The 41,579-nt window shown below is 67.2% G+C and carries 32 protein-coding genes and 5 pseudogenes; 27 read left to right on the top strand and 10 right to left on the bottom strand.

The genetic code is table 11. The features are described 5' to 3' along the window. A partial coding sequence (locus EPO13_08490) for a hypothetical protein (GenBank protein TAK69226.1) occupies positions 1–807 on the top strand: 807 nt, incomplete at its 5' end. A gap of 1,189 nt (positions 808–1,996) precedes the next feature. Then, on the top strand, positions 1,997–3,511 hold the full coding sequence (locus EPO13_08485; protein ID TAK69225.1) for a leucyl aminopeptidase: 1,515 nt from the start codon (positions 1,997–1,999) through the stop codon (positions 3,509–3,511). A gap of 25 nt (positions 3,512–3,536) precedes the next feature. On the opposite strand, the gene EPO13_08480 is transcribed toward EPO13_08485, so the two are convergent. Beyond that, positions 3,537–3,845 (bottom strand): oxidoreductase, encoded by a 309-nt coding sequence (locus tag EPO13_08480; protein TAK69224.1) that lies wholly within the window; start codon positions 3,843–3,845, stop codon positions 3,537–3,539. A gap of 147 nt (positions 3,846–3,992) precedes the next feature. Here EPO13_08480 and lpdA point away from each other — a divergent pair, with 147 nt between their 5' ends. The 3 genes from lpdA (at position 3,993) to EPO13_08465 (ending at position 8,311) form a co-directional block, all read left to right on the top strand. Beyond that, complete coding sequence (gene lpdA, locus EPO13_08475; protein TAK69223.1) at positions 3,993–5,366, top strand: dihydrolipoyl dehydrogenase; 1,374 nt, start codon at positions 3,993–3,995, stop codon at positions 5,364–5,366. A gap of 50 nt (positions 5,367–5,416) precedes the next feature. Continuing rightward, entirely contained in the window at positions 5,417–7,327 is a 1,911-nt protein-coding gene (gene sucB, locus EPO13_08470; protein TAK69222.1) for a 2-oxoglutarate dehydrogenase, E2 component, dihydrolipoamide succinyltransferase, read from the top strand. A gap of 87 nt (positions 7,328–7,414) precedes the next feature. Beyond that, a complete protein-coding gene (locus EPO13_08465; GenBank protein TAK69221.1) occupies positions 7,415–8,311 on the top strand; it encodes a TIGR01777 family protein in 897 nt (298 codons plus the stop codon). A gap of 22 nt (positions 8,312–8,333) precedes the next feature. Here EPO13_08465 and EPO13_08460 read toward each other — a convergent pair whose 3' ends face one another. Next, positions 8,334–9,701 carry a hypothetical protein gene (locus tag EPO13_08460; protein TAK69220.1) on the bottom strand — a complete coding sequence of 456 codons (1,368 nt, stop codon included), beginning with the start codon at positions 9,699–9,701 and terminating at the stop codon, positions 8,334–8,336. A 142-nt stretch (positions 9,702–9,843) separates the two neighbouring features. Between EPO13_08460 and EPO13_08455 the strand changes: the two genes are divergently transcribed. The 4 genes from EPO13_08455 to EPO13_08440 all read left to right on the top strand — a co-directional run bounded on the left by EPO13_08455 (position 9,844) and on the right by EPO13_08440 (position 13,107). After that, on the top strand, positions 9,844–10,593 hold the full coding sequence (locus tag EPO13_08455) for a peptidase E (GenBank protein ID TAK69219.1): 750 nt from the start codon (positions 9,844–9,846) through the stop codon (positions 10,591–10,593). Between the two features lie 10 nt (positions 10,594–10,603). After that, on the top strand, positions 10,604–11,443 hold the full coding sequence (gene lipB / locus EPO13_08450) for a lipoyl(octanoyl) transferase LipB (GenBank protein TAK69218.1): 840 nt from the start codon (positions 10,604–10,606) through the stop codon (positions 11,441–11,443). A 21-nt stretch (positions 11,444–11,464) separates the two neighbouring features. Continuing rightward, positions 11,465–12,394 carry a lipoyl synthase gene (lipA, locus tag EPO13_08445; GenBank protein ID TAK69242.1) on the top strand — a complete coding sequence of 310 codons (930 nt, stop codon included), beginning with the start codon at positions 11,465–11,467 and terminating at the stop codon, positions 12,392–12,394. A gap of 158 nt (positions 12,395–12,552) precedes the next feature. Continuing rightward, on the top strand, positions 12,553–13,107 hold the full coding sequence (locus EPO13_08440; protein TAK69217.1) for a hypothetical protein: 555 nt from the start codon (positions 12,553–12,555) through the stop codon (positions 13,105–13,107). A 204-nt stretch (positions 13,108–13,311) separates the two neighbouring features. Here the strand turns inward: EPO13_08440 and EPO13_08435 are convergent. Then, positions 13,312–13,821 (bottom strand): annotated as a pseudogene (locus EPO13_08435) (hypothetical protein). A gap of 273 nt (positions 13,822–14,094) precedes the next feature. On the opposite strand from EPO13_08435, the gene EPO13_08430 reads away from it, so the two are divergent. Beyond that, on the top strand, positions 14,095–14,775 hold the full coding sequence (locus tag EPO13_08430) for a DUF4191 domain-containing protein (protein TAK69216.1): 681 nt from the start codon (positions 14,095–14,097) through the stop codon (positions 14,773–14,775). Between the two features lie 150 nt (positions 14,776–14,925). Here the strand turns inward: EPO13_08430 and EPO13_08425 are convergent, their stop codons facing one another. Continuing rightward, complete coding sequence (locus tag EPO13_08425; GenBank protein TAK69215.1) at positions 14,926–15,543, bottom strand: hypothetical protein; 618 nt, start codon at positions 15,541–15,543, stop codon at positions 14,926–14,928. Positions 15,544–15,639: 96 nt separating this feature from the next. Between EPO13_08425 and glnA the strand changes: the two genes are divergently transcribed. The 3 genes and pseudogenes from glnA (at position 15,640) to EPO13_08410 (ending at position 18,784) form a co-directional block, all read left to right on the top strand. Beyond that, positions 15,640–17,064: a type I glutamate--ammonia ligase gene (gene glnA / locus EPO13_08420; GenBank protein TAK69214.1), complete on the top strand. Its 1,425-nt coding sequence runs from the start codon at positions 15,640–15,642 to the stop codon at positions 17,062–17,064. 535 nt (positions 17,065–17,599) lie between these two features. After that, positions 17,600–17,806, top strand: coding sequence for a helix-turn-helix domain-containing protein (locus tag EPO13_08415; GenBank protein ID TAK69213.1), 207 nt, complete (start codon positions 17,600–17,602; stop codon positions 17,804–17,806). Further along, positions 17,806–18,784, top strand: a pseudogene (locus tag EPO13_08410) (hypothetical protein). The gene EPO13_08415 and the pseudogene EPO13_08410 overlap by 1 nt, the downstream one beginning before the upstream one ends. Positions 18,785–18,793: 9 nt before the next feature. Here EPO13_08410 and EPO13_08405 read toward each other — a convergent pair. Next, positions 18,794–20,635 (bottom strand): DUF4209 domain-containing protein, encoded by a 1,842-nt coding sequence (locus EPO13_08405; protein TAK69212.1) that lies wholly within the window; start codon positions 20,633–20,635, stop codon positions 18,794–18,796. Positions 20,636–20,825: 190 nt separating this feature from the next. Between EPO13_08405 and EPO13_08400 the strand changes: the two are divergent. Beyond that, positions 20,826–20,972 (top strand): annotated as a pseudogene (locus EPO13_08400) (transposase). Positions 20,973–21,078: 106 nt separating this feature from the next. On the opposite strand, the gene EPO13_08395 reads toward EPO13_08400, so the two are convergent. From EPO13_08395 to EPO13_08385, 3 genes are all read right to left on the bottom strand, one after another. Continuing rightward, positions 21,079–22,326: a Fic family protein gene (locus EPO13_08395; GenBank protein ID TAK69211.1), complete on the bottom strand. Its 1,248-nt coding sequence runs from the start codon at positions 22,324–22,326 to the stop codon at positions 21,079–21,081. A gap of 140 nt (positions 22,327–22,466) precedes the next feature. Beyond that, positions 22,467–22,862 (bottom strand): putative toxin-antitoxin system toxin component, PIN family, encoded by a 396-nt coding sequence (locus EPO13_08390; GenBank protein TAK69210.1) that lies wholly within the window; start codon positions 22,860–22,862, stop codon positions 22,467–22,469. Next, positions 22,862–23,113 carry an AbrB/MazE/SpoVT family DNA-binding domain-containing protein gene (locus EPO13_08385; GenBank protein ID TAK69209.1) on the bottom strand — a complete coding sequence of 84 codons (252 nt, stop codon included), beginning with the start codon at positions 23,111–23,113 and terminating at the stop codon, positions 22,862–22,864. The genes EPO13_08390 and EPO13_08385 overlap by 1 nt, the downstream gene beginning before the upstream one ends. A gap of 137 nt (positions 23,114–23,250) precedes the next feature. Between EPO13_08385 and EPO13_08380 the strand changes: the two genes are divergently transcribed. The 6 genes from EPO13_08380 to EPO13_08355 all read left to right on the top strand — a co-directional run bounded on the left by EPO13_08380 (position 23,251) and on the right by EPO13_08355 (position 30,926). Next, positions 23,251–23,373, top strand: coding sequence for a hypothetical protein (locus EPO13_08380; GenBank protein ID TAK69208.1), 123 nt, complete (start codon positions 23,251–23,253; stop codon positions 23,371–23,373). A 13-nt stretch (positions 23,374–23,386) separates the two neighbouring features. Continuing rightward, a complete protein-coding gene (gene higA, locus EPO13_08375; GenBank protein TAK69207.1) occupies positions 23,387–23,692 on the top strand; it encodes an addiction module antidote protein, HigA family in 306 nt (101 codons plus the stop codon). A gap of 168 nt (positions 23,693–23,860) precedes the next feature. Next, positions 23,861–25,315: an SAM-dependent DNA methyltransferase gene (locus tag EPO13_08370; protein TAK69206.1), complete on the top strand. Its 1,455-nt coding sequence runs from the start codon at positions 23,861–23,863 to the stop codon at positions 25,313–25,315. Further along, entirely contained in the window at positions 25,312–26,493 is a 1,182-nt protein-coding gene (locus EPO13_08365; protein TAK69205.1) for a restriction endonuclease subunit S, read from the top strand. Before EPO13_08370 ends, EPO13_08365 begins: the two co-directional genes overlap by 4 nt. A 3-nt stretch (positions 26,494–26,496) precedes the next feature. Beyond that, entirely contained in the window at positions 26,497–27,576 is a 1,080-nt protein-coding gene (locus tag EPO13_08360) for a hypothetical protein (GenBank protein ID TAK69204.1), read from the top strand. Further along, positions 27,576–30,926: a DUF4145 domain-containing protein gene (locus EPO13_08355; GenBank protein ID TAK69203.1), complete on the top strand. Its 3,351-nt coding sequence runs from the start codon at positions 27,576–27,578 to the stop codon at positions 30,924–30,926. The genes EPO13_08360 and EPO13_08355 overlap by 1 nt, the downstream gene beginning before the upstream one ends. A 44-nt stretch (positions 30,927–30,970) precedes the next feature. On the opposite strand, the gene EPO13_08350 is transcribed toward EPO13_08355, so the two are convergent. Next, the gene (locus tag EPO13_08350; GenBank protein ID TAK69202.1) at positions 30,971–34,363 is read right to left on the bottom strand and encodes an ATP-binding protein; all 3,393 of its coding nucleotides are present in this window, start codon (positions 34,361–34,363) and stop codon (positions 30,971–30,973) included. 21 nt (positions 34,364–34,384) lie between these two features. Here EPO13_08350 and EPO13_08345 point away from each other — a divergent pair, with 21 nt between their 5' ends. The 7 genes and pseudogenes from EPO13_08345 to EPO13_08315 all read left to right on the top strand — a co-directional run bounded on the left by EPO13_08345 (position 34,385) and on the right by EPO13_08315 (position 39,718). Further along, a complete protein-coding gene (locus EPO13_08345) occupies positions 34,385–34,579 on the top strand; it encodes a hypothetical protein (protein ID TAK69201.1) in 195 nt (64 codons plus the stop codon). Positions 34,580–35,028: 449 nt separating this feature from the next. Beyond that, positions 35,029–35,571 (top strand): annotated as a pseudogene (locus EPO13_08340) (transfer protein Tra). 83 nt (positions 35,572–35,654) lie between these two features. Further along, positions 35,655–36,083, top strand: coding sequence for a hypothetical protein (locus EPO13_08335; protein ID TAK69241.1), 429 nt, complete (start codon positions 35,655–35,657; stop codon positions 36,081–36,083). Beyond that, positions 36,080–37,333, top strand: a complete 1,254-nt coding sequence (locus EPO13_08330) for an ATP-binding protein (GenBank protein TAK69200.1) — start codon at positions 36,080–36,082, stop codon at positions 37,331–37,333. Before EPO13_08335 ends, EPO13_08330 begins: the two co-directional genes overlap by 4 nt. 513 nt (positions 37,334–37,846) lie before the next feature. Continuing rightward, positions 37,847–38,443, top strand: coding sequence for a hypothetical protein (locus EPO13_08325; protein ID TAK69199.1), 597 nt, complete (start codon positions 37,847–37,849; stop codon positions 38,441–38,443). Continuing rightward, the gene (locus tag EPO13_08320; protein ID TAK69198.1) at positions 38,440–39,426 is read left to right on the top strand and encodes a nucleotidyl transferase AbiEii/AbiGii toxin family protein; all 987 of its coding nucleotides are present in this window, start codon (positions 38,440–38,442) and stop codon (positions 39,424–39,426) included. The genes EPO13_08325 and EPO13_08320 overlap by 4 nt, the downstream gene beginning before the upstream one ends. Before the next feature lie 205 nt (positions 39,427–39,631). Next, positions 39,632–39,718: pseudogene (locus tag EPO13_08315) on the top strand (VOC family protein). Positions 39,719–39,755: 37 nt separating this feature from the next. Here EPO13_08315 and EPO13_08310 read toward each other — a convergent pair. Next, the gene (locus tag EPO13_08310; protein ID TAK69197.1) at positions 39,756–41,381 is read right to left on the bottom strand and encodes a carboxypeptidase regulatory-like domain-containing protein; all 1,626 of its coding nucleotides are present in this window, start codon (positions 41,379–41,381) and stop codon (positions 39,756–39,758) included. Between the last annotated feature and the right edge of the window lie 198 nt (positions 41,382–41,579).

The raw sequence follows: 41,579 nt of genomic DNA, 5'->3' as shown, positions 1-41,579 counted from the left end.
GGACTCACCCTCATGGGCGCCCGCCTCTACAACCCGACCACCGGCCGATTCCAATCCACCGACCCCGTCCACGGCGGCAACGCCAACACCTACACCTACCCGGTCAACCCCATCACCATGAACGACCTCAACGGCCAATGGTTCGATTGCGACTGGTGCCGCACAGCCCTTGCCGTGACGGCAGTCGCTGCCGGCGTCGTCGGCGCGATCGCATGTGGCGCTAGCGTGGTCTGTGGTGTCGCGGTCGGCGCGGCCGCAGGCCTCGGCTACTACGCAGCCCACAATGCTGGGACCTCATCCTGGAGCTGGGGCGGTGCAGCCACGGCGACGGGGTTCGGAGCGGTCGGAGGTTTGGGACGCTACGGACTGGGCGCACTTGGGGGACGATCGCTGTACAGCAGCAGATACATGGGGCACCAATCGCAACTCTTTGGACGAAAATACACCTCAGGCATCCAAGGGTCGATGAACCAGGGTCGCCTTCGAACTGGTTGGGGTTGGAAGGGACCAGAGAAAACGGAACAAACGTCTTCAGAACAAGCTGGTCGTCACCAGGAAATAGGAAGTCTTCGAATCATATCGATTGGATGTGGTGGTGATGGACGACGTCGACGCCGTCCAACGACGTCTGGTCGAGTTGTTGAGTCGTCAGCCCGGGGGCGTGATCGCGTGCTCAGTCGAGCTGGCTGGCTTGGGCGCTGGCGTACAGCCGACCGTGCCTGGCATCGAGGTTCACGGTCCAGACTCGGCAGCCATGCGAGTATGGGTCGAAGATCAGGAAACCCTCTACTACTCGATTTCGACTGAAGGATATGAGACCGAGCTCCAAGAACTTCACTATCCCACCCATCAGCACATACTTGCGCGGCTGGCGACAGCCGTCGCCCAGGGACGAATTAAGGTGGAGAGAAGGCTTCTCCGAGGACTTCGTCGCGAGATTTTCATAGGACCACCGGCAAATGTGTTCGTTCGAGCGCATCGCTCAGCATCCGACGGTCAATGTAGCTAAATCTGCGCCCTGTCCGGGTGCCAAAGCCAGATGTTAGTGAGCACAGTGCGAGCCGGTTGGCCGAGGACGCCCGAGTTGCTTTCTCAGAACCGATCGGAGAGTATGATCGTCTTGACGCCTGCTAGACGAACGGGGAGCAGGTCGGGAACACGTCGATGTTGCTCACAGGTCTTGCGGGATAGCAGCGGGACTCGTCCTTCTCATACGATGCCCGCCTCGACTAGACGAGCCCTTCTCCATGTCTCTCTCGCCTATGCGATGTGCGCCGACAACGTCTTGCGTACCGGCACGTTCGCGGCGAGTCTCCTGGGTGTTGTCTGGAGAGTCTGGGACACAGCGGTATTGGCTCCTTTGGCGAGCATTGCGTCACCACCACTACCGACCGACTACGCATTGCTGCTCGTCGGCGGCGGACTCACCCACCCCCACCTCAGGCAGGAAGAGCCAGAAACCGTTAGGACGATGTGCAGTGTTGATCCATACTTGCTGCCGTGACCGTACCGTTCGAGACTCAACCCGTTCGAGTAGTCAGTGATCGAGCGGGCGGCCAATGGACCGTTCGAGTGCTGCGTGCAGGCGCGGTTGATCCGCCGGCCCCATTCTTTATCGGCGGTGGATACCTTTTGAAGATGATTCTGCGCCGGCTGCCGTACTGGTTAGGCCGGCGTCATGATCGACGAGTGATTGTCAATCCGGGCCGAGAGATGGCAGGCGGAAGGTATCGAGAACCAGTTCTCGATGAATGGTATGAAAACCAGGATTCAGCGGTACGCCGCGCCGAGGAGTTGTGCGCTCGCCTGGAGCACGGCCAACCCCTCCAGTAGCCGGGACGTGTTCCCGCAGCCAGCCTGTTGGAGTTGAGGACTGCTGGCGGTTGAGTTGAACGTCTCGTACCCCTTGGCCAAGACGTGGCGTCTGCAGGATCAAGGCCAACTAGGCTCCGACCGGTCGCTTGCGACCGACACGTTCCTCTGCCTCGGGAGTCCCATGCCCACGCTCGCCGTTTCTGCCGCCGATGCCGCGTCGCTGCGGGTCGACGCCTACGTCGTCGGCATCCACGGTGACGGCAGCGGGGCGGTCACGCTGGCCGCGCCGTACGCCGGACTCACCGCCGCCGGTCGTCGGCGGCTGCTGGCCGCGGTGGCCGCCGTCGGCGCCAAGCCCGCGGTCGGCGAGGTCACTCGGCTACCGGGAGAAGGCATCACCGCTGCACCGCTCGTCGTCGCCACCGGCCTCGGCCCGGCACCGGGCGGCCGCCGCGGCGTCGAACTCGAAACGCTGCGCCGCGGCGCTGGGGCGGCCACGCGAGCCCTGGCCGGAATCCGTCGCGTCGGCCTGAGCCTGCCGGCCCGCACCGCCGAGGAAGTGGAAGCCGTCGCCCAGGGCGGCGCGTTGGGCGCGTACTCCTTCACCACTTTCCGTGCCGACACCGCTTCGGCCGTCCCGCCCCCGGTCCGGGCCATCACCGTCGTGGTGGCCGACGCGAGGGCCCGTGAGCTCCGCAGTGCGGTATCGCACGCCCAGGCGGTCACGGACGCAGTCCACCTCGCCCGCGATCTGGTCAACACTCCCCCGTCGCACCTGCATCCGGTCGAGCTCGCGGCCGCCGCGGTTGCCGCCGCAGAAGGCCTGCCGCTGCAGGTGGAGGTGCTCGATCAGCGGGCCCTCGCCCGGGCCGGTTTCGGCGGGATCCTCGCGGTGGGGCAGGGCTCGGCCAATCCACCGCGGCTGGTCCGCCTGGCCTACCGCCACCCCAAGGCGACCCGGCACCTGGCACTGATCGGCAAGGGCATCACCTTCGACTCCGGCGGCTTGTCCCTCAAACCCCCGGCCGGCATGGAATGGATGAAGGCGGACATGGGTGGCGCCGCGGCCGTGGTCGGCGCGATGAAAGCCATTGCGACCCTCGGCCTGCAGGTCAACGTCACCGGCTGGGTTCCCTCCGCGGAGAACATGCCGAGCGGGACCGCCCAGCGCCCGAGCGACGTCATCACGATCTACGGCGGCCGGACCGTCGAGGTCCTCAACACCGACGCCGAAGGCCGCCTGATCCTCGCCGACGCCCTGGTCCGCGCCGCGGAGGACGAGCCCGACGTCATCGTCGACGCCGCCACGCTGACCGGCGCGCAGTTGGTCGCCCTGGGCGCCCGGACAGCCGGCGTGATGAGCCCGAGCGACGAGGTACGAACTGCCGTGGTCGACGCCGCCGGCCGTGCCGGCGAGGCGATGTGGCCGATGCCGCTGCCGGAGGACCTGCGCTCGTCACTGGACTCCGCGGTCGCCGACATCGCCAACATCGGCGACCGCAACGGCGGCATGCTCAGCGCCGGACTGTTCCTGCGGGAATTCGTCGCGGCCGACCAGCCCTGGGCGCACCTGGACATCGCCGGACCGGCCTGGAACGAAGGACAGCCGTACGGCTACACGCCCAAGGGCGGGACAGGCGCGGCGGTCCGCACGTTCGTCCAGCTCGCGGAAGACGTCGCCGCCGGGCGGCTGTAACCGGCTGCCGCCGAAGGCAATCCGCTCAGCGCTGGCGGCTGTTCCACTCCCGCATCCGCTGCGGATAGCCGACGACGGCTGCCTCGTAACACGGCACGCCCCAACGTTCGGCGAGCCGTCGTGCCTCCTGCGGTCCGTCGACGCGGCGGCGGGTCCACTCGCCGTCGTACGCGATGAGGACCAGCGTGGTCTGCGTCGTGGCGGTCTGGGGCTCGACGTACGCCTCGACTCCACGCCGGGACCGGGCGAACCGGTCGAGATGATCGACATCCTCCCGGGTGGCAGCCCGGTCGAGCGAGGCTCCCCCGCGGGAGCGGCGGCTGAACAGTCGCATGATCCCTCCTGCATGACACCGTAGCCGGGGGAAGTGCAAGGATGGGCGAGCCCGTGAACGCCCGCGCCACGACGGACACCCAGTGGCTGTCGTGCCGACGTGACGGCACCGGTGGACCGACGGCAGACGCGATTCAGGAGTGCCGCTGTGACCGACAGCTCGTTCGACCTCGTCGTCCTCGGCGGCGGCAGCGGTGGCTATGCGGCGGCGTTGCGCGCCGCCGAACTCGGCCAGTCCGTCGCGTTGATCGAGAAGGGCAAGCTCGGCGGGACCTGCCTGCACAACGGCTGCATCCCGACCAAGGCGCTGCTGCACGCCGCGGAAGTGGCCGACTCGGCACGTGACAGCGAGTCGTACGGCGTGCGCGCCACCTTCGAGGGCATCGACCTGGGCAAGGTCAACTCGTACCGCGACGGGGTCGTCGCCCGGCTCTATAAGGGCCTGCAGGGCTTGGTGAAGTCGCGATCGATCACGTACGTCGAAGGCGAAGGCCGGCTCGTCTCGCCGACCACCGTCGCGGTCGGGACCGACACCTACACCGGCAGCAACGTCGTGCTGGCCACCGGCTCGGTGCCGCGGACGCTGCCCGGCCTGCAGATCGGCGGCCGCGTGATCACGTCCGACCAGGCGCTGCAACTGGAATGGGTTCCCGACCGGGTCGTGGTCCTCGGCGGCGGCGTGATCGGTGTCGAGTTCGCCAGCGTATGGCGCTCCTTCGGTGCCGAGGTGACCATCGTCGAGGCGCTGCCGCACTTGGTACCCAACGAGGACGAGGCCGCCTCGAAGGCCCTCGAACGCGCGTTCCGCCGCCGTGGCATCGCGTTCCACCTCGGGACGCGCTTCAGCGGCGTCACGCAGGACGACGCCGGAGTCGTCGTGTCCCTGGAGGACGGCACGAGCCTGTCCGCCGACCTGCTGCTCGTCGCGGTGGGCCGCGGGCCCAACGCGACCGGCATGGGGTACGAGGAGGTCGGGGTCACGACGGACCGCGGCTTCGTGCTCACCGACGACCGGTTGCGTACCAACGTCCCCGGCGTGTGGGCGGTCGGCGACATCGTGCCCGGCCTGCAGCTGGCGCATCGCGGCTTCGCGCAGGGGATCTTCGTGGCCGAGCAGATCGCCGGCCTGGCACCCCGGGTCATCGACGAGCGGGGCATTCCCCGCGTCACCTACTGCGAGCCCGAGGTCGCGTCCGTCGGCCTGACCGAGGCGCAGGCCCGTGCCGAGCACGGGGACGCCGTGCAGACGTACGAATACAACCTGGGCGGCAACGGCAAGTCGCAGATCCTCGGGACGACCGGCTTCGTGAAGCTGGTCCGCCTCGCCGACGGCCCGGTCATCGGTGTCCACATGGTCGGCACGCGGATGGGTGAGCAGGTCGGCGAGGCCCAGCTGATCTACGCCTGGGAGGCCTACCCCGAGGATGTCGCGGCACTCATCCACGCGCATCCGACGCAGAGCGAGGCCATCGGCGAGGCCCATCTCGCCTTGGCAGGCAAGCCGTTACACGCCCACTCCTGAGCGACCACCGCCTCAGGACACCGTTCGACCCAGAGGAGCACGGAGCAACCATGTCGGTGTCGGTCACCATGCCCCAGCTCGGCGAGAGCGTCACCGAAGGCACCGTCACCCGGTGGCTCAAGCAGGTCGGTGACACCGTGACCGCCGACGAGCCGCTGCTCGAAGTTTCCACCGACAAGGTCGACACCGAGATTCCGGCGCCGAGTTCCGGTGTGCTGCTGTCCATTGCGGCCGCCGAGGACGAGGTCGTCGCCGTCGGGGCGCCGCTCGCCGTGATCGGCGACGCGTCGGAGGCCAACGGCAACGGCGCGGCAGCTCCGGCCCAGGCAGCGCCAGCCCAGGCAGCGGCTCCCGCAGCTCCCGCAGCTCCCGCGCCGACAGCCCCGGCCGCGGCCCCGGCACCCGCGGCTCCCCCCGCACCGGCCCCGTCCGCGCCGGCCATGTCCGCACCTGCCCCGTCCGCACCTGCCCCGTCCGCACCGGCCGTGTCCACCACGGCCGCGCCCCCCGCGTCCGCGCCGGCGGCCTCCGGAGGCGCCGGGATCGCGGTGGTCCTGCCCGCGCTCGGCGAGTCGGTGACCGAGGGAACGGTCACCCGGTGGCTGAAGAACGTCGGCGATGCCGTCGCCGCGGACGAGCCGCTGCTCGAGGTATCCACCGACAAGGTCGACACCGAGATCCCGGCACCCGTCGGCGGCGTCCTGTTGTCGATCGCCGTCGGCGAGGATGCGGTGGCCCAGGTGGGCGCCGAGCTGGGCCGCATCGGCGAGCCCGGTGCCGCGCCGGCCGCTCCTGCTCCGGCCGCTCCGGCTGCCCCCACTCCCGCCCCGGCCGCTCCCACGCCCCCGCCCGCGCCGCCCGCACCGGTCGCAGCTCCCGCTGCGGCCACGCCGGCCCCGGTCCCGGCCGCGCCGGCCGCTGCTCCGGCGCCCCAGAACGCGGCGCCCCAGAACGGCACACCCCAGAACGCCGCGCCGCAGCCGGCGACCGCCACGCCGGGCGACGCCGCTCCTGGTCCCGCCGCCCCCGGGGATGCGCCGTACCTGACCCCGATCGTGCGCCGGCTCGCTGCCGAGAGCGGCATCGACCTGACCACGGTCACGGGGACCGGCGTGGGTGGCCGCATCCGCAAGTCCGACATCCAGGCCGCGGTCGAGGCGAAGGCCCAGGCGGAGGCGGCACGAGCCCAGGCCCCTGCCGCGGCACCGTCACCAAGCCCCGCAGCGGCGGCGAGCCCGTTGCGAGGCCGTACCGAACCGTTGAGCCGGCTGCGCAAGGTCATCGCTGACCGGATGGTCGAGTCGCTGCACGTGTCCGCGCAGCTGACCACCGTCGTCGAGGTCGACGTCACCCGCATCGGGCTGCTGCGGGCCCGGCGTAAGGCCGACTTCGCGGCCCGCGAAGGCGTTAAGCTGTCGTACCTGCCGTTCTTCGCGAAGGCCACCGTCGAGGCGCTCAAGCACTACCCGCAGCTCAACGCGAGCCTGGACACCGCGGCAGGGACCGTCACCTACCACGAGTCCGAGCACCTCGGCGTGGCCGTCGACACCGAACGTGGGCTGCTCGTGCCGGTCATCCGCGATGCCGGTGACCTCAACATCGCCGGCCTCGCCCGCAAGATCGCCGACCTCGCGGAGCGGACCCGCAACAACAAGGTCTCCCCCGACGACCTGTCCGGTGGCACGTTCACGCTGACCAACACCGGCAGCCGCGGGGCGCTGCTCGACACCCCGATCATCAACCAGCCGCAGGTCGCCATCCTCGGCACCGGCGCGGTGGTCAAGCGGGCGGTCGTCGTCACCGACGACACCGGAGCCGACGTGATCGCCGTGCGGTCCATGGCGTACCTCGCCCTGACCTACGACCACCGGCTCGTCGACGGTGCCGACGCGGCGCGGTTCCTGACCGCGATCAAGACCCGGCTCGAGGACGGCAGTTTCGACGCCGAGCTCGGCTCGTAGCACGGCCGAACTCGACTCACAGCGACGCCGAGATCGGTCTAGAGCGCCGGAGTCGCCGGTGAGCCGCGGACCAGCGAGGCTGTGCCGGTGAAGGTCGTCATCAGCGGTGCATCGGGACTGATCGGATCGGCGCTGGTGGCGTCGCTGGCCGCCGACGGGCACGAGGTCGTCCGGCTGGTACGCCGTACTCCGGCGGCGCCGGACGAGGCGCGGTGGGACCCGGCCGGCGGCACCGTGGACAGCGCGGCGCTGCGTGACTGTGACGCGGTGGTTCACCTCGCCGGGGCCGGCGTCGGCGATCACCGCTGGACGCCGGCGTACCGGCAGGAGATCCGCGCCTCGCGGGTCGACGGGACGACCACCCTGGCCACCGCCGTGGCACAGCTGGACCGGCCGCCGCAAGTCTTCGTCAGCGCTTCGGCCATCGGCGTGTACGGCGACACCGGCTCACGCACGGTCGACGAGACCGCCCCGGCGGCCGACGGCTTCCTTCCCGAGGTCGTGCAAGCCTGGGAAGCGGCCGCCGACCCGGCGCGGGCAGCTGGCATCCGGACGGTGCATCCCCGATCCGGGCTGGTGCTGAGCCGCCATGGCGGCGCCCTCGGCCGGATGCTGCCGATCGCCCGGCTGGGACTGCTGGGACCGCTCGGCGGCGGCCGGCAGTACTGGTCGTACATCTCCCGGCGGGACGAGGTGGCCGCGCTCCGGTTCCTCATCGATACCCCGGGCCTGGCCGGGCCGGTGAACCTCACCGCGCCCCACCCGGCCACCAACGCCGAGGTGACGCGCGCGCTCGGCGCACTGCTGCGGCGCCCGGCCGTCCTGCCGGTGCCGGCGTTCGCGCTCCGAGTGGTGCTGGGCGGATTCAGCGACGAGGTTCTCGGGAGTCGGCGAGTCGTCCCGGATCGCTTGGAGCGCAGCGGATTTCAGTGGTCTGACGGCAGCCTCGAACAGGCCCTCGCCAGCGGCATCGGCGAGAACTGAGCGCGCCCGAAGCCCGGTCCCGTCAGCCAGCCGCGACCGCCGACGTACGCCAGCCCTGGTCAGTCCGCGTCAGCGACACCAGCCAACTCCGCGGACCCGAGGCCGGATGGTGGCCGACCACGGCGCCGGCCCGGTCGATCACGTCGTAGGCGGCGCGGACGTCGTTCACCCGCAACACGACGCTCGCCGCCGTACCCGAGACCACCGCGACCTCGGAGACCGTGGTGGTCACGCCGGGCGCTCGCCAGCCGTTGGCCGCCAACGTGCGCACCGCGTCGGCGTCGGCAACCCACGCCGCACTGCCCGGCACGTCCGCCCCCTCCAGCGCCCCCTCGTCCGCCGACCGCCACGCCGCCTCGCGGGCCCGGTCGATCTCGGCGAGGACGTCGACCCAGGCGACCGTCGCCGGCTCGAACGCGGCGGGCACTCCGGTCACCGGGGCCGCCACCGGGGGTGCGATCCCCGCCGGGATCGTCACGTCGTCGAACGAATGGGCCACCACCCGGTCTGCCGGTCGCAGGTTCCACGCCCAGAGTGCGGCCGCAGCAGCCGGCAGCAGAACGGCCGCCGCCAGGACGGCCACCGTCAGCCGGCTGGGCCCGGGGCCCGAACGCGACGCCGGGCGATGCCGGCGTGTGCGCAGCACCGCCACTGCCCCCGTCTCTGCCACCGGCGCCGGTGTCGCTGTCCCCGCCGCTGCGGGTGCCCCCGATGGTCGCGCGGCCGCTGGTCCCGGTGGCGCCCCTGTCGGCGCCTTCACTGATCCCTCCGCCGGTGCCGCTGACTCCGCTGGTATCGATGCCGAGATCCGCGCGCCGCTGGTCGCGGACCCGGCGCCCGCCCCGTCCGCGACCTGATCGATGATCTCGACGCTCGCGTCGTCGATGGTGTCGTCGATGGCCGCCCGCAGCTCCCGGACAGCAGCAAGGTCCTGCGCTGCAACGGGTTTCGGGTCAACTCCCCATCGAGTACCGGTCGCGGTCAGCACGCCGCGACCAGCCACGGTGACCAGCACCGTGACGTCGTCGACGTCGCCGTGAGCGAGGCCCGCCGCGTGCAAGGCGCGCACGGCGGCTTCGACGTCGGCCAGCACCTGCCGGCGCTGCCGCGCGGTCAGTGCCGAGCTGGCCGCAGCCCACGGTCGCGCGTCGACCGGTTCCTCGTGGACCAGCGCGAGCGCACGTGGCCCCGCCCCCCGCACGGCGACCAGCGGAGCGAGGCTCTCGGCGCTGACCGCACCCAACCGGGCCAGCTCGCGGCGCAACTGGTCACGCGCCGGCAGCCCGTCCGCGTGCGAAGCGACGCGGGTGACCCCGGTCGTCCCCACGCCGGCACGTCCAGGCCGGTCCAGGGGCGTGGGCGCGTCGCGTGGATCCAGTGGCAGATCCATGCCGCGCATGGTGCCGTGTCCGGTCTTCGGGCGCGACAGGCGGTCCACAGGACGGCAGCCACAGCTACCGGCACGGCCGCCTCAGCCGCGCTCACTACGATCCGGCCGGAACGCGTGGCGAACCGCAACGAAAGGAAGCGCGATGCCGGTACGGCGCATCCTGGCGACCAGCGGAGGACTGCTGCCGACCGATCGCTGGGGCGTGGCCCGCCCGGGCGATCTGTTGTTGGAGGCGTTGCGGCTGACCGGAGCGGACCGACCCCGGGTGTGCCTGCTCGCCACGGCGACCGGGGACGACGCGCCGTCGCTGCTACGGGCCTACCACGCGCTCGGCAGCCTCTCGTGCGACGTCACCCACCTCGCCCTGTTCCCGCAGCCGAACGCCGACATCGCCGAACGGCTCGGCAGCGCCGACCTGGTCTGGGTCGGCGGCGGCAGCGTGGCGAATCTGCTGGCCGTCTGGCGCTGCCACGGCGTCGACGGGCACCTCACCGCGGCCTGGGAAGCCGGCACCGTCCTGGCCGGCGTGAGCGCGGGGTCGATCTGCTGGCACGTCGGCGGCCCGACGGATTCGTTCGGTCCGGTGTTGCAGCCGGTGAGCAACGGCCTGGCCCTGCTGCCGTACGGCAACGGCGTCCACTACGACAGCGAGCCGCAACGGCGACCGCTGCTGGCGCGCCTGGTGGCGACCGGTGCGCTGCCGACGTCGTACGCCACCGACGACCGGATCGGGATCCTCTACGAAGGCACCGAGGCGGTGCGGGTGCTGGCCGACCTCGACGTCGATCCGGTGAGCGGGCCGGCGGCGTACCGGGTCGAGCGAGTCGGGCCGGGCGACAGCATCGAGACGAGGCTTCCGGTCGGTCGGATCGGCTCGCCGGCAGCCACTTAGGCTGAGCCGCATGACCGAGGCAGTGCGTGTCCGGCGGTGGGGACTGCCCGCAGAGCGCATCCCGTACGACGTCGCCCTGGCCGAACAGCTGCGGCTGCACGAGGCGGTGGTCGAGGGCTCGGAACCGTCGACAGTGCTCCTGCTGGAACACCCCCCGGTGTACACCGCGGGCCGCCGTACCGAACCGGACGCCCGCCCGGCGGACGGGACACCGGTGATCGACGTGGACCGTGGCGGCAGCATCACCTGGCACGGCCCCGGGCAACTGGTCGGCTACCCGATCGTCCTGCTGCCACAACCGGTCGACGTCGTCGCGCACGTCCGGCGGATGGAAGAGGTCATCCTGCGCAGCTGCGCCGAGTTGGGCCTGGCAGCGACCCGGATCAAGGGACGCAGCGGCGTGTGGTTCCCCGCCGACTCCCCCGCGCAGGGGACCCGGCCGGAACGCAAGGTGGCCGCCGTCGGTGTCCGCGTCGCGCGCGGGGTCACCAAACACGGCTTCGCACTGAACTGCGACTGCGACCTGGCCTGGTTCGACCGCATCGTGCCGTGCGGACTGGCCGATGCCGGGGTGACATCCCTGTCAGCCGAACTCGGCCGGCGGGTCACCGTCGAGGAGGCCGCAGCTGTCGTCGAACGCCACCTGGCCGAGGTGTTCGACGCCGTCGTCCCGGGCCGGCCACTCCCGACGGCTGCCGAGCCGGCGGCTGCCGAGCAGGCGGCAGCGGTACGGGCGACCGCGGCACGGGCGGCAGCGGTACAGGCGCCCGCGGTACTGACGCCCGCCGGACCGGTAGCGGGGCTGGCGGAGACGCTGCCGGCCGCGTTGGCCTCCTCAGCCCCGGCGTAGGCTCCTCGCGTGGATCAGCCGGTGGAGCCCGACGGGCGAAAGCTGTTGCGGCTCGAAGTGCGCAATGCCGCTGTACCGATCGAACGCAAGCCGTCGTGGATCAAGACGCGACTGCGGACCGGCCCGCAGTACGCCGCGGTCAGCGCCCTGGTGAAGTCCGAGGGACTGCACACCGTCTGCCAGGAAGCGGGCTGCCCCAACATCTACGAATGCTGGGAGGACCGCGAGGCCACCTTCCTCATCGGTGGACAGCAGTGCACGCGACGCTGCGACTTCTGCCAGATCGACACCGGCCGGCCCTCGCCGCTGGACCGCGACGAGCCACGCCGGGTCGCCGAATCGGTCGTCACCATGGGTTTGCGGTACGCCACGGTCACCGGGGTCGCCCGTGACGACCTGCCCGATCAAGGCGCGTGGCTGTACGCGCAGACCGTTCGGGAGATCCATGACGCCGTGCCCGGCTGCGGCGTCGAGGTGCTCATTCCGGACTTCGGTGGCCAGCCGGAGCTGCTGGCGCAGGTGTTCGCGGCGGCACCGCAGGTCCTGGCGCACAACCTGGAGACCGTGCCGCGCATCTTCAAGCGGATCCGCCCGGCGTTCCGGTATGAGCGTTCGCTCGACGTCCTGACGCAGGCCCGGCAGGCCGGCCTGGTCACCAAGTCGAACCTCATCCTCGGCCTCGGCGAGACGCGCGCGGAAGTGACTGCGGCACTTCATGATCTGTACGACGCCGGCTGCGACCTGGTGACCATCACGCAATACCTGCGTCCCACCCCGCGGCACCACCCGGTCGAGCGGTGGGTACGGCCGGAGGAGTTCGTGGAGCTGGCCGAAGAGGCCGAGCGCATCGGGTTCGCCGGGGTCCTGTCGGGGCCCCTGGTGCGCTCGTCGTACCGGGCCGGCCGGCTGTACGACCAAGCCGTCGCCCACCGTCGCGCTGCCACCGCCTGAACGACCCCGCGGCCCCGAGGTCACGGCGCCGGTCGGCGCATCGTTTCGGCGTTGGTGCCGTCGTTTCGGCTGACGCCGGCTCGGCCCGCCTCGTTTCGGGCGACGCCGGGTCGGGTACGTCGCCGGACACACCATCCCCTCGGAAAGGACGTGCCGCTGTGTCCGGACAGGGCTTGTTCACCGAATCGCGGCTCGAGGAGTTCCTGCAGGGGAAACTGGCCCTTGCCGAGCAAACCGTCGCGACCTGGCAGCTGCCGGAGCTGGACTCCGACCTCGCCAGGCTGGCCGCCGAGACCCGCGTCGCCACCATCGTGCTGCATCGCGAGAGCCCCGAGTGGACGACCACCGACCATGACGACGGCTCAGTGAGCATCACCGCCGCCGTACCGTTCGACGGCAGCCCGACGTTGTTGGGATATGCGGCACCCGAGGACCGGGACGCGGACCCAGTCGACGCCGTCGTGGACGGTCATCAGGTGCTGCTGCAGACGGAGGTGCCTGCCTCGACCGCGGAGTTGGACCGCGCGCTGGTTGCCCGCCACGAGGTCGAATCGCGGCTGGACGTCATCGAGGCACGGCTGGCCCGCCTGAACGCTGCCTGTGCGCGCTTCAACGATGGTGTGACGACCAGGCTGCAGCAGGCGGCCGACGCTCGCCGCCTGGAACTGCTGCCGCAGGTTGCCTTGGACGACGAACTGTCCGGGCCCGTCTGACGCCGACCCGGATCGGCACGTCCTGGGCATCGGACCTCGGGTCACGAGGGAAGAGGCATCGGACCTCGGGTCACGAGGGAAGAGGCATCGGACCTCGGGTCACGAGGGAAGAAGGTGCTTCACGTCGGGGAGGTGACCCTTCGCGTCGTGGACGAGGGACGGGATGTTCGGCACGTGATCGGTGAGCGTCTGCCGGAACTGCTGCAGCGGCCGCTGCTGTTCGCCCTGCTGTGCACCGAGTACGACGATCGCTCCGGTGAGTGCTGGCGTGATCCATTGCAGGACTTGCAGTTGCCGCTGGGCGGCGGCGACCCTGGCGCTGGTCGACTGGCCCGGCTCGGTGGCGCCAGAGGATGACTGCGGCGGCTCGGCGAGGATCGTGCGGCCGAGGTAGGCGCCGTACGCGGATACGCCGAGAGCGGCCGCGGTGACCACCGTCTTCACGACCGTGCCGCGGGCTACCGCGGGCTGGCGCTGCACCCTGCCGCGGTTCTTGGCCAGGATCAGCGCACCGCCGACGAGGTGCGCGCCGATGGCGGCGGCGTTGACCGGCGCCCAGCGTGCCCAGCCCCGAGCGGCGAGCTGAGTGCGCTCGGCCGGTTGCGCGTCGGCGGCCGCACCGTTCAGCCCGACAGCACCCATGAGCGAACCACCGAACCAGGCCGCAGCTCCCAGATCGTGCAGCGCCCGGGCAAGCGTTTGGCGATCAGACATCAAAGGCTCCATTCAATTGGTGTGCAAGGCAAAGCAGCACCCGGACGACCTGTTGGCCTTGCCACGTCACGGCACGCATAACTGCCTGCCTCCGACGGCTTGTTGGGCTTGCTCTGCACGAGGAATTGCCCACGTCTCGGATCGCGACAAGCGACGGCCCGAACCATGCCCCCCGACTACCCGTCTGGCGCGACCTCAACCCTGTGCGGCCACCGAAACTCGACCGGGCCGCTCGCGTGCCTGGCCGTCGCGGCGACGACCTAGGCTGCCGCTATGTCGCAGACCGCAGCAGGGCCACCGCAGGGCCGATTCGCCCAGATCCGTGAGAACTTCCGGATGACCCGGCAGGTGGATCCGCTCATCGGCTGGATCATGCTGGCCTGGTTCATCGGTGTCGCGGCCGTGATCAGCGTGGTCATCGGGCTGCTGCTGAACTGGCCGACCGGCATCCTTATCGGCATCCCGTTCGGCATCGTCGCCGCGATGTGGATCTTCAGCCGGCGCGGGATGCGCGCGGCGTACCGCCAGATCGAGGGTCAACCCGGCGCAGCGGCGGCGGTCGCGAAGTCGATGCGCGGCGGTTGGTTCGTCGCCCCCGGCGTTGCGGTCACCAAGGCCCAGGACGTTGCCCACCGCGTGGTCGGCCGCCCGGGCGTGATCTTGCTGTCGGAGGGGCCGCCCAGCCGGGTCGGCACGCTGCTGGCCAACGAGCGCCGCAAGACGGCACGGTTCGTCACCGACATCCCCATCTACGAGATCCAGGTGGGCGATCAGACCGGCCAGGTGCCGCTGACCAAACTGACCCGGCACCTGATGAAGCTGCCCAAGGCTCTGCGACCGGGCGAGGTCACCGAGGTACGGCGACGCCTCGAAGCGCTGACCACGTCTCCCGCGCCGATCCCGAAGGGGCCGATGCCCAAGAACGTGCGGATGCCGAAGGGCCCCCGCGGCTGACCCTCGCGCGTGACCCTCGCGACGCCGCAAGGCCGGCGGTCTGCTCGGCCGGTGAGCCGGTGAGCCGCTGGGCCGGTGATCTGCTGGCTGGCGGGCTGTTGGGCCGGCGAGCCCTGGCTGTTGGGCCGGCGAGCCCTGGCTGCTGGGCCGTCAGGCGGAGCGGACGACGACGCTGGCGGCGGCGCGGTCGTGCAGGCCGCGGCCGTCCCGGTCGTACACCACCGGGGGGACGACCAGGCAGACCAGGATCGTGCGCGCGACGACCGGGATGAGCTCGAGGCGGCCGAGGCCGGCGCGATCCGGCAGCAGCCGGACGACCCGGACACCGACGATCCGCTGACCGAAGGACGACCCGGTCAGCCAGGTCAGGACGGCGACCTCCAGCGCGAAGACGCCGAGCGTCGCCAGCGACAGGTCCGGGCTGCCCCACGCCAGCCGGAAGGCGAGCATGGCGACCAGCATCGAAGCGAACCAGTCGATGAACAGCGCGGCGATCCGGCGGCCGAAGCCGGCGACCGACCCCGGCCCGGCCGGCGGCAAGCCGAGGCGCTCGCCGCGGTACGCCTGCTCTCCCCCGCTCCCAGCAGTCGCCCCGGACGCCGTGGGGCGGTCGCGCTCGGTGCCGGTCACAGCGGCCACGCTAACCCGCCGCGGCGGCGCAGACCCGTCCCGGGGGTGACGTCCCGGACGACGCCGCGTAGGTTCAGCCTGCCCGCCGGCCGCGTGCGCCGGGCGGACGGCGTAACCCTGCGGAAACAACGGAGTCATGGCTGGGAAATCCGGCCGACCTAGCTTCGGTGGCCGACGGCTGGGAGGCCGCGACCGTACCCGTCCTCGGCGACGCCGGGGGCACGAGGAGGATGGATGTTCTCGAACGCCGACGAGGCGCTGAAGTTCATCAAGGACGAGGGCGTCAAGCTCGTCGACGTCCGGTTCTGTGACCTGCCTGGCGTCATGCAGCATTTCAACGTGCCGGTGGGCTCGTTCAAGAGCTCGGCCCTGGACGACGGGCTGATGTTCGACGGCTCGTCGATCCGCGGTTTCGCCGCGATCGACAAGTCCGACATGAAGCTGGTGCCGGACCTGGCCACGGCGTACGTCGACCCCTTCCGCAAGGAGAAGACGCTCAACATCAACTTCGCGATCACCGATCCGCGCACCGACGAGCCGTTCTCGCGTGACCCGCGCGGCGTGGCGACGAAGGCCGAGGCGTACCTGGCCAGCACCGGCATCGCCGACACCGCGTACTTCGCGCCCGAGGCGGAGTTCTACATCTTCGACGACGTGCGGTTCGAGACCCGGCAGAACGCCGGCTACTACTACGTCGACTCCATCGAAGGCGCCTGGAACACCGGGCGCATCGAGGAGGGGGGCAACCTCGGCGGCAAGACGCCGTACAAGGGTGGCTACTTCCCGGTGCCGCCGGTCGACCACTACGCCGACCTGCGCGACGAGATGGTCATGACGCTGGAGGCGGTTGGCCTCGAGGTGGAGCGTTCGCACCACGAGGTCGGGACAGCGGGACAGGCGGAGATCAACTACAAGTTCAACACGTTGAAGCACGCGGCCGACGAGGTCATGCTGTTCAAGTACGTGATCAAGAACGTCGCCCGTGCCAACGGCAAGACCGTGACGTTCATGCCGAAGCCGCTGTTCGGCGACAACGGATCCGGCATGCACGTGCACCAGTCGCTGTGGAACGCCGGCCAGCCGCTGTTCTACGACGAGACCGGGTACGGCGGCCTCTCCGACCTCGCCCGGTGGTACATCGGCGGCCTGCTCAAGCACGCGCCGTCGCTGCTGGCGTTCACCAACCCGACGGTGAACAGCTACCACCGACTGGTTCCCGGGTTCGAGGCGCCGGTCAACCTGGTGTACAGCGCCGGCAACCGCTCGGCGTGCATCCGGGTGCCGATCACCGGGACCAACCCGAAGGCCAAGCGGATCGAGTTCCGCTGCCCGGACCCGTCCAGCAACCCGTACCTCGCGTTCGCCGCGTGCATGATGGCCGGCCTCGACGGCATCAAGAACAAGATCGAGCCGGCCGCCCCGGTCGACAAGGACCTCTACGAGCTCCCGCCGGACGAGGCCGCGTCGATCCCCCAGGTCCCGGGCTCGCTCGGCGAGGTCATCGACAACCTCGAGGCCGACCACGACTTCCTCACCGAGGGCAACGTGTTCACCCCCGACCTGATCGAGACCTGGATCGACTACAAGCGCACCAAGGAGATCCTGCCGGTGTCGGTCCGCCCGCACCCGCACGAGTTCGAGTTGTACTACGACATCTGACAGACGTCGTAACCCCGAAGGGGCCTCTGACCTGCACGTTGCAGCGTCAGAGGCCCCTTCGCATGGGCTCCAGAGGCCCAAGTGACGCAGAAGGTGCGTCGTCCAGGACGGCCCTCGACACCTTCGGCCAGCTCTGACCGGCTTCGCGGGACAGTGGGAGACCTGACGACTCGCTGCTCAGTCGCCTTGGGCTCGACATCAAGGTCGTCCAGGAGCGGATCCGACGGGACAGGGACGACACACCACGCGCCGCGGTGGTCGCGGCCGTCTGCGAGGAATGCCGCCGCCTAGTGCCAGCCCCGCCGATCGCGCGACACGGCCATCGGCATGAGTCATAGCTCGGCGACCTCCTCAATGGCTAACAGAGCGTCGATACACAACAGGCAAGGGGTGATCGGTCATCGTTAGCTCGTGGACGTCACGTGGGCCCTACTCCTTATGGCCGAGCGCACTGCCGATCGGCCCACCAAGACGACAAGGAGATATCAGCATAAACAGGCAAAGAACGGCCTCGGTCGGCACTAAGGTTCGGAGGGTGCTCGAGCCCTGGGTGTCTGCTGACGCGATCGCCGAGCATCTCGGCGTCACCAAGGACAGCATCTACACCTGGATCGTCAAGAAGGACATGCCGGCCCACCGGGTGGGACGCCTGTGGAAGTTCAAGGTCAGCGAGGTCGACGAGTGGGTCCGCAGTAGCGCCGCCGACGAGACCGCGAGGCCTTCGAAGAAGGGGGAGTACTGATGGAGATTATCGACAACCTCAACAGGCTCCTCGGTGACGACATCAAGGTCACCCTGACTAGTGGCTTCCAAGGTCCGGATCGCGTCGACGTTCTCGATCTACGCCTTCGAGGCGCTCCGCAAGGAGCTGGAAGGCGTGAAAGAACTGGAGTTCATCTTCACGGCTCCGACATTCGTCGCCAGCCAGGCAACGGACAAAGTGAGAAAAGAGCGCCGAGAGTTCTACATCCCGCAGACCAAGCGCGAGTCGAGCCTCTATGGCTCCGAGTTCGAGATCCGGCTGCGAAACCAGCTCACCCAACGGGCGATCGCCCGGGAGTGTGCGGACTGGATCACGCGCAAGGTCACCTTCAAGTCCAACAAGACCGGCGCTCCGATGCAGCAGTTCGCCGTCGTCGACGACCGTGCCGCCTAGATGCCGCTTCAGGGCTTCACCTCTGCCGATCTCGGCTACGAGCGCGGAGACGCGGTCTCCAACCTCGTCAACAAGATCGATGAGGCACCGCTCGCCTCTGCCTACCTCCAAACCTTCGATCAGATCTGGACGAGCCCCGAGCAGGTCGAGGACGTCACCCAGCTCGTCCACGAACACGTCGCGAGCGTGTACGCCGAGAACAGCCCCGAGCAGATCTACTTCCTGATCCTGTACAACCTCTTCTCGGAGTTCCTCGAGGACATCAGCGAGGACGTGCTGCCCGACGACCTGACCGGGTGGCGGGACTCGGAGATCTGGAAGAAGCTCTACAACTTCCAACGCGATGCGGCCGTGGGCATCATCAACAAGCTGGAGACGTACAACGGCTGCATGCTGGCCGACAGCGTCGGCCTCGGGAAGACGTTCACTGCGCTCGCGGTGATCAAGTACTACGAGAGCCGCAACAAGTCCGTCCTCGTGCTCGTGGACGGGAAACAGCCTTCGCAGTTTCAAGACTTCATCGTCAAACTGCGGTCGGCCTACGACGGCACTTCTAAAAATTGAGCGTCGCTGCTAATCGCCGGCGTTCGAGCCGTCCGGTGGGGTCGTCGACCACTGCGACAGCACCATCAGCACATGCAGGGCCAAGGCCGCGTCCTCCAGTGACGCGCCGTTCATCAGTCCGTGCGCTGACCGGTTCCGGAGGTTCAGGCCGGTGCGCTCGGTCAGCAGCACGGCGAAGTAGCGGCGATGCTGTTCAGGCACGCGGCCTTCCAGCAGTCCGAGGAGTTCACCGAGACCCTTGTAGGCGCCAAGGGACTTTCCGTCCAGACTCGGCTCGCGAAACACCGCGAGCCCGAGCGTGCGCGCGACGTGCCGCACCACGCGCTCGATGCGCACGAGCAGCATGTGCAGGGCAGCCTCATGGTCGCCGACCTGCATGAAGTCGTACGCCTTGGCGATCCCAGCAGCAAGTTCGGCATCGATGAACTCGCCCACGACTTGCGCGCCGAGATCGGTCGAGGAGAGGCGTCCTTCGTCATGCAGCCGCCGGAAGACGAGTCCGAGCATGCTGCCCCAGAAGGACACCGCGAGGCTGTGGTGCCTCGTCAGGGCATGATCGAACTTCTGCTCATCAGTGATGATGTGGGCGATGGGCGTCCCATCGTCGTTTGTGACAACCGTCGAGAACAGGTGCTGGAGGGGGAACTCCTGCATCTGGTCCCGGACAGTCTGTTTGTCGGCCGCCACATCCGTGACCGGGCTGTGCGCCGCCAGGCGCTGGAGCGTCTCTTCCGGGCCTGATGTCTCGACAAAGCCCCCTACGAATCCCTCGATGACCTCCGACGGGATCGTGACGTCGCTGGCAACCTTCTCCATTCCCAACTCGTCCGCACTACGCGGCTGTTGAAGAAGGAGACGGAGCTCGTTGGCCATATCGACGAGGCCTTCGTTCCGGGCCAGCTCCAAGGCACGTTCGAGGTGGGAGAGACCGACCAGACCACCGCGCTCGTCGGCAACCGCGCGCCACATGTTGACGGCCTCGGCGGCGACGCGCTTACGCTCCCGAACATCGCCCGCGGCCCGTTGCATCTCGAGCAACATCAGTGACTCGAGGATGAACGGATCGCTGGCGTAGCGGTCACGCGCCACGCGGATGAGCTCATCGACGTCAGGAGGCTGCCGCGATTCTGGAAGCCCGGCGAGCGCCTCGATCATGGGCAGCGAGACGCCTGGTGCCCACTCCTCATCCACGAGCGTCTCGTGCACCGCGGCGACCATGTCCGAAGCGGTGTCACGAACGAGAACAGCGTCGCCAAGCTCGCTTGCGATCTCGAGGGCACGCACCAAGGCGTCGGATCGGTGCACCGACGCCAACCCCTTCTCGCTCCACAGTCGGCGGAACGCCGCCTGGGCTGCCCTCGCGCTAAGGTCCGGCCGCGGCTTGGCCTTGACGCACCACAGGAGATCCCCCACGCGCGCGACGACAACATCACTCGAGCCGAAGAGCTGCATCGCGTCGGACCAGGCCAGCTCCGTGTCTGGAGCGACCTCGGACAACGGCTCCGGGTACGCGTAGCCATCGCCACTCGTGAACATGGGGGCATACAAGTCATCAGCCGCTGCTTTCGGGCTGGACTGATGGCGCTGCACGTAGTCGAGCGCCCGCAGGAACGACTTCACATGGTCGGGCAACTGCTCAGGCAGCCTCGCCCTCATCCGGCTCGACAGCTCGTAGACTTCACCACCCTCAGCGATCGCCTCCGCTATCGTGGCGACGAGGTCCGTGGCCCACTCGAAGTTCAGCCCAGGGTTGTTGTCCTTCTCCTCCACGCGACCATCGTCCTCGGCAGGACCGACAAATGCCGCAGTGATACCGCAGGAGATCCGTTCGAGGCCGAATTCAGCCGTCACGAGCCACCAACCAAGGACCACGTTTGCACAGGTCAACGGCACTTTTCGCTTCCGGCCGTCATGAGCCAACACCGGCCAGATCGTTCGAGTCGTACTACGACATCTGACAGACGTCGTAACCCCGAAGGGGCCTCTGACCTGCACGTTTGCAGCGTCAGGGGCCCCTTCGCATGACCCGATTGGGGCCAGACCGGGCCAGAACGGCGTCCGGGAGCGTGCTTTCGAGTCGCTGAAGGACGAGCGGCTCTACCGCGAGCCCATCGACGACGCCCTCGACCTGGTCCGCGAGGCCGAGGCCTACCCGGTCGAGTTCAACACCATCCGACCCCACGAGGCCTGTCCTGGCACCGCCCCATCGACGTCCACCAAGGCCGCGCCGACCCCACCGTCATCACCGTTTCCCGAACCCGAAACCCTGCCACTTCCTTGACGCGGGACATGAGTTAGTACCCGCGACGTCCAACGCGTTCGGCGAAGGCGTCCAGTGCGTCGATGACGTCCTGGGCGATCCAGACGCGGTTGCGCCGGTTGCCGCTGGTGCGCTTGAGGATCTCGGCGTCCTCCAACTGCTCGACGGCTCGCTGTGCCGCCGACAGAGCGACACCCGTCGCGGATTCGACGTGGGCGACATTGACCGCGGGCTGGTTCAGCAGGTGTGGAAGCAGGCGTCGCGCCGCGGAACCGCGCCGAGCGGGGAGTTTCTCGCTCCACTCTTCGTAGACCTGCTCAAGATGGTTCACGAGCGCCCGCCCGTTGCCTATCGCACGGAACGAAGCATTGATGAACTGTCGGATGATCGTCTCGACGTATCCCTCGCGGTAGTCCGTCAGCGCGTGGAAGTAGGCCGACGTGTCGGTCAACAGGCCGGCAGAGACCGGGACCGTCAGTGTGCGTGTGACACCCGAGTGCCGCAGCATCGCGTGCACAAGGGTGCGCCCGATGCGGCCGTTGCCGTCGTTGAAGGGGTGGATCGTCTCGAACTGCGCGTGCGCGATGGCGACCTGCACCAACACGGGCAGGTCGACGCGGTGGACGTAAGCGACGAGGTCATCGAGAGCAGCAGGAACCCGTGATTGATGCGGCGGCACGAAGGACGCCGTGTGCGGGCTCAATGCGTTGCTACCGATCCAGACCTGCTGGTCACGAAGTCGACCAGGAGCGGCATGGGCATGCCGGTCGAGCAACGCCTGGTGGGCAGCAAGGATCGTGTCGACGCTGATGCTGTCGGCCAACTCGACGGCGCGCTGCATGGCAGTGACATTCGCCGTCACCAGTTGCGCGTTCGGCCCAGCCTCCGCATCGATGGCAGCCATCGCCAGCGCGCGAGCACCAGCTGTCACTCCCTCGATCTCTGACGACGAGGCCGACTCGGTGCGCAGGAGCACTGACGCCAATGGTGCGAGCTCGGTGGACGCGTCGTCGCCTTCGCGGGCGGCACGCCTATGGGCGATTGCACTGATCTCGGCATCGAAGCGGGCGATCTCGCGTACGGCGTCCTCGGCCTCGGCCTGGAGTCCCACGTCGACCTGTAGCGTGGATTCGGCGACGGCAACGGGCATGGCCGCTTGATACGGGCCACGAGCCGAGAGTTGCTGGCGGCGCGAGACAGAGTGATCTGGTTCGCGGTCCCAAGGATGGGTTTCCCAGCTGACCACGAACTCGGGATGCAACTCGCCTCGGCCTAGGTTCACAGCGCGATCTTACACCACTTTATGATAGTAAGATGGTGTAACGAGCCAGGGATCAACGTGATGCTCAGGCCGCATACTCCCTGGACGCCCTTGTTCACCCCTGGCTTGTTACATGAGTGGTACATGAAGCCGCCGCTATCTCAGGTCGACCGGACGTAAGCCTCGACGAAAGCGCGAGCGGTCAGGATGAGGGGCGTCTCGATGTTCAGCGTGAGGAAGTGCTTGTCCCCGGTGACGATCACGTCGACGGCAGATGCTGTGGCAGCGTCGAGGATCGGCTGATCGTCGGGATCCGAGATTGCCACGGCTGTGTCGCCAGGACTGACCAACTCGTAGTCGATGGAGGACAAGAACCTCTCCAGCGCCGGAACCAGATCGGGGCGCTTGCGTCCCACGACCTCCCTCAGCTCAGCGATGACCCATTCGGTGCGAACCAGCCGATGCTCTTGCAGCACAACCTCGACAACGGTCGACGGCGTCGAGGACCGAAAGAGCAGCGCCGAGATGATGATGTTGGTGTCGAGCAGGACCCGCATCACGCTCGGCCGCGGGACTCAGCGACGAGCGCGTCGACGTCCGACTCACCGCTCACGCCGAAGTCGGCCGCTGCGCCGGCGAACGCAGCCTGGGTGTCCATGAGTGCCGAGACGCTGGCCTTGGCGACTACCACCTCACCATTCGGCTTCTCGAGGAACAGAACCTTGTCGCCCGGCGCCAAGTGCAGCCGACGGCGCACCTCAGCCGGGACAGTGATTTGTCCGTTGGCGGAGAGCTTCGCAAGGTTCATGACTACTCGATTCTTGAGGTCTACAGAATCCTTGAGATCAGCCTACGCCCACTGTCGGCCGCGCAGGCTCTCGCTCGGCCCCGCATCTCCTGCTCCTTCGCCCAGGCAACAGCCTGCGGGCGAGGCCCGGCAATCGCATGGAGAAGCTGGTCGGCGACCGTGCGGGGCAGCACTCGATCCGCATCAACGACCAATACCGAATCTGCTTCGTCTGGACCGACAACGGCGCGGACGACGTCGAGATCACCGACTATCACTGAGAGGAGACCGATCATGGCTGAGACGACCAAGGCACACGACCCGATCACTCCCGGGGAGATCCTGCTGACCGAGTTCCTCGAGCCGCTGGGCATCACGCAGTACCGCCTCGCCCAGGCGACCGGACTCTCCCAGACCCGGATCAGTGAGATCGTGCGCGGCAAGCGAGCGATCACCACCGACACCGCGCTGCGGCTCTCGAAGGCCCTCGGCGTCGACGAGCGCTTCTGGATCAACATCCAGACCGACTACGACCTTGAGGTCGAGCGCGACCTGCACGGCGCCGAACTGGCCAAGGTGACGGCGCTGGTGGCGCGCTAAGAGTCGGCCACCGAAGGCCCCCGTGCCCGACAGGCCGAGCGGAGAAGCCGTCACGTCGCGGCGAAATGTCGGACCCTTCGGCCATCCTGGACCGCTGCGCGGACAGCCCGGGCGGCAGGAGGCGCCCATGTCCGCGATTGACGACGCATCCTCACTAGAGTCTCCGCTGTGATAACCGGGGAGCTGAAGAGCAAGATCGACCGCGTCTGGGACGCCTTCTGGTCCGGCGGCATCAGCAACCCGCTCGAAGTGATCGAGCAGATCACCTATCTGCTGTTCATCCGCCGCCTCGACGACCTGCAGACCCGCGCGGAGAAGAAGGCTCGAACGACCCGCAGTGCGATCGAGGACCCGGTCTTCCTCGACGGTCAGGCGCACCTGCGCTGGAGCCAGCTCAAGAACGCCTCTCCTGAGGTGATGCACAAGACCATCGCCGGCGAGGTCTTCCCGTTCCTGCGCGGGTTGGGTGACGGCACGACGTACAGCGAGCACATGAAGGACGCACGCTTCACCATCCCGACCCCAGCACTGCTGTCCAAAGTCGTCGACATGCTCGACGACATCCCAATGGCCGACCGAGACACCAACGGGGACCTGTACGAGTACCTGCTCTCCAAGATCGCCTCAGCCGGAGTCAACGGCCAGTTCCGGACGCCGCGTCACATCATCGACCTGATGGTCAAGATGACCGCGCCGCGGCCGGCGGACGAGATCTGCGATCCTGCCTGCGGCACGGCCGGATTCCTGGTGGCAGCGAGCGAGTACGTTCGCGCGACCCACGCCGACGCGCTCATCGATGCCAAGCAGCGGGGGCATTTCCACCGCTCGATGTTCCACGGGTACGACTTCGACTCGACGATGCTGCGCATCGGCAGCATGAACATGCTGTTGCACGGCATCGAGTCCCCCGACATCCGCTACCGCGACTCGTTGTCCGAGGGAGCGAGCGAGGACGCCGAGAAGTACTCCCTTATTCTCGCCAACCCACCCTTCGCGGGATCGCTCGACTACGAGTCCACCAGCAAGGACCTCCAGCGGGTCGTCAAGACCAAAAAGACCGAGCTGCTGTTCCTCGCGCTCTTCCTGAAGCTGCTCAAGCCCGGCGGCCGAGCCGCGGTCATCGTCCCCGATGGCGTGCTCTTCGGGTCCAGCACGGCGCACAAGACACTGCGCAGGATCCTGGTCGAGGAGCAGAAGCTCGACGCTGTGGTGAAGTTGCCCAGCGGTGTCTTTCGGCCGTACGCCGGCGTCTCGACGGCCATCTTGTTCTTCACCAAGACGAACTCCGGTGGGACCGAGGACGTCTGGTTCTACGACGTACGGGCCGACGGATTCTCCCTCGACGACAAGCGGAACCCGATCGAGGCGAACGACCTACCCAACGTGCTCGCCCGCTGGAAGAAGCTGTCTGCGGAGAAGGGCCGTGCCCGTACCGAGCAGAGCTTCCTCGTCCCTAAGGCCGACATCGTCGCCCAGAGCTATGACCTGTCGCTGAACCGCTACAAGGAGATTGTCCACGACGATATCGAGCACCGCGCCCCGCTAGACATCATCGCCGACATCGAAAACCTGGAGGACGAAATCGCTAAGGGTATCGCTGGGTTGAAGGCGATGCTGTCGTGAGCAGTCTCAGCGATGTGCTTACGACGCGTTCCGCCGGTTACTGGGGAGTCGAAGCTGGCGGCGCGGAAGTGGACGCCAAGGCGATCCGAAACGGCGATGTCGGCACATCAGGTGAGTTGCGCTGGCGCGCGTTGCCCTGGCGTGGCTACACGGCTAGGGAGTTCACGAAAGCGCGCGTCCACGCTGGCGACATCGTGCTCACCACCTCAGGCAACTGTGGAAACGTCGCCTACGTAGGCATCGAGCCCGAAGATCCGACGGTAGCGACTAACTTCGTCCGGGTTCTGAGAACAGATCCGACAGTGACGGACTCGAGATATGTCTTCCACTTCTTGCGTACACCCACATTCGCCTCCGCCATCGCACCATTCGTGCGCGGTGCCACGATCAAGAACCTTGCAGTGGAGAGCGCATTTGCAGCGATCAACATCCCGCTCCCGCCCCTCTCTGAACAGCGCCGCGTCGCCGCGATACTCGACCACGCCGAAGCCATCTGCACCAAGCGCCGCCAAGTCCTCGCCCATCTCGACTCGCTCACGGGAGCCGTGTTTCAGGAGATGTTCAGGGATGCTCCAGGTACGACGCCGATGTCGGCTGTCGTGGAGGAGTTTCGATATGGGACGTCGAATAAGTCAGGTGACTCTGGATATCCGGCCCTTCGCATCCCCAACGTCGTCGGAGGGGCAATCGACACCGACGAGATCAAGACTGTCCTAGTCGAACCCGCCGAGTTGCGAAGGCTCACACTTCGGGAAGGTGACCTGCTGTTCGTCCGGACGAACGGCAATCAGGACAACGTCGGTCGCAGTGCGATCTTCTCGGAGGCAGCCGTCAAGTCCGCAGGTTTCGAAGACCTGCCGTGGATCTATGCGTCATACCTGATTCGAGCCAGGCTGTCAGACGAAATTGAGCCGCAGTTCGTCGCTGGGTATTTGGCAACCCCGGCGGGTCGGGAGCAACTTCGCGAGCGCTCGAAAACGTCTGCTGGCCAGTACAACATCAACACCGAGGCGCTGGGGTCGATCCGACTGCCAACGGCCCCCCCCGCGGCCCAGCAGGAGTTCGCTAGCCGCGTCGATGTCATCGAGGAGAAGCGCAAGCAGGTCTCTGCGGCAGGTTCAGCAGACGCAGAGCTGTTCGCCTCCCTTCAGTCCCACGCCTTCCGAGGGGAGTTGTGACCCATGCCTGTTGAAATGAGGATGTGGCGCATCGACGGCGACGAGCCGAAGCCACTGACGACCTCCGTACTTCCCGCTGAGAAGGACCTGCACGCGTTCCTCAGGCGCGACCCATCGCTGCTCGGCGATCGCCTGCTGGTCATCGGTAGCGAGGTGATCACGCCGTACGGCCCGCGTCTTGACCTGCTCGCCATCGATGCCGACGGCAATCTCAATCTGTTAGAGCTGAAGCGCGACAAGACCCCGCGCGAGGTCGTGGCTCAGGTGCTCGACTACGGATCTTGGGTGTCGACCCTCTCTCGGGACGACATCATCGACATCGCCACCAAGCACCTCGACCAGCCCTTCGAGGCCGCGTTCGAGGACGTCTTCGGGACCGCACCACCGGATGAGCTGAATGGCGGCCTCAGCCTGACCATCGTGGCGACCGAGCTTGATGCCAGCTCCGAGCGCATCGTGAACTACCTGCGCGGGTTCGGCGTCCCGGTGAACGCGGTCTTCTTCTCCTATCTCGAAGACGACGGACGACGCTACCTCGCCCGATCGTGGTTGGCCGCCTCCGACGAGGACTCACCTGCCGCGCCCGCTGTCAGCAAGAAGAGCAAGCGTGCGACCTGGAACGGTGTCGACTGGTACGTCTCCTTCGGCGGCCACCGCATCTGGGAGGACGCACGCAAGTTCAACTTCATCTCGGCCGGTGCGGGCAAGTTCTACTCCCAGACGATCCGTTCCTTGCCCGAGGGTGCCCGTGTCTGGGTCAACGTCCCGGGCACCGGGTTCGTCGGTGTCGGGACGACCTTGGCTCCAGCCGACCGGTTCGAGAAGGCGCAGGTTCGGGTCGACGGCGAATGGATGCGCCTTGCCGAGCAGTCGTTGGCCACGGACTACGACTTCGCTATCGCTGACCTTGACGATGACGACGCCGAGTGGGTCGTCCCCGTCGAGTGGATCGATGCTCGCCCCCAAAGCGACGCCTACTGGGAGAAGGGCATGTTCGCCAGCCAGCACAGCGCCTGCAAGCTACGCCAGGAGTTCACCCTTGGGCGGCTCGCCGACCACTTCGGGATCGACAGCGACGACTGATGACCAACTTCGACTTCGTCCGTCAGACGCTGCCGTCGATCCACGACGACTGCAGGCGGGCCGAGTCGTACCTCTCCTCCGATCCCCGTTCTGCCTGCTTCTACGCCCGCCGAGTGGTCGAGGAGATCGTCACCTACCTCTACGACGTCCTGTCGTTGCGCACGCCGTACCGTGACGACCTGGCCGCGAAGATCAACGATGCGGCGTTCAAGGCGAAAGTGCCGCAAGGGATCACGCAGAAGCTCACCGCGATCCGTCGTATCGCCAACACCGCGGTACACGAGAGCCGTCAGATCCGCCCCGACCTGTCTCTCGCGGTCCTACGAGAGCTCTTCCACGTCGTCGTGTGGACGTCGTACCACCACTCCCCCCAGCCGAACGTGGTGCCGTTACAGGCGCAGTTCGAGCCGAAGCGGGCCGCGAGCGCCGCTCCTCTGTCGCGGGAGGAGGTGGGGCGGCTCGCCGCGAGGTTCAAGGCACGGGACGAAGCCCATGCGAAGGCACTCGCCGAGAAGGACGAGCGCCTCGCCGCCCACGAGGTCGAGATCGCCGCGCTGAAGGCGCAGATCGCGGCCGCCCAGGCCGTAGCGAGGCCCGACGACCACGACTACAACGAGACCGACGCGCGCGACCTGTTCGTCGACGTCCTGCTCCGCGAAGCCGGCTGGCCGCTCGACCAGCAGCGCGACCGTGAGTATGGAGTCACCGGCATGCCAACCGCGGGAGGCACCGGCTTCGCCGACTACGTGCTCTGGGGCGACGACGGACTGCCCCTCGCGGTGGTGGAGACCAAGCGGACCGCGAAGTCACCCGAGGTCGGGCAGCAGCAGGCGAAGCTGTACGCCGACTGTTTGGAGAAGCAGTTCGGTCGTCGGCCGGTGATCTTCTACTCCAACGGCTACGAGCACCGGATCTGGGACGATGCAGGTGGCTATCCGCCGCGCGAGACGCAGGGCTTCTACACCCGCGACGAGCTGGAACTGCTGATCCAGCGACGCCGGACCAGGCTCCCGCTCGCGACCGCTGCGGTGACCACGGACATTGCAGGTCGGCCCTATCAGGTCCGGGCGATCAAGGCGGTCGGCGACGCGTTCGACCGCAAGCAGCGCGAGGCTCTGCTGGTCATGGCCACCGGCTCCGGCAAGACCCGGACCACCATCGCCCTTGTCGACCTGCTGCAGAAGGCGAACTGGGTCAAGCGAGTGCTGTTCCTGGCTGACCGGTCCGCGCTGGTGGCGCAGGCAGCCAACGCGTTCAAGGCCCATCTTCCTGGGTCGACGACGGTCAACCTGGTGACCGAGAAGGTCACGGACGGGCGCGTCTACGTCTCGACGTATCCGACGATGATGAACCTCATCGACGACCTGGACGACGGTAGGCGTCGCTTCGGACCGGGGTACTTCGACCTCATCGTGATCGACGAGGCACACCGATCGGTGTACGCGAAGTACGGCGCGATCTTCGACTACTTCGACTCGATGCTCATCGGCCTGACCGCGACACCGAAGGACGAGGTCGACCACAACACCTACCGGCTGTTCCACCTCGAAGACGGCGTCCCCACCGACAGCTACAGCCTCGACGAGGCCGTCGACGCCGGATACCTCGTACCGCCCAAGGCCATCAGCGCCGGCACCCAGTTCCTTCGCTCGGGCATCAAGTACGACGACCTCACCGAGGAAGAGAAGGACCAGTGGGACGCACTCGACTGGGGTGAAGACGGACCGCCCGAGGAGGTCGGCGCCGAGGAGCTCAATCGGTTCCTGTTCAACGAGGACACGGTCGACAAGGTCCTGGAAACGTTGATGACGCAGGGCTACCGGGTAGCGGGCGGCGACCGGCTCGGCAAGACGATCGTCTTCGCGAAGAGCCAGAAGCACGCCGAGTTCATTGAGAAGCGCTTTAACGTCGCCTACCCCGAGCTCGCCGGACACTTCGCGCGTGTCATCACGCACAGCACGCCGTACGCCCAGTCGCTGATCGACGACTTCTCGATCAAGGACAAGGCGCCGCACATCGCGATCAGCGTCGACATGCTCGACACCGGCATCGACGTGCCCGAGGTCGTCAACCTGGTGTTCTTCAAACAGGTGCGCTCGAAGTCGAAGTTCTGGCAGATGATCGGTCGTGGCACCCGGCTCTGCCCCGACCTGTTCGGACCGGGTGAGGACAAGCAGGACTTCTTCGTCTTCGACTTCTGCGGCAACCTCGAGTACTTCAGCCAGGACCTGCCAGGATCCGAGGGGCAGATCCAGAAGTCACTCTCGCAGCGGCTCTTCGAGGCCCGCCTCGGTCTCGTGACCGCTCTCGGCGACGCCGAACCGGATCTGCGGTCATCCACAGCGGCGACACTGCACGAGATCGTGGCCGGGATGAGCCTCGGCAACTTTGTGGTGCGAAAGCACCGCAAGGCCGTCGAGATGTTCGCGGACGCGGATGCCTGGAAGTCGCTATCCCCAGCTTCTGCTGAGGCCGCTCTCGGACTCGCCGGGCTGCCGTCATCGGTTCGTGACGACGACGAGGACGCCAAGCGCTTCGACCTGCTCGTGCTGCGCCGCCAGCTCGCGCAACTCGACGGTGATGCCGTCCTCGCCGAACGACTGCGCGAGACCATCCAGGACATCGCCGCCGCACTGTTCGGCAAGACCACGATCCCGTCCGTCGCCGAGCAGGCCGTCCTGCTGGAGTCCGTCGCCGGTGACGAGTGGTGGATCGACGTCACGCTACCGATGCTGGAACTGGCTCGGCTGCGGATCCGTAGCTTGGTGCGTTTTATCGAGAAGACCACACGAAATCCGGTCTACACCGACTTCGAGGACGTCCTCGGCGACGGTGTCGAGGTCGTGCTGCCCGGCGTTACGCCCGGCACCAACTACGAGCGTTTCAAGTCCAAGGCCGAGGCGTACCTGCGCGAGCATCTCGACAACCTCGCCCTCCAGCGACTCCGGCGGAACAAGCAGCTTACGTCCGACGACCTCACCGAGCTGGAGCAGATGCTCATCGCCTCCGGTGGCCAGCAGGTCGACCTCGCGTGGGCCAACGAGCAAACCGGCGGCCTGGGCATCTTTGTGCGCGGGCTGGTCGGACTCGACCGCGCGGCCGCGATGGAGGCCTTCGCCCACTACCTCGACGGCACCGTGTTCTCGGTCGAGCAAGTTCGCTTCGTGAACCTGATCGTCGACGAACTGACCAAGAACGGCGTCATGGAGCCGAAGCGCCTCTTCGAGTCGCCCTACACCGACCACGCCCCCACCGGCCCGGACAGCTTCTTCCCCGACGCCGACGTGGACGTGATCGTCGAGACGCTGAACGGCATCAAGCGCACGGCCGTTCCTGAGGAAGTCGCGTGACCCGAGCGGCCAAGGGTTTTCACCGGTCCGCCTTGAATCAGCTGCTACCCGAGACCGACGACCTGGCCGGATACTTGAACACGACTCTGGAGGATTCCTCGGAGCGAATCAGAGATTCCTCGCTCCGTGGCCTTGTAGCTCACGTTGCGTTCACTTACGACTGCTTGCACAAGCCGAAGTCCACGTCCTGCTGTGTAGCGCTCGACAAGATCCCCGCGCATGTACAGGAAGTAAGACCCGAAGCCAGGACCGTCTGCACGCCGGAAGATGGTTGCCAACCTGTTCTTCTGGTCGAGCATGTCCGAGCTGCCGCCAGCGACGCGCAGATTCAGAGCCTCGGCGATCGGCGGCGCTGGGAACACCACGCCGCCAACCTGATTGAGCTGGCTGTGGTAATCCTCCCATGACCAGCGCCGACACGAGTCCTCAACTGGTACGCCGCGTCTCCACCCGCTGTCGAAGTAGTCAAACGCCCGATCGTTGAGGCGCTTCGGCACACCATGTTCATTTCGAACGTCGCTGCCGTAGGTCTCCGACCAGGGAATCTCGCCGTGGTAGGTGTAGTAGTCGGCTCCGGTCTCCGGGAATCCTCGATCACCGAGCTCACGGCCGGACGCGACCTCCTTGCGCATCTGCTCGACAGATCGAGGAGGGACAAAAACGGACGTCACCCAGCCTCGCACCTCGCGTCCGTCAGTTTTCCCTTCGTGCATCGCGGCGTCGAGAAGCACCCAGTCGCCAACCACTCCGTCGACTTCAGGCAGGCGGAGGATGCTCACATAGTCGGGGGTTTGACCATCCGCGATCCATTTGTGAAGGTCAACGGGCGACTGAGCGAAGACATCGTCGTGCGATGGGCTCCACTTCGGGATCTCCGCTGGAAAGGACGGGTCGATGTCACTGTCGGAGGGCCTGGGCTCGTGGAAGTACTCGTCCTTGAACTTTCCCTCGGCGCGCCGAAGTCCATACATCTCGAAGAAGGCGATCCACGAGTACTTCTTGCCGTAGCGATCAACCCGATGCCCGTCTCGCCTGTACTCCAGGTGGCCAACGATGATCTTGTCCACGTCGTTGAAGTGCGCCGTGGAGTACCCGAGCCGACGCATGCGGTCAGCGATCTGTTTTCGAACGCCCGCGTACTCCTTGTGCTTGAAGTCGTAGTTGCCGCGGTCATCCACGAGGCGACCAATCGTGTAGTTGCCGAAGTCCATATGGATCGCGTGTTCAGGGTCGTCGACGTCGCGCTTCCGGATCCGGGAAACCGGACGAAATGGCGAGACGGCGTGACCAGGAGATGGCATCAGCAACGAGCGGTCCGAAGGGGAGAGCGCCCTCGGACGGAGCTTCAGAAGGATCTGCAGCACACCGATCGCATATCCGCGGGTGAGCGCATGCCAAGTTGAGTGAGGGGACCCCGGGCGGAGGACCTGCTCCAGCAGGAGACGCGCAAGGCCGACCAGGTCGTCGCTAAAGTTCGACTTGCGGTTCTCCGTCGCCCAGACGCGCATGCAAACGCCGTAGCAGGCGGCAAGGACACGCTCGGTGACGTACGGGTCACCGAGCAACAAGACCGCCGACACCTCGTCGAAGAGCCGCCGTGGATGCGCCTCGCCCATGAGAACGAGTGCGCGAGTTGCTCGATCGCGAATCAGCCGGTCCGTTGTGGTGAGCAGCAAAGCGGTTATCCGGATCGCGTGGGCAGTAACCTCCGCGTCCACCTTGCTGTGCTCCTCGCGCTCGGCCCACGCCAGAAGGCGAACGAGATTGGAATCGGGATCTGCCGTTCGCACGAACTCCGACCACTCGACATCTCGCTCTGGCATCGACATCGAGGCGAGCCTGTCAATCAGCCAGCCGGCACCGAGCGGGTGCCCGTCACGCATGGCAAGGCCAACGACTACTTCGTAGACACGCGAGCGTAGTTCCTTTTCAGGTCGGCGCAGCAGGAACTCGACTATCCATTTTGTCTCTGGACCGAAACTTGATGAGGGGCGCCAGTAGAGGCCCTCAAGAAACACGTCAACGACCGGATGAACGAGTCGACGCTCCTTCGGAAGGTAGACGAGAAGCTCGGCGGGAGCCCCGTCACGCTCCGCCATCCGTCGCACGCGTTCGGGAAACTCAATCATGAGAGCTGAGGCGATACCCGGCTCGGCGAACTCGCGGCCCCAGTCGTCCACCACGAACACCGCACCGAGGCGCTGATCCTTGTAGAAGCACCGACGCACCCGCGCTTCGCTTGTCGTATCCAGGTGCGCGTCCAGGAGATGCCGCGCCACGAGGTGATCCGAGAAGCGCTGATACGGAAGCACGAGCACGTCGACGTAGCCGCCGTCTTGATAGCGGGAGTGTCCGATGAGAAGGCCAGCCGTCTTCATCGAGTCGATGATGGCGGATGCCTCCGGCAGGGTCGCTGCAGTGCAGGCTCGCACCTCGCCAAGCGCCTCGTCCCAGCTGAGCCACTCCCTGCGCTCCCTCGCGAGGACGCCAGCAAGGCCAGCGCGTCCATTGCGTGGGTCTCCCTTCATGATGTGCCAGCACGAGAGTTTCGAGATGTTGTGCGCCTTCTCAACCTCCTCGCCCACCTCCTTGACGAACCGCTCAAGGACATACGTCATGCTCTTCTGCCCCGATGCAAGATCCCGCAGGTGACTCTTCTGCGAGCGCTTCCCGAGATCCTTGATCCCCTCGCACATCAGACGTAAGAAGAGTGGTCGCGAGTACTCCGATGTGAGGAGGGGGACGTGGAGAGCCGGCAGGTCGTAGTACTTGAAGAACTCAAGTTGCGCATCAAACTCCTGCTCCTCGAAGCCCGGGTGACGAAGCACAGTCATCCTTTTGCGAGCGGCGTCCACGATCAAACTCGAATCGAATGGAGTGCGGCAAGAAACGACGAGCCCGACGTTCTCCATGTCCGCGACGGCACGCACGAGCCCGGGCAGCGCGCGGCGCCAGGTGTCGCGGTCGGACTCGTTTAACGCGTCGATCATGATCAGCGCTCGGCGTCCAGCCTCCTTCGCCTTGGCATCGAGGAGCGACATCAGCGCCTCACCGCTCGGCGCCAGCCCAGTGTTCTCGGCAATCGCGTCGAGAGGTGGGATGTCAGTCCTCAGTGCGTTCGCGAGCACCACCACCGTCGGCGTTCCGTCGTCGATCGCCTGGATCGCGTAGTCACAGAGAAAGTGTGTCTTGCCGGTGCCCCACTCCCCCAGAAGCAGTATCGAGGAGCCGTCCGCGACAAGGTCCCCTTCATGGCCGTCGGCGAACTCCGCCACCTCGTAGAGCGCGTCCTCTAGGCGTCGGATGGCCGCGAGGCGCGACTGCACACGGTCACGTTCGCTCGAACGAGCCTTCTTCTCTTCGTCGGATTCGGCTTCGGGCTGGGTTCCCTCCAGCGCCCAGAGGCGCGCCCGGAGCTCAGTTTCGGTAGTGGACAACCGCCCTCTGACGGATCGGAGATGACGGCGCAGACCGCGCAGGGCGGCCTTTCGGCCGACAACCGTGTCGGCCGAAGCGAGGGCATCGAGGTCCGCGATGCTGCGCTGAAAATTTGCTATGCGTCGCGCAAACAGCCCGTTCGCGAAGCGGTCATCCCGCTCATGGGCCTTGCGAAGCTCGCCTGCCAGCGCCTGAACCCGCTCGCGAAACGCTGAGCCTTGGGCCAACGCGTTACCGGCCTGCTGAAGGGGCACGATCGCGAGGTTCGGCGCTCGGGGATCGAGGGACGGCCCGTATCTTGGACCAGCAGAGCGCAGGGTCCGAGTGGCGACTCCGCTGAGCTCGCTCAGCAGGTCATTACCTCGAGAGTTCGTCATGTTTGTGCTCCAAAATTCCACGCCGCCGGGTCTGTTATCGCGCTACCACGTCCTTCGAATACCGCGATTCTCCTCGCCGCCTCCGACATCCAACGGCCTCCCACGCCACGTCCTCCCAGCCAGACGCACCTCTTTATCCACCGCCCCGTCCCCTGGCCACTCGCGTCCTGCGCGCGGCCGTTTGGGATGCGACGATGACGATCCACAAGCTCTCGGCCCGGCCGGGATATGCGTACCTGACCCGGTAGGTCGCTGCACTCGACTCGACGGAGGAGGGTGCCGCTCCCCTGGCCGACTACTGCTCGGCGAAGGCCGAGCCGCCCGGGGGTTGGGTCGGCTCCGGGCTCGTCGGGATCGACTCTCTGGAGGCCGGTGAAGTCGTGACGGCCAAGCAGATGAAGCACCTGTTCGGTACCGGGTCGCACCCGCTTACGGACGAGCCGCTCCGGGCGGCGTGCAAGATCTACGACAACACCGGTATCGACGGGTTCAACGCCGAAGTCGCCAAGCGAGTCCGCGACACGGGCGAGTCACGGCCGCCGCACGACGTGCGCGCCCGAGTGCGCTCGGAGGTCGCCCAGCGGTTCGTCGCCGATCATGGGCGAGCCGAAGAAGTGCGCGAGCTGTCGGACGCGCTGGCTCGTTACGCCCGCCCACGGCAGACGGCGGTAGCCGGGGTCGACCTGACCTTCTCGCCGGTGATGTCGGTCCCGGCTCTGTGGGCGGTCGCACCTCCCTACGTGGCGCGGGTGATTGAGGCGGCGCACGATGCCGCGGTACGCGACGCGCTCGCTGTCATCGAGCGGCAGGCGCTGTTCACCGGGGAGGGCGCGACGGTGCCCGGCAGGTCGAGACCCGTGGGCTGGCTGCCACGTCGTTCACCCACCGTGACTCCAGGGCCTGAGACCCCGACCTGCACACCCACGTCGCGGTCGCCAACAAGGTGCAGACCCGGCAGGGCGAGTGGCTGTCGGTCTACGGCACGGCGCTGTTCGAGCACGCGGCGAGTTCAACTGGTCGACACAACACCGCGTTGGAGCGGCAGCTGGTCGAGGCGCTCCGGGGAGTGCGTCGAGCGACCCGGGGCATCGACAGGCTCGCCCGCCGGAGACCGCACGCGGCCGGTGCGGGAGAGCTCCGGGGTGCCGGCCGCGCTGAGCGAGCGGTGGTCGGAGCGACGCACGGCGACCGGCAAGGCAGACGCCGTCGTCCGGCTACCGCGCGAGCAGTAGGCCTGACCTGCGCTTATGCAGAAGCGCGGACCGGTAGTAGGCAAAACGTCGAGCGTCCTGTATGCAAAATAGAAGGTGAGTGTCATGCAATCTGTAGGATAGGACTATGACCGCTTACCTCCCCCGTGTCGCCGATGGCGAACTGGAGCGGCGGCTGCGCGCTATCGGAGCCGTGGTGATCGAGGGGCCAAAGGCGTGCGGCAAGACGTGGACCGCCTCCCAGTTCGCCACGACCACCTTCAGGCTCGACGAGGATCCCGCCATCCGGGCCCTGATCCGGAATGCGCCCGAGCAGCTGTTCGAGAGCCCAACGCCGATCCTCTTCGATGAATGGCAGGTCGAGCCCACGCTCTGGAACCGCGTGCGCCGCCAGGTCGACGACCGCCAAGGCAAGGGCCTGTACATCCTTACCGGCTCTGCCACTCCGAACGACGATGCCACCAGACATTCCGGGGCAGGCCGCTTCGGCGTGATCCGCATGCGTCCCATGAGTCTGTTCGAGTCGAAGCACTCCAACGGCGACGTTTCACTCGCCGCCTTACTCGAAGGTGAATCACAGCAGGGCAACGGCCAGCACCTCTCGTTCATCGACGCGGTTGAGCGCATAGTGATCGGCGGCTGGCCCGAACTGCTCAACTCCGAGGAGGACGAAGCCCGCAACTGGCTCCGCGACTACCTCCGTCAGGTCGCCGAGATCGACGTACAGGGGCTCGGAACGCGCCGAAACCCCGGCAACATTCGCAGACTCCTCGCCTCGCTCGGCCGTGCCGTGGGTCAATCGACGAAATCCACCGAGATTGCCAAGGACGTAGGCGGCGACGACGGTCCAATCGCCCGCGACACGCTCGCCAACTACTTGAACGCCCTCGAACGGCTCCACATCATCGACGACTCAGAGCCATGGCGTCCGCACATGCGGTCCCGGGCGCGGCTTCGCCAAGCACCAGTCCGCTACCTCGTCGATCCATCGTTGGGCCTCGCCGCTCTTGACATCGGCAGCACCGAACTAATGCGCGACCTGAACGCGCTGGGCCTGCAATTCGAAGCGCTCGTCGTGAGAGACCTGCGGGTCTACGCCCAGCCGCTCGGTGGCACGGTCGACTCGTGGCGTGACTCCAACGGGCACGAGGTCGACGCCATCGTCAACGTTCGCGACGACAAGTGGGGAGCCTTCGAGATCAAGCTCGACCACGACGCCGTCGACGAGGCAGCCGGATCTCTATTGCGCTTCGCAACAAAGGTGGACACGAGCAGGCACGGCGAGCCCGCCTTCCTCGGAGTCATCATCAGCAGCGGCTCCTACGCCTACCGCCGCAATGACGGCGTCCACGTCATTCCGATCGGCTGCCTTGGGCCATGAGCACGCCGCTTCCTGCGAAACCATCACCGGAGGTGACCTCGATGCCGGCCGCTGAGTTCAGCGAGTTCTCGTACGGATACGCCGTCGTACGCCAGGCCGTGGACCTACCGCTCTACGACGACATCTGACAGAGGCCAGACGGCCTGATTCCGCAGAAGATCGCCAAGAGCGGAAATGGTTGGGCGCGGTGGCGCCCGCTCGGGACGATGGAGTCATGGATGAGCCCGACGACTCTGAACATGACTGCGCGTTCTGCCTCGGGCGTGAGGCAGCGCATCGAGGCGAGCCGTCGACCTCGAACCCCTACCCCCCTACGGGCGCAGAGGTCGGCTCTATCGAGAGGTACGAGTCAGACCACGGTCTCTGGGACGCCGGTCACCACATCGGCTCGATGGAGCCGGATGGGGTGCCGTGGTACGCGCAGCCCGAGCCCGTGAAGGGCTCGTAAGGCTGGGCCAGTGGGCCGTGCAGGCGACTGGCCGGGATGTCACGTTCCCGGTATGCTTCCGTGACATGACGATGCTGTCGCCCGCTGCGGTGATCCGAGAGACGCCGGAGAAGTCCTTCGTCCGTGTGGACAGGCTTCCCGGCTCCTCGACCGCTGCCCGGAAGGCGGCTTCGCGTGCGGTGACGGACGGCCTGCTCCTGCCGGTCCGACGGGGGCTGTACTACCGGGGGCGTCGGACCCGATACGGCGTGGTCGCCCCCCGCCCCGAGGATGTTGCTCGCGCGGTGCTCGGCACCCGTGGCATCGGTCCGGCCGGCTACTCCGCCGCTCGCGCCTGGGGGGTGACCACCCAGCTCCCCCCGGTGTGGCATGTGGCGACCCTGCGGACGGTCGACCCGATCGACGGTGTCGTCCAGCACGACCGCAAGAACCTCGCTCGCGCAGACCTAAACGAGAAGGAGATCGCGCTGCTGGAACTCCTGCGCTCTCCCGAGGTCTACGTCGAGGCGGGCTGGGACGCGCTTGTCGCGAAGGTCCGAGCCTCGTTGCGTGCCGGCGAGATCAGAGCCGAGCGACTGCGTGAGGCTGTACACGGCGAGTACAACCGGGCCGTTCGCGACAACTTCGCTCGGCTCGACGAGACGTTGGCGGTCGCAGTGTGAGTGAGCAGCTGCGTCGCAACCTCGACGACCTCGATGCCCTGGCCGCCCGGACCGCTGCGGCCCGAGAGTTGCCCGCACCGTACGTCGAGAAGGACTTTTGGGTCACCGAGGTGCTCCGCGCCGCCGCCGTCGATCGGGTGGTTGCCATGCCCGACGGCTCGACCGCGCCCGTGACGTTCTTGTTCAAGGGCGGCACCAGCCTCAGCCGCGTCTTCGGGATCGTGGACCGCTTTTCCGAAGACGTCGACCTGCTCGCAGTCTTTCCCGATGGGCCGTCACCCAGGGCCCGTCACGACGTGCTCAAGCAGGTCGACACCGACGTGATCGCACACCTGGGCCTCACCAACGATGACGTGACCCACGGCGCCTCAACAACTGGCGTGAAGCGCCACACGACCTACAACTACCCCGTGACCGAGTACGACAACGGACTCAAGGAAGGCGTGCTGCTTGAACTCGGCAGCCGCGGCGGCACCTACCCCGCCGGACCACACTCCTACCGTTCAATGGTCGCCGACTACGCGATCACCGACCTCGGCGAGACCGAGGACACCTGGGAGGAGTTCGCCAGCTTCAAGATCAACGTGCTCGCGCCCGAACGAACACTGCTGGAGAAGATCGCCGCCGTTCACGACGCCGCCATCCGTGGCGATACCGCGACACTGCTCAAGCACGGTCGACACTTCTACGACATCGACCGACTCCTCAACACCAGCAGCGTCACCGACGCACTCGACGCGCTCGGCGCGAGCGGCCTCGCAGATCTGGTCGAGGACATCAACGCCCACAGCGACGAGGCCGGCTTCTCCTGGAGCCCACGTCCCGCTGGCGGGTACGCCGACAGCCCGGCCTTCGCCCGGACCGCCGATGTGCGTGAGGCAATCCGCACCGGCTTCGAGGCGGCTCAGGCCCTCATCCGCGGCGATCGGATCAGCCTCGACGACGTCACCACGACCGTCCTGACGAACCGCGAAAGGCTGTGATCCCGTGTTTCCCTGGCGTACCAATGCATGTCCAGCGACTTCACCGGACGTTTCCGAGCGCGACCTTCACGGCGACGAGCTCGCCGAGGTCACCGCGCTCGTCGCAGGCTGAGGCGCTCCCTCACCCATCCAGCAGGTCTCACCGCTCGTCGTCGACCAACTCCGGCAACTCGTCGGCGAGGTCCCCCAGCTGCGAGTCGCCACCGTGACCCTGGGCCTCGAAGTCGAGGGAACCGGATCCGTCGCAGGCGAGTTCGTGGAGACCGTCTGCGGTATTCCGGACGCACACTGCTGCCGGCGTCGCGCCTGGACCCAGGCAACGTAAGCGGTCAGCGGATCTGGATGACCAGCCGCGCATTGCTGCCCTGGTATCGAGCCGGGCCGCTGCTGTAGGACGCCCTGACCTCCAGCCTGCCACCCTTGGGAATCGCCCGTCCCGAGGGCAGCACGAGCTTCGCCTTCGCGACCCCGTGCTTCACGTTGGATACCGCCACGACCTTGTTCCCCACCAGGAATCGCACGACGCCCAAAGGCACCGATTCAGCAGATCCCACCGCGGCAACCAAGGTCACGGTTCGACCTGGCTTCGCCTTTCCCTTCTTAGTCAAGGTGGTGGTCGTGCGCGCCAGGTCCGGCCCGGGCAGCAACGATGAGCTCGGCTGCATCGTCGGAGATCCGGCGTACGCCACGGAGACGTGAGACAGGTAGCGACCGGCAACAACACTCGCGACGCCGTTCACCAAGGGGACCGTGGCGATCTGGCCGGTGCCGACCGAGAGGGTCACGTTCCCCGTCGGGATTCCCCCGGGCGATTCCACCCGGACGTCGTACCGGACGCGGTTGTTTCCGCCGGCGAGTGCGACCCAGCTTGATCTCGTCTGCATCGTCGTGACATGCGGCACAGTCAGCTGGACGTCGGCCCGTCCGATCTCGATTCCAGGAGCCGGCGAGTAGCTCGCGGTGATACTCCGGCTGCCGCCGTGCGGCAGCCGAATGTCCTGCTGCACTTGGCCGTTGCGAAGGTCGAGCACGGCAAAGACCTCGGTACCGTCCCGCAGGATCACCTGCCCCTCGGCTTTGACCCGAGAGTCCAGTGAAACGCCGACGACGAAGTACGCCACGCCCGACGCCGACACCGACGTCGAATAGAACGCCACGCGGACGCCGTAGTGGAGGACGAAGTCGACGCCGGAGGTGACCGAACCAGCAGTGACGCCGGTCTCGGCCGCGCCGAACGGTGTCGGACTGCCTCCCACGCAGACCGGTGCCCAATACGCCTGGGGTCCGTCGGCGCAGACCAGCACGTTGCGTGCGGGCAAACCTGACAGCAGGTAGTTGCCGTCGTCGTCGGTTTCGACTGCCGAGATGAGATCCCCGGCGTTGGTGAAGGCATAGGCATGGGCACCGGCGAGTGCCCGGCCGCCAGAGGCGGCGTCACCGCTGATATGCCCCGCGACGGCAGCCCCGGGACTCAACCGGACCGGCTGCAGCGTGAGAGCGTTGCCGGTCGAGGTGACAACCGAAGCCCACCGAGGAGCCACCGTTCCGTACGGCGATCCCGTGACGTACCAGGCGGTCGCCAGATTTCCTGCCGGGTCGACGTACGCCACCAGGTAACTGCCAGCCGACAACCCGCCGATGGTGAACGCGCCGGCGCTATCGCTCTCGGCGATCGGTTCGTCATCGTCGAGCGCACTGACCGCCGCGCCCTCGGTACCGACGGACGAGGCGAGTTCGCTCACCGCGGCCGCCTCGGCCTCGTCGTCGTCCACCCGAACGGCGACAACGGCGATTCCCTCCAGCGGATCTCCGGTCGAATCGAGAACCGTCCCGCTGATGGACCCACTGCCGGCCGCCCAGGCCGGTGCCGTGCTACCGAGCATCGCGGTGATCACCGCGATCACGACCGCCGCAACGACCGACATCCGGCCGAACTGTGCTGACCTGCTGCGCATGGGTTCCCCCCGGGAGAGTCCGGTGCCTGATCACCGGACGACCTTCGTAACAGGACGTCACCAGCGAGGAGAAGCGCTCCGTGATCGATACGCCCGCCCGTGGTCGATTCCGGTACGAACGGCCTAGCCCGATCGGAGCAGATCCGCACCACGGCAACGCCACGTCATCGGCGTCGAGCCACGGGACCACTGGGCGTC

The organism is Actinomycetota bacterium (assembly GCA_004297305.1).
Taxonomy (GTDB): domain Bacteria; phylum Actinomycetota; class Actinomycetes; order S36-B12; family FW305-bin1; genus FW305-bin1.
The sequence above is the reverse complement of the archived record's forward strand: the minus strand, read 5'-3'. Positions and strand labels throughout refer to the sequence as shown.

Bases quoted from the DNA above. Each gene is read 5' to 3' on its own strand.
- EPO13_08485 (TAK69225.1), top strand. From the start codon at position 1,997: ATGCCCACGCTCGCCGTTTCTGCCGCCGATGCCGCGTCGCTGCGGGTC.
- EPO13_08480 (TAK69224.1), bottom strand. From the start codon at position 3,845: ATGCGACTGTTCAGCCGCCGCTCCCGCGGGGGAGCCTCGCTCGACCGG.
- sucB (TAK69222.1), top strand. From the start codon at position 5,417: ATGTCGGTGTCGGTCACCATGCCCCAGCTCGGCGAGAGCGTCACCGAA.
- EPO13_08460 (TAK69220.1), bottom strand. From the start codon at position 9,701: ATGGATCTGCCACTGGATCCACGCGACGCGCCCACGCCCCTGGACCGG.
- EPO13_08455 (TAK69219.1), top strand. From the start codon at position 9,844: ATGCCGGTACGGCGCATCCTGGCGACCAGCGGAGGACTGCTGCCGACC.
- lipB (TAK69218.1), top strand. From the start codon at position 10,604: ATGACCGAGGCAGTGCGTGTCCGGCGGTGGGGACTGCCCGCAGAGCGC.
- EPO13_08430 (TAK69216.1), top strand. From the start codon at position 14,095: ATGTCGCAGACCGCAGCAGGGCCACCGCAGGGCCGATTCGCCCAGATC.
- EPO13_08425 (TAK69215.1), bottom strand. From the start codon at position 15,543: ATGACTCCGTTGTTTCCGCAGGGTTACGCCGTCCGCCCGGCGCACGCG.
- glnA (TAK69214.1), top strand. From the start codon at position 15,640: ATGTTCTCGAACGCCGACGAGGCGCTGAAGTTCATCAAGGACGAGGGC.
- EPO13_08390 (TAK69210.1), bottom strand. From the start codon at position 22,862: ATGCGGGTCCTGCTCGACACCAACATCATCATCTCGGCGCTGCTCTTT.
- EPO13_08385 (TAK69209.1), bottom strand. From the start codon at position 23,113: ATGAACCTTGCGAAGCTCTCCGCCAACGGACAAATCACTGTCCCGGCT.
- EPO13_08380 (TAK69208.1), top strand. From the start codon at position 23,251: ATGGAGAAGCTGGTCGGCGACCGTGCGGGGCAGCACTCGATCCGCATC.
- higA (TAK69207.1), top strand. From the start codon at position 23,387: ATGGCTGAGACGACCAAGGCACACGACCCGATCACTCCCGGGGAGATC.
- EPO13_08360 (TAK69204.1), top strand. From the start codon at position 26,497: ATGCCTGTTGAAATGAGGATGTGGCGCATCGACGGCGACGAGCCGAAG.
- EPO13_08355 (TAK69203.1), top strand. From the start codon at position 27,576: ATGACCAACTTCGACTTCGTCCGTCAGACGCTGCCGTCGATCCACGAC.
- EPO13_08345 (TAK69201.1), top strand. From the start codon at position 34,385: ATGACGGCGCAGACCGCGCAGGGCGGCCTTTCGGCCGACAACCGTGTC.
- EPO13_08330 (TAK69200.1), top strand. From the start codon at position 36,080: ATGACCGCTTACCTCCCCCGTGTCGCCGATGGCGAACTGGAGCGGCGG.
- EPO13_08325 (TAK69199.1), top strand. From the start codon at position 37,847: ATGACGATGCTGTCGCCCGCTGCGGTGATCCGAGAGACGCCGGAGAAG.
- EPO13_08310 (TAK69197.1), bottom strand. From the start codon at position 41,381: ATGCGCAGCAGGTCAGCACAGTTCGGCCGGATGTCGGTCGTTGCGGCG.